Source organism: Cypionkella sp. TWP1-2-1b2 (genome assembly GCF_049896245.1).
In the GTDB taxonomy this organism is placed as follows: domain Bacteria; phylum Pseudomonadota; class Alphaproteobacteria; order Rhodobacterales; family Rhodobacteraceae; genus Cypionkella.
In genome coordinates this window covers 57,672-113,538 of record NZ_JAFCTX010000009.1, presented here as the reverse complement: position 1 = coordinate 113,538, position 55,867 = coordinate 57,672, and the positions used below count along the sequence as shown (strand labels likewise).

Sequence of the window (55,867 nt, the reverse complement as noted above, 5' to 3'; positions counted from 1 at the left end):
CGCCGGGCATCTCGATTGAGGCTGTGGCGGGCCGTGGGCACTACGTGTTTATCATGCATTGCGACAAAGCACCGTTTGACAACAACGATTTGCGGCTGGCGATGAAGCTGTCGATCAACCGTCAGGAAATGGTCGACAAGATCCTTGGCGGCTTGGGTTCGCGCGGCAACGACTTCCCGATCAATGCGGCGTATCCGTTGTTTGACGACACCATTCCGCAGCGTGAATATGATGCAGCGGCGGCGACTGAGGCTTATAAAAAGTCCGGCCATGATGGCTCGCCGATCATTCTACAAGTCGCGGCGGGCGCTTTCCCCGGTGCGATTGAAGCGGCACAACTGTTCCAGCAATCGGCCAATGCCGCCGGTATCCCGCTTGAAATCAAGCGCGAACCCGATGATGGCTATTGGAGCAACGTCTGGAATGTGGCTCCGTTCTGCGCCAGCTATTGGGGCGGCCGGCCAGTGCAGGATCAGATGTATTCCACGGCATATCTGTCCACCGCCGACTGGAACGACACCAAGTTCAAAGATCCGAAGTTCGATGCTACTTTGATTGCGGCGCGGGCGGAATTGGACCAGACCAAGCGCAAGGCGATGTATTCGGAGCTGGCGAACGATGTGCGCGACAATGGCGGCTTGATCTGCCCGATGTTCAACGATTTCGTCGAGGCCAAGCGTGAAGAAGTTGGCGGCTGGCAGCAGGACCCTAATGGAGAGTTGATGAATGGCCGCGCACTTGCCAAGTGCTGGCTGAACGCCTGATCCCGGTATGCATCCGGTTGTAAAACTCGTGACCCAGCGTTTGGCGCTGGGTCTGCTGTTGATGCTGGCGGTTTCGGCGCTGATCTTCTTTGGCGTTGAGGCTTTGCCGGGCGATACCGCGCAAGCCATGCTTGGCCAATCGGCGACGCCAGAGGCACTTGCCAACCTGCGTGAGAAGATGGGCCTGAATGAGCCGCTGCTGTGGCGCTACGGCCATTGGCTGTATGGGTTTATGACCGGGGATATGGGGGTGGCGCTGACCAATGGTGAAGATATCGCCAAATCGGTCGGTTCGCGCTTGGGCAACACGCTGTTTTTGGCGTTCTGGGCGGCGCTGATCTCGGTGCCTTTGGCGATCCTGTTGGGGTTGCTGGCGGCGCGCTATAATGGGCGCTGGCCGGATCGGCTGATTTCGGGCGTGACTTTGGCCACCATCAGCCTGCCGGAGTTTGTGGCGGGCTATCTGGTGCTGTATTTCCTCGCCGTAAAGCTGCAACTGTTCCCGGCGATGTCGATGGTGTTTCCCGGCATGGGGGTGTTTGAGCGGCTGCAAGCGATCATCCTGCCGGTCATCGTGCTGGTGATGGTGGTCTTGGCGCATATGATGCGGATGACCCGCGCCGCCATCCTGAACGTGATGCAATCGGCCTATATCGAAACCGCCGAATTGAAGGGCCTGTCGCCGCTGACGGTGATCTGGCGGCACGCGTTTCCGAACGCGATTGCGCCTGTGGTCAATGTGGTGATGCTGAACCTTGCCTATCTGGTGGTCGGCGTCGTCGTGGTTGAGGTGGTGTTCGTCTATCCCGGCATGGGGCAATATCTGGTCGATCACGTCACCAAACGCGATCTGCCGGTGGTGCAGGCCTGCGGGATGATCTTTGCCGCTGTGTATATCGGGCTGAACATCCTCGCCGATGTGGTGTCTATCCTTGCCAACCCAAGATTGAGGCACCCGAAATGAGGCGTATTCCGCTTTCCGCCCTGTTGGGTCTGATCCTGACCGGGGGCTTTTTCTTCGTCGCCATTTTCGCGCAACTGATTGCGCCCTATAAAATGGATGAATTGGTCGGCGGCGTCTGGGACCCGATTTCTGCAGCACATTGGCTGGGCACCGATTCGATTGGTCGCGATCTGCTGACCCGGATGATCTATGGCGCGCAGGTCACAATTTTCGTCGCCACCTGTTCGACGATCCTGTCATTTGTCACTGGATCGGTGCTGGGCTTTCTGGCGGCGACGGCGGGCGGTTGGGTCGATCAGGCTTTATCGCGGTTCATTGATCTGATCATGGCGATCCCAACGCTGATCTTGTCACTGGTGATCCTGACGGCGGTGGAGGTGACGACGATCAACCTGATCCTGGTGATGGGGTTCCTGGATGCGACGCGGGTTTTCCGCTTAAGCCGCGCCGTGGCGGTCGATATCACGGTGATGGATTATGTTGAAGCGGCACGGCTTCGCGGTGAAAAACAGGGCTGGATTATCTTCTCGGAAATCCTGCCAAATGCCTTGTCGCCGTTGGTGGCCGAACTCGGCCTGCGGTTTATCTTCGCGGTGCTGTTCATCTCGACCCTGTCGTTCCTTGGTCTGGGCGTGCAGCCGCCGCTGGCGGATTGGGGCGGTTTGGTGAAGGAAAACTCGGCGGGTCTGGTTTACGGCATCCCCGCCGCTTTGGCCCCGGCGATTGCGATTGCGGCGCTGGCAATCTCGGTAAACTTGGTGGCGGATTGGGTGCTGTCGCGCACCACAAGTTTGAAAGGAGGTCGCGGTGCTTGATCAAGTGAAACCAAATCTGTTGGAAATCAAGAACCTGCGGATCGAGGCGACCTCGTATCCGCCGGGCGAAGCGCCACGCAAAGTGGTGTTGGTCGATGATGTGTCGGTGTCGGTCGAGCAGGGCAAAGTGCTGGGCCTGATCGGCGAATCCGGCGCGGGCAAATCCACCATCGGGCTGTCTGCGATGGCCTTCGCGCGCGGTGGTGCTCGGCTGGCAGGTGGGCAAATCCTGCTGAACGGTCGCGATATTCGCAGTGCGAGCCCCAGTGATCTGCGGTCTTTGCGCGGGCGCGAAGTCACCTATGTGGCGCAATCGGCTGCCGCTGCGTTTAACCCGGCCAAGCGGCTGATGGAGCAGGTGATTGAAACCAGCCTGCACCACAAGCTGATGACCCGCGCCGAGGCCGAAGCACGCGCCGTCGATCTGTTCCGCAAGTTGGGCCTGCCAAACCCGGAAACCTTTGGCACCCGCTATCCGCACCAAGTCTCCGGCGGGCAGTTGCAACGTGCGATGACAGCGATGGCTTTGTGTCCGAAGCCCGATCTGGTGGTGTTTGATGAGCCGACCACCGCGCTGGATGTCACCACGCAAATCGACGTGCTGGTGGCGATCAAAGCCGCGATCCGCGATACCGGGGTGGCGGCCCTGTATATCACCCACGATCTTGCCGTAGTCGCACAGGTCGCCGACGATATCCTTGTTCTGCGCGGCGGCAAAAAGGTGGAATACTTCAGCACCGATCAGATCATCAACGCACCGCAGCAAGCCTATACGCAGGCGCTGGTGTCGGTGCGCTCGATTGACCACGTTGAAAAAGCCGATAGCGCGCCAGTGCTGTCGGTCGCCAATATCACCGCGCGCTACAAGGGCACCAATTTTGATGTGCTGAAGAATGTGACTGTTGATCTGTCGGCAGGGCAAACATTGGCGGTGGTTGGTGAAAGCGGCTCTGGCAAATCCACCCTCGCGCGGGTGATCACGGGGCTGTTGCCCGCAGCACAAGGCCGCATCAGCTTCGCAGACCGCACCCTGTCGCCCGATCTCGCCTCCCGCAGCAAAGATGATCTGCGCGAGTTGCAGATGATCTACCAGATGGCCGATACCGCGATGAACCCGCGCCAGACCGTCGGCACCATCATCGGGCGACCGCTGGAGTTTTACTTCGGCCTGAAGGGCGAAGCCAAACGCAAGCGCATCCAGGAACTGCTGGAAGAAATCGAAATGGGCGCGGGCTTTATGGATCGCTACCCGGCAGAGCTTTCCGGCGGTCAAAAGCAACGCGTCTGCATCGCCCGCGCTTTGGCAGCCAAGCCCAAGCTGATCATCTGCGATGAGGTAACTTCGGCGCTTGATCCGCTGGTCGCCGACGGCATCCTGAAGCTGCTTTTGAACCTGCAAGCCCGCGAAGGCGTGGCTTATCTGTTCATCACCCATGATCTTGCCACCGTGAAAGCCATCGCCGACAAAATCGCGGTGATGTATCGCGGCCAAGTTGTGCGCTACGGCAGCAAAACCGATGTGCTGACACCGCCTTTCGACGATTACACCGACCTCTTGCTGTCCTCGGTGCCCGAGATGAAACTGGGCTGGCTGGAAGAAGTGCTCGCCTCGCGCAAGATGGAAAGCGGCGGCAACTAGACTCTGTCCTAACGATTTCATCTTGGCCTAAATATCCCCGCCGGAGGCTTCCACATCTCCGCCGGGCCGGAGTTATAAATGCGTAAACTGCTGCTGATCATCCTCGACGGCGTGCCCTACCGCAACTGGCGCCGGTTGTTTGGCAATCTTGAAGGCTGGGTTGCGGCGGGTGAGGCGCGGGTGTGGCGGATGCGTTCGGTGCTGCCCTCGACCTCTGGCTCCTGCTATGCCTCAATCCACACTGGCACGCCGCCGCAGGTGCATGGCATCTGGGGCAACGGTTTGCGACGTCGGTTGGATCTGCCGGACGTGTTCTCGGAAATCTCCAAGGCGGGTGGCAAAACCGGGGCGGTGACGCATAGCTTTTGGTCGGAATTCTTCAACCGCTATCCGTTCGATCTGGTGCGCGACATTGAATATGACGAGCCGGAAGGCCCGATCAGCCACGGTCGTTTCCACACCATGACCGGGGATAGCGGCTACAACCAGATGACGCCCTCGGATGTCGATCTGTTCGCCACCCTGACCCGGCTGTGTCTGGTCAAAGGCATTGACTATGGCATTTTGCACACCTGCACACTCGACAGCCTCGGCCACCGTTTCTTTCACGATTGCGAGGAAATGGACGACGCCTGCTACCGGATGGACGAAATGCTTGCCACATTCCTGCATCAGTGGCGCACGGCGGGCTATGAGGTGATCGTCACCGCCGACCACGGCCAAGACGAACGCGGCCACCACGGCGGCGCGGGCGCGTTGCAACAGGAATTCGCGTTCTACTACTTTGGCGACGCGGAAATGCCCGGCCCCGATGTGGTGCTGGACCAGTTGGCGCTTGCCCCGTCGATCCTGACGCGGATGGGGGTTGAGGTTCCGCCGAGTATGAAAGCGAAACCGTTTTTCCAAGCGTAGCCGATTTTCGCGCGAAAATCGTAGACGGAATTCGCGCGAATTCCGCCCTTAGCTGGCGTAGGTAGCACCGTCTTCGTCCAGCAGAGCCTTGACCTCGCGCAGATGCGCCTCGGCGTAACCGGGGTAGCTGTCCCATTCGCCTGCGGTTTTCTCGGCCACCGCATCAGACAGGATCCGCAATGGACGCCCGGTTTGCAGCGCACGGATATACGTCTCAGCCGCGCGTTCAAAATAGGTCAGGCGGTTGAAGGCATCGGCGACAGATTGGCCGATGATCAGCACGCCGTGGTTGCCCATGATCATCGTGGTGATCTTTGGGTCGGCCAAAAGCTGCACGCAGCGGGCGGCTTCTTCCTCAAACGCCATGCCGCCGTAATCAGCGTCCACCACTTGCCGCCCGAAGAACATTGCCGAATTCTGGTCGATGGGGGGCAGATAACTATCCGCCAAGCTGGCCAGCACGGTGGCATGGATCGAATGGACATGCATCACGCAGCGCGCATGCGGCAAAGCGCGGTGGATGCTGCCATGCAGGCCCCAAGCGGTGGGATCGGGTGCGTCCGGGCGGGTCATCGTGCTGGGGTCATTGGCGTCGATCTCCAGCAGACTCGACGCGGTAATCCGGCCAAAATGCCGCATGTTCGGGTTCATCAGAAACTTGCTGCCTTCGGGATTTACCGCAAGGCTGAAATGGTTCGACACCGCTTCATGCAGGTTCAGCTTGACGCTCCAGCGGAAGGCCGCGGCCATATCGACGCGCTCGGCCCAGTGAGTGATATTGGCATGTGCGTTCATGTGATCTCTCCATAGGGCCAGGTGCCTTGCGCCAAGGCGCTGATGGCGTTGCAAATTTCAGTGAAGAATGCGGCTGCCCGAGGCACGGTTACCCGCGCGCGCAGATAGCCATGCACCATGCCGGATGCTGTGAACGACACCGCCCGCCCGCCCGCAGCCCGGATCGCGGCGGCATAATCATGCGCATCATCGGCGAGCGGATCACATTCTGCCGCAATCGCCACCGTCGGCGGCAGACCTGCAAAATCGGTATCCTGCAAGGGCGCTACCGTTGGATCACCCTGCACTTCTGTGCCGCTATGCCGGATGCCCGCGTAGAATTCCACATCCGCCAATGTCAGCATCGGCGCGAAGGCGTGGGTTTGATAGCTGCCCTTGCTGCGGTCGCCGCCCAAGCCCGGATAGATCAGCACCTGCCCCCGAATCTGCGCCTCGTCCCGCAGGGCATGACTGACCGCCGACGCGAGATTACCCCCTGCGGAATCCCCCACCAGCACCAACGACCCCGGCAAAGTCTGCACAACCGAACGGGCATCATCGAAAGCCGCCGGGTGCAGATGCTCTGGCGACAAGCGGTAATCCACCGCTACCACCTGCAAGCCTGTCACAGCACAGATATCGGCGCAGACGTCGTCATGGCTGTGCAAGCCGCCCACCACATATCCGCCGCCATGCAGATAAACCACCGTCGGTGCGGTTTCCCACGGCTTTGACCCAGCGTAAACCCGGCACGCCACGCCTGCGATCACGCGGTCTTCCGCCACCACCCCCGGCGGATAGCCGCGATGAAACTTGGCGCACATCGCATCATAAATCCGCCGTTGGTCGGCAATCGTCAGGCTGGCGGTATCCGGCGGATAGGACGCGTCACTGTCGCGAATAAAGCCCCAAGTCGCGGCGTCGATAAGGCTTTGGTAATCTGGCGCTGGCATGATGAGCGAAATCCCGGTGCATTTGGGCGGATCATGACGGGCAAAGCCTGCGGTTTCAACGCCCAATCTTCGCCATAATTTACCAAAGAACGTCGCATTGCCCGCCCAATTTCGCCGCAACTGTCGCCTAAAGTCAAACAATCAAGACGCAGACCGCCTGCCATGTTTAGGGGAACAATCGTGCAAATCATTCGGTCATTAGAACAGCACAGCGCCTCGCCGGTGGGGCTTGGCATCCGGGTGATGTTGGTTGCCCAAAGCCAAGACGGCAGCCCACTGCCACACCGCCTGGCGGGGCTTGGCGGCAAGGTGGAAATAGCCGATGATCTGTTTGTGGGCTTGGAAGCGGTGATCGAAGATCCGGCGGGTTACGGTCTTTGCGTGATTGACTGTGATGCGTTTGGCGGGCTGGCGGCGGGTCGTCGCGCCCATGCGCTGCTGATCGACGTGGCGCGGCGGGTGCCGGTTATTCTGCTGTCAAAAGACTGCACCGCGCAGGAATTCCCCGAGGAACGTGGTGAGGCTGTGGTGCTGCGCGCGCCCACCTCGGGTATCTCGCTGCGGGTTGGCTTTGAACATGCGCTGCGGGATCGACTGGCTCTGCGCCTGATGTGAATTTTCGATCAAATCCAACCTGATCGTCAATCGAGATCAGCGGCGGTGATAAAATACAAAAGGGGCGCATCTGGGATGCGCCCCTTTCAAATCTTAGTCAGCCGTCAGGCGTTCGGTTCAGGCAAGCGCCAGATTGGTCGCCGATTCGCGGCCATCGCGGCCCGCTTCGATATCAAAAGTGACCGGCTGGCCATCTTTCAGCGAGCGCAGACCAGCACGCTCCAGCGCCGAGATGTGCACGAACACGTCCTTCTTGCCGCCTTCCGGCGCGATAAAGCCGAAGCCTTTGGTTTCATTAAACCATTTCACGGTGCCCTTAGCCATCGTGATGTCTCCTTTAGCAGTGCCGCCCGCGAGATTGCGGCGGCTTGGCGCAGTCAGCCTTTGTCGAATGCTGTGGCCGAAATCGGAGACAGAGATCGCAGAGAGTCAACGTCGCAAGGTAAGTTAGGGGCGACTCTGGCCACAGATCAAGAAAAAATTGCGCGCTAGGCGTGTTCCGTCCGGCGCATCTCGGCGGCTTTGCGGCGGGGCCACATCGCGCATCCCAGTAGCAAGACGGCGACAGCGCAGCCAATACCGCTCCACAACCCCAGGGCGGTCAGCCAGCTGACATTCAACGCCACCAGACTGAACAAAGCCAAGAAAAACCCGAGCATCCCGCCTGCAATCATTGAAACAACGGCCATCACACCCTCCGCTTATCGGTCAGTCCAATTAAGAATCTGAATAAGGCGGGAATACGGCGAAAGCGCGGTATGGTTGTGAAGCAGGCTTAAACTTGCGCGCGAAACGCGGTCAAAAACTGCGGCGCGCCCGCAAGGCAGCACTAATCGTGCCATCGTCGAGATAGTTCAACTCGCCGCCAATCGGCACGCCCTGCGCCAGAGAGGTGATCTGCACCGAAAGCCCGGCCAGCGCATCGGCGATGTAATGCGCCGTGGTTTGGCCATCCACAGTGGCGTTCAGGGCCAAAATTACTTCCGTCGCCTCACGGGCGCGGTTCACCAGCCGGGGGATGCCCAATTCTTCCGGCCCCACGGCATCCAGCGCCGAAAGCGTGCCGCCCAGCACATGATAGCGGCCCTTGAACGCACCGCCGCGCTCCATCGCCCAAAGGTCGGACACGTCCTCGACCACGCAAATCTCGCCATTGGCGCGGGTGTCATCGCTGCAAATCTGGCAGATTTCGCTGGTGCCGATATTGCCGCAGATCGCGCAATCCTTCGCCGTCAATGCCACAGTCGCCATCGCCTGCGCCAGCGGAGCCATCAACGCCCCGCGCTTTTTCAGCAGCGCCAACACCGCCCGACGCGCTGAGCGAGGCCCCAGCCCCGGCAGCCGCGCCATCAACTCGATCAGCGTTTCAATGTCGCGGGATTGCTCCATTCAGGCAGGGTTCCCTCAGATCGGCAGCTTGAAATCCGCAGGCAGACCAAGCGCTTGCGTCATTTTCTGCATCTCGACCATATTGCGCGCCTGCCCCTTGTTCTGCGCATCCTTGATCGCGGCGAGGATCAGATCTTCGACCACTTCCTTCTCGGATGCGATCAGGATCGACGGGTCAATATCCAAGCCAGTAACCTCGCCCTTGCAAGTCGCCCGCGCCTTCACCAGCCCCGCGCCCGCCTCACCGATCACCACGGTGCGCGCCATTTGCTCTTGCAGTTCGGCCATCTTGCCCTGCATTTCCTGCGCGGTTTTCATCATATTGGCCATATCGCCAATGCCGCCCAAACCTTTTAACATGTTCGCTCCTCAGTCGTCCTCAAATGGATCAAATTCATCTTCTACTTCTGGCAAAGCTTCAATCGCTGCACTCGCCGCCATCGCCTCTGCCGTCCTGATCTCAGTGATTTGCGCGCCGGGAAACGCCAGCATCACCGCCTGCACCAAGGGGTTGCCCATAGCTTCAGTGCGCGCCGCGTTGGAGGCCGCGTTGCGTTCCTCGGCCAGCGTCGGCGCGCCGCCGGTGTTCACCACCGACACGCCCCAACGCGCCCCGGTCCAGCCCTGCAACCGCTGCGAAAGCCGTGCAGCGAGATCGGCTTTCGCCCCCGCAGCCGGTTCAAACTCAATTCGCCCCGGCGCGTATTTCGCCAGCTTGACGCCTTCTTCAACCTCGACCAGCAACCGCATGTCGCGCTTTTCGCCGATCAATTCAACCACTTGTGCGAAGCTGGCATAGATCACCAACTGGCTTTCCGCCACGGCGAGGGCCTGTCCGCCCTGCATCGTCGGCCCCCGCATCGGTGCGCTTGGGGCCATTCGCAACGCGCCATGCACCATGCCACCACCGCCACCCGCAGGCGCGCCACCAGTGGGCCGCGCAGGGGCTGCTTGCGACATCAGCTTTTTCACCAAAGTCTCGGGATCGGGCAGGTCGGCCACATGGGTCAGCCGGATCACAGCCATCTCGGCGGCCATCATTGCATTCGGTGCCAGCGCCACTTCTTCCAATGCTTTTAACAGCATCTGCCACATCCGCGTCAGCACCCGCATCGGCAGAACCGCAGCCATGGCAAGGCCACGTTCGCGCTCATCCTGCGGCGTTGTGGGGTCTTCGGCGGCCTCTGGTGTGATCTTGATCACCGAAACCCAATGGGTGATTTCCGCCAGATCGCGCAAAACCGCCATCGGGTCCGCGCCGTCGGCATATTGCCCCGACAGTTCCGCCAAAGCCTTGGCAGCCTCACCTTTCATGATCAGATCGAACAGATCGAGCACCCGGCCACGATCTGCGAGCCCCAGCATCGCGCGGACCTGATCTGCCGTCGTCTCTCCCGCGCCATTGGAAATCGCCTGATCCAGAAGGCTTGTTGCATCCCGCGCCGAACCTTCCGCCGCCCGCGCGATCAATGCCAATGCGCCATCGGTGATCTGCGCGCCCTCGGCATTGGCGATCTTGCGCATCAAAGCCATCTGCACTTCCGGCTCGATGCGTTTCAGATCAAACCGTTGGCAGCGCGACAGCACCGTCACCGGAACCTTGCGAATTTCGGTGGTGGCAAAGATGAATTTCACATGCGCCGGGGGTTCTTCCAAAGTCTTCAACAGCGCGTTGAAGGCGGCGTTCGACAGCATATGCACTTCGTCGATGATATAGATCTTGTAGCGCGCCGAGGCCGCCCGGTAATGCACGGAATCAATGACTTCGCGCATGTCGTTGACGCCGGTGCGCGAGGCCGCATCCATCTCCATCACGTCAACATGACGGCCCTCAGCAATCGCCACGCAAGGCTCACAGACCCCGCACGGCTCCGTCGTAGGCAGACCATGGCCATCCGGCCCGACGCAATTCAGCCCCTTGGCCACAATCCGTGCGGTCGTGGTTTTGCCGGTGCCGCGAATACCCGTCAGCATGAAAGCATGCGCAATCCGGTCCGCCGCGAAGGCGTTCTTCAGGGTGCGCACCATCGCCTCTTGCCCAACCAGATCGGCAAAGGTCGCGGGGCGGTATTTGCGGGCCAAAACCTGATAGGTTTGCGGCATGGTTTCGGTCATCATACCTCAGAGACTATGCGGGCGGATTCGGGTCGCGCCAGACTACGGCGGCTGCGGCCAAACGTAAACCAAAGAGGAACAGATGCGGCTGACAATCGCAACGGGGTGGGGGGTGTTAGCCGCCAGGCCGACGTTTGGCCGCTGATTTCTTGGTGTATTTTCCAGCGGCACGCACTTTTGAGACCTGCATCGCCGATGAATTCGCGCGCTCCTCCGCCCCCAGTTTCCGCCAACTGTCCAAACGGCGCGCGTCGATTGTGCCCGCTTTTATCGCCGCTTGCACGGCACAGCCCGGTTCTACCGTATGTTTGCAATCGCGGAAGCGACAGTTTGCCGCCAGATCAATCAGATCGGAAAACAACATGTCGATGCCGTCTGCCACGTCGGTGAGCTGCAACTCGCGCACGCCGGGTGTGTCGATCAGCCAGCCGCCTGCGGGAAGGGCCAGCAGATAGCGTGAGGTGGTGGTGTGGCGGCCCTTGGCATCATCTTCGCGTACCGGGCCAACCTCTAGCGCGCCGCCGGTCAAGCTGTTGGCCAGCGTGGATTTTCCGACGCCGGATGAGCCGAGCAGGACCACTGTTTGCCCGGTGCGGCACCACGGGTCTAAGCTCGAAAGATCGCCGGATTTCGCGTTGAGTGCCACCACGGCCATCCCTGCCGACAGTCCTTTCGCCCGCGCGATAAAAGGCCCAGCTTCGGCCATATCCGCCTTGGTCAGCACCACGACAGGGGTGATCCCGGCGGAATGGGCGAGCACCAGATAGCGCTCCAACCGCGCCTCGTTGAAATCGGCGTTGCAAGAGGTGACGACGAACATCGTATCGACATTGGCGGCGATCAGTTGTGCCACCGTCCCGGTGCCTGCCGCGCGGCGTTGCAGCAGGCTGATGCGGTCAAGCACCCGGCCTACACGCGGGCCATCCGCCAACACCCAATCGCCCACTGCCATGCTTGCGACCGAAAGCGTCGGCGGGCACAGCAATTCCACGGCACCTTCCGCCGTCAAAGCCTGCACCCTTGCCCGATGCAATGAACTTAACCGCGCAGGTACAAACCCCGCATCTTCCTCGGTCAGCTGTTCAGAGAAATGGTCAGACCAGCCTAAGTCTGGCAGCGTGAAATCAGGCAAACGGCATCCTTTTCGGCCCCAATCGGGCAATAGACAGCTTACGCGCGCAAGGCCCGTGCGGCAAGCAGGGGCTTGCACCTTGCAGCCGAAACCCCCACCCTTCGATGTAAAATCGGAGCTTGCCCATGTCTACCAAAGCCGCCGCCCGCATCGCCATCCTCACCGTGTCAGACCGCGCCTCAAAGGGCGAATATCAAGACCGTGGCGGCCCCGCAGCCGAGGAATGGCTGCGGCGCATCATCACCACGCCCGTGGAAATCCTGCGCCGTATCACCCCAGACGGTCGCGCCGAAGTCGCAGATGAACTCCGCGACCTCGCCGACACTTGGCAGGCCGATCTGATCCTTGCCACTGGCGGCACCGGCCCCAGCCCGCGCGATCAGACGCCCGAGGCGCTCGCGGATGTGATCCATATGGAACTTCCCGGCTTTGGTGAGGCAATGCGGGCCGCAAACGGCAAAGTCGTCGCCACCGCCATTCTGTCGCGGCAAACCGCAGGCATTCGGGGCAAAACCCTGATCATCACGCTGCCCGGCAGCCCCAACGCCATCGCCACCAGCCTAGAGGCGGTGTTCGCGGCTGTACCCTATTGCCTTGATCTGATCGGCGGGGGTTGGGTTGAAACCGATCCGGCCATTATCAAGGCGCATCGCCCGAAAAGCTAAGGCGAAACTCCTTCCCCGCTGGGAGTGACTTGTGGTTAGAGGGAAATTACCCACAACATGTTGTGTCGATTGGATAGTTTCGGCATTTCCCGCTATACCGGGCAGGTTGGCAGGCGCTTAAGCCCCCACATCCTGCTGCGGCAACAGCTGCACCGCGTTGATCTGCCAGCCATCCGGCGTCTCGACCATCATGTAGTCCAGCAGATAGGTGCTGCCGCCGGCATCGGTGATCATCACCCGCTGCCACAGGTTGCCCGCCACGGTGCGCAATTCCAGCATCCGCACCGCGTCATGCCGCCAGACCATCGGATAGACCTTCTCGACCATTTCGCCAAACTGATCCGGCGTGCCGAAAATGCCTTTGATGTTGGGCGAGGCATAAGTCCATGCCTTGCTGACATCTTGCGCGTTGAACGCATCAAGCTGCGATTTGATAGTCTGCTGAATAGGCGCTTCTTGTGCGGCGGCAGGCAAGGCCAGCCAAGCCAAAACCGCAAAACATAGGTAAAGTCGCATCGCAACACCTCTTACCACCGTCCCCATGTGTAAGGGTAAAGCAGGTTGCGATTTCGTCAAACAAAAACCCCCGGCGCGAGGCAGGGGGCGTTAACTTTTCACGGATTAGCTGAGAAGTTCACCATTCAGACCACGGTCCAGCAGGGCAATGGTTTCCTCAACGCCATACAAAGCGATGAAACCACCGAAACGCGGCCCGTCAGAGGCGCCGAGCAAGACCTCATACAAGGCCTTGAACCAATCGCGCAAAGGCTCGAACCCGTGATCCTTGCCAACGGCGAACACCATGCTTTGCAGGGCTTCGTCGTCCAGACCACCGTCCCAAGCCACCAGCCGCGCCCGCAGATCCAGCATGGCGGCGCGCTCCTGATCGGTGGGCAGACGGAATGTGCGCGTCGGCGCAATCCGGTCGGCGAAATAGCGCAGAGCATAGCCTGCGGCGGCATCGAGATCGGGGTTGCCTTCGGGCGAGGCATCGGGCGCATAGCGCTTGATGAAGCCCCAGAGGCCGCGTGCATCCTTCGCGCCCGACACGCTTGCGAGGTTCAGCAGCATCGAGAACGGCACCACCATTTTCGACAGCGGCGGGTTGCCCTTGTGGATATGCCAAACCTGATTATTGACCTGCTGATCCACGTCCTGCGCAGGGTAAGCCCGCAGCTGCTGGTGATATTCGTCCATCGCGCGCGGGATCACATCGAAATGCATCCGTTTCGCGGTTTTGGGCTTTTGATACATGAAATACGACAGGCTTTCCGACGAGGCATAGGTCAGCCATTCGTCAATCGTCAGGCCATTGCCCTTGGATTTGGAAATCTTCTGGCCTTGGTCGTCGAGGAACAACTCATAAGACATATGGTTCGGCTTGCGCCCGCCCAGAACCTCGCAAATCCCGTCATAGATCGGGGTGTTGGTGGAGTGGTCTTTGCCATACATCTCAAAATCGACATCCAGCGCCGCCCAGCGCGCGCCGAAATCCGGCTTCCATTGTAGTTTGACGTTTCCACCCGTCACCGAAAGCGTCCATTCGCGCCCCGTTTCATCATCGAAGGTGATGGTGTGATTGACCGGGTCGACGTTCTTCATCGGCACATACATCACCCGGCCCGTTTCCGGGTGGATCGGCAGGAAGCAGGAATAGGTCTGCTGGCGTTCTTCACGCAGGCTGGCCAGCATGATCTTCATGATCGCATCATAGCGCTCGGTCGCCAGTTTCAGCGTGTCATCGAACTTGCCCGATTTATAGAACTCGGTGGCGCTGATGAACTCATATTCAAAGCCAAAGGTATCGAGAAACCGCCGCAGCATGGCGTTGTTGTGATGGCCAAAGCTGGGATATTCGCCGTAGGGGTCCGGCACCGAAGTCAGTGGCTTTTGCATATGCGCGCGCAGCATATCCTGCTGCGGCACGTTCTCCGGCACCTTGCGCATGCCGTCCACATCATCCGAGAAACAGATCAGCCGGGTGGGAATATCCGAAATCGCCTCAAACGCGCGCCGGATCATCGTCGTCCGCGCCACCTCGCCAAAGGTGCCGATATGCGGCAGACCTGACGGGCCATAGCCGGTCTCGAACAGCACATAGCCCTTTTCCGGGGCCTTCTTTTCATAGCGTTTCAGCAGCGCGCGGGCCTCTTCAAAGGGCCAAGCTTTCGATTTCATCCCAGCATCGCGCAAAGCGGACATCGCGGCATACTCCAACGCGTGACGACCCCATGTCATCACAAGCCCTTGTCCTCTATTGCCGCCAAGCCCGCAGGTCAATATTCTGCACCGCAACAATAGGAGAGCCGACGTGCCCGATACCCCCCCCTCGCTGTCGCCCCAAGACGCACTGCTGGCCGTGATGATCGCCGTCTCGGCATCAGACGAGAACATGCGCACCGCCGAACTGGTGGCGATCCAGCGCACGGTCAACCATATGCCGGTGTTTGCTGGCTATGACGCCGATCGTATGCGGGTGGTGGCGCAGACGGTGTTTGATTTGTTTGAGGAAGAAGACGGGCTTGAGGCGCTGTTCGGCCTGATCCGCGATGCCTTGCCCGAGCGGCTGAATGAGACCGCCTATGCTTTGGCCTGCGATGTCGCCACCGCTGATGGCAGCCTGCGCGAAGTGGAATTGCGGATGCTGGAGGAAGTGCGCGAGGAGCTGAACATTGATCGGTTGCACGCCGCCGCGATCGAATGGGGCGCAAGGGTGCGGCATCTGCGGCCTTGATCCAGCTAGTGGCTTTGATTGCACGGTTTGACCTTACGTCATACGAAAATCAAATCCGAATTTGGATGCTGAGTGCGATCCGATTTGTATCGCTGATTGACCGATAGCGTTGAGTTGACCAAACTCAACCTATGGGGAGGTCCATCATGTTGATATTATCGCGCTTTATAGATCGAGGCACCGAGGTGATCGGCAAGGCGGTCGGCTGGTTCATTCTGGCCGCCATTCTGCTCAGCGCCGGCAATGCGGTGGTGCGCAAGCTGTTCAACAGCTCGTCTAACGCGCTGCTGGAAGCGCAATGGTATCTGTTTGGCGCGGCGTTCCTGCTGGCGGCGGCCTATACGCTGAAGCAGAACGAGCATATTCGCATTGATATTGTCTACGGCGCTTTGTCACGGCGGGCGCAGCATTGGATTGATCTGCTGGGCCATCTGTTCTTTCTGATGCCGTTCGCGATCCTGATGGATGTGTATTTCACCTCTTATGTGCTGCAATCCTACTACTCCGGCGAAACCTCAAACAACGCGGGCGGTCTGACCCTGTGGCCGGCCAAGGCACTGCTATTGATCGGGATGCTGCTGCTAACCCTGCAAGGCATCTCGGAAATCATCAAGAAAATCGCGGTGATGCGCGGTATCATCCCCGATCCAACCCCCTTCGTGTCAAGCCATGAAGCCGCAGCCAATGAGGGCGCGGAACTGGCGGAAAAACTCGCCGCCATCCAAGCCGAAGCCGATAAAGCCGCCAAGGGGGACCGCAGATGATGGAACTGATCGCGCAGAACATGGCGCCGATCATGTTCGTCTCGTTGGTGGTGTTTCTGCTGGTAGGCTACCCAGTGGCGTTTTCTTTGGCCGCCAATGGCCTGCTGTTCTTCGTATTTGGCGTGTTTCTCGCGCCCATGTCGGAAGGCACCATTACCCTCGATTGGCCGCTGCTCTATGCGCTGCCCGAACGGTTCTGGGGGGTGATGCAGAACGAAACCTTGCTGGCGATCCCGTTCTTTACCTTCATGGGCATCGTGCTGGAACGCTCCGGCATGGCCGAGGATCTCTTGGAAACCATCGGCCAGCTGTTCGGCCCGGTGCGCGGCGGTCTCGCCTATGCGGTGATCATCGTCGGAGCACTTCTGGCCGCCACCACCGGAGTCGTCGCCGCATCGGTTATCGCCATGGGCTTGATTTCGCTGCCGATCATGCTGCGTTACGGCTATGATCGCCGGATGGCCAGCGGGGTGATCGCGGCATCCGGCACCTTGGCGCAGATCATTCCGCCCTCGCTGGTGCTGATCATTCTGGCCGACCAACTTGGCCGCTCGGTCGGCGATATGTACAAGGGCGCGATGGTGCCGGGGCTGGTGCTGACCGGGCTGTACATGGCCTACGTGTTCCTTGTCAGCATGTTCCGGCCGAACTGGGTCCCGGCGCTGCCGAAAGAGGCCCGCACCTTGGGCAATGGCGTCACCTCGCTGGTGGTGTCGCTGCTGATCGCGGGGGTTGCGGGCTATCTGATCATCAAAGCTCTGCTGCCGCTTTACGGGGAAGGCGCTGATATCATCGGCGCTTCGGTCGCCATCATCGCGATCTATTTAGCTGCCTTGCTGGACCGGGCGCTGAACCTCAACCTGATGTCGAAACTGTGCTCGCAGGTGATTATCGTGCTGATCCCACCGCTGGCGCTGATCTTTCTGGTGCTGGGCACGATCTATCTTGGCATTGCTACCCCGACCGAGGGTGGGGCGATGGGCGCTGTCGGCTCATTGTTCCTTGCAGGCATCAAGGGCCGGCTGAACCTGACGGTGATCCAACAGGCGCTGGCCTCGACCACTCGGCTGTCGTCCTTCGTGATGTTCATTCTGCTCGGTGCGCGGGTGTTCTCGCTGACCTTCTACGGCGTGCAAGGCCACCTTTGGGTGGAACACCTGTTGACGGCAATGCCGGGCGGGCAGTTGGGCTTCCTGATCGGGGTGTCGATACTGGTGTTTTTGCTGGCGTTCTTCCTCGATTTCTTTGAGTTGGCCTTCATCCTTGTGCCCTTGCTGGCCCCGGTGGCCGAAAAGCTGGGCATTGATCTGATCTGGTTTGGCGTCATCCTTGGCGTCAACATGCAGACCTCGTTCATGCACCCGCCGTTCGGCTTCTCGCTGTTCTATCTGCGCTCGGTCGCGCCGAAAGAGCCGTATAAAGACCGGCTGACGGGCAAGACGATGGCCCCCGTTAAAACCAGCGAGATCTATTGGGGGGCGGTGCCGTTCGTGATCATCCAAGTGGTGATGGTCGGTCTGGTGATTGGCTTCCCGCAGATGGTGATGCATTACAAGGGCGCGGTGGTGGATACCTCGCATGTCACCTTCACCGCGCCGAATTCCGGTTTGGGCGGGTTAGGCGGCTTGGGGGGGCTGGATGGCGGACTTGGCACGGGTCTGGGTGGGCCTGCGACCCCCGCCGCACCCGGAACACCCGCGCCTTTGGGCAATGATCTGCTGTCACAACCGCCCAGCTTTGGCACCACGAAACCTGCGGCCCCCGCGCCATGATCCCAACGGAAGCGCATGAAAAAGCCCCCGCTGATCGCTCGGCGGGGGCTTTCCTTTAGGCAATTCGCTTACAGCTTGCCGTCGCGCTGCTGGATCATCATGAAAGTATCGTAGTTGTATTCCGCAACTTGGGTCCACTGATAGTAGTCGTTGCGGAACGCCTTGATCGACTGCCAGATCTTCTTGAACGGCGCGTTGGTGGCTTCCATCTCGGAATAAACCTCATTCGCGGCGGTGAACGAGGCTTGCAGGATTTCCGGGCTGAACGGGCGCAGTTTCACACCCTGACCGACCAAAGATTTGATCGCGGTCGGGTTCTTGTAGTCGTATTTCTGCAGCATATCCGCATCCGCCGCACGACACGCGGTGCGCAACAACGATTGATATTGCGGTGTCAACGACTCGTACTGACCCTTGTTGAAGAAGAAGTGTACCGTCGGGCCACCTTCCCACCAGCCGGGATAGTAATAGAACGGGGCGACTTTATAAAAGCCAAGCTTTTCGTCGTCATAGGGCCCAACCCATTCGGCGGCATCAATCGTGCCCTTCTCCAGCGCCGGATAAATATCGCCGCCCGGAATTTGCTGTGGCACCACGCCCAGTTTGGTCAGCACCTTGCCCGCAAAGCCGCCGACGCGGAATTTCAAGCCCTGAAGATCGGCCAAAGTGTTAATTTCCTTGCGGAACCAACCGCCCATCTGCACCCCGGTATTGCCACCCGGCAGACCAAAAATGCCCTTGGTGGCCAAGAATTCATTATACAGATCAATGCCGCCGCCATGGTAATGCCAAGCGTTGATGCCGCGTGCGGAAAGCGAGAACGGCACCGCCGCCGCCAGCGCAAAGGTCGGGTCCTGCCCGAAATTGTAATAGCCAACCGTGTGACAGGCCTCAACCGTCCCCGCGCTGACCGCATCGGCTGCAGGCGCGCCACCGGGCACCAATTCCCCCGCCGCAAACACCTGAATCTGGAAATTGCCATCGGTGGCTTCCGACAGCATTTTCGACAAGACTTCCGCCCCGCCATAAATTGTATCCAGCGATTTCGGGAAAGACGAGGTCATCCGCCACGTGATCTTCGGGCTTGTCTGCGCAATCATCGGCGCGGCCAGCATCGCGGCCCCCGCGGCACCGACGCCCCCGATGGAAGCCTTTGTCAAAAACGAACGACGATCCATGCAATCCTCCTGTTGATGCAATAGCAAAGTCCGGCTTGGGCCCCTCCGCCCTTGCCGACACAGGGCAAGACTACACGCTGTGGTGGTTCTGTCTACGCGGTTAGAGCGGGTGCTGCAGCTTCAAGCAAGAAATCCCCGCATGTTTTCCGCGTGATGCAGGGTGACGTTACGGCAGCAATCCATAGGGTCGGCTGGCTGTGCGGCGGCATCATCGCAGCCCGGACGGTTGCTTAACGCGACCCGCGTTTCTGGGCCAAGCGCACCAAAGCTACAGATAAACCTGCCCCCAGCGGTTCAACAACTGGCCCTGCAAGCGATGCGCCCGCCGCACCCAAGCCTTGTCGCCCTCGGGCGATTCCCGGTTCCACTCGGGCACCGCTTCCCGGCGCGGCAGATCAGCGGCGAAGATCGCAAACGCCAGCGACCGCCCCCCCGGCGCGTCGACATAGCCCGACAGGTTGGAGACGAAATTCATCGTGCCGCTTTTCGCCGAAACCCGTGCTACAGAGCCGGGCTTCGCGGCTTTGGCGGCAGGCTTGCCATCGGCACTGGGCAGATCGGCGGTTTTCAGCAGATCATGCAGCATCGACAAATGTTTATCCTGCCGCGCCCTGATCATCACCTGCACCATCTCCGCCGGGCTGATCCGGGTTTTCGGCCCCAAGCCTGAATGATCGCCAAACACCGCTTGCACACCAAACCGCCGCCGCGCCCAAGTGGTCATTACCGCCGCAGACCCCTCCAACGTGCCCGCGCCCGAGGCCGCCAGCCCCACCGCCTCTGCCGTCAGATTGGTCGAAAACCGCAGCATCTTGCGCAAAAGATCCGGCAAAGCCTCGGACTCGTGCCGCACAATCTCGGCAGCTTGGGGCAGGGTATAAACCACCTCGGCTTTCGGCAGCTTTATGCCCTGCGCTGCACACAGGGTCTGAAACACCTCGGCCACATAGGTCGCCGCATGACGCACCGGCAGCCAGCGCGAGCCCTCGCGCCCCAAAGCCCGCCGCGCCACCGACCAGTTGTCCTGCGCCACGCCTGCCTTATAAGCAAACACCGGCACATCACGGTCCACCACCTGCACCTGCGCCATGCTGACGGGCGGCACAAACCGCGCGCCCTCGGCATTCATCGCCAGAGAATAGCCGTCGTTCACCGATTTCCAGACGAAATTCACCCGGTTGAAATTCAGCATCAGCCCCGAAATCGCCGGATTGTAGCCGACAAAATCTGGCTGATCGGTGGCAATCTCGGCCCGTTCCGGCAAAGCCCCGGCATAAGCGATGAACTTCCCCGTCACCTCGCGCAGCCCCGAGGCAGCCAGCGCCGCCACCAGATCGCCCATCTTGTCAGTGTCAAAGGTCGGATCGCCGCCGCCCGCCAAGATCAAATCGCCATCGAGCCGCCCGTTCACCACCGACCCCACCCGCATCACCCGCGTCACAAAGCGATGCTCCACCCCCAACTTTTCCAACGCAAACGCCGTGGTTACGGTCTTGGTGACACTCGCTGGCGGCATTTCCACCGCCTCGCCCGCAGCTTCCAACACCCGACCCGAGGCAAGATCGACCACGCAATAGCCCACCGCCCCGGTCAGCTTGGCGGCCGCCACCAACGCCGCAGCACCCGGGTCCGCAGGCTTGACCAAAACGCTCGGGCTTGGCCGCGCGCGGGGCCGCAGCGACACGGCAGGCGCTTCCGCCCACGCAGGCAGCGCAGCCCCCGCCAGCAGCCCGCCCAACACCCATCTGCGCCCAACCAGCATTGCGATTCCCTTGGTCATTCCAGTCGCAGGAATATCCTGCGCGCAGGCAACGATGCAATCGTGAGCAGGGCAAGATGGCCTCCGCCCGCCCCTGATCACGGCAAATTCACCGCTTCCACTCACCCCGCGCCCGGATCGCACTCGAAGACGCGCCATTCATCGGGATGTTCACAAAACACCAAGCAGGTGCTTTGCGGCCGCGCAAATTCTCGCCCCGGTCGATCTGATTGACCCGAAACGCCCGCGCGGCAACAGAGGTCCGCGCCGCCACCCCAGCCCCCGGCCGCGCCAAAACCCCGACGGGCACGCTGCGCAAAATATCCCGCCAGCGGTTCCAGCGGTGAAACTGCACCAGATTATCCGCCCCCATCAGCCAGACAAAATGCACGCCGGGATAGATCGCCTGCAGCCGCTTGATGGTATCGGCCGTCGCCCGCGTGCCCAACCGCGCCTCCAGATCGCTGATCACCACGCGCGGATCGGGCATCACCGCCCGCGCCCGCGCCAGCCGCTCGGCCATCGGTGCAGGCTGGCGCGCCTTCAGCGGGTTGCCGGGGCTGACCAACCACCACACCTGATCAAGGCCCATCCGCTTCAAGGCTTCGCGGGTGATATGCACATGCCCCTCATGCGCCGGATCAAACGATCCGCCCAAAAGGCCGATCACCATGCCCTTGGTCGCAATCGGTTTTTCCCCGACAAAGCCGCCCGGCAATCGCTGATACGCCACAAGCCCCACCTTACCGATTACTGTTGCGCTTAAGCTCGACCACAATGCGCGGCCCGGGATAATTGGCGTGCATCTGGTAGAAATTGCTGCGGATTTGCGCGAGCGGACGCTCGGCGCTGCCCGGCAAAGCCCCGGTGCGCAGCGTCAGGATCACATCCGACAGCACCGCCGGATTGTCACGGAAATAGGTATGCCCCAGCTTGCTGCCGGCATTTTCCACGTCAATGAAATAGACATTGCCCAAATCGCCCATCTTCTGCCACTCGGCTTCGGTGAAGTTATCTGGCGACATCCGGCCCACGCGTTGCCCGGTCGCCAGCATTTGGGCAACCCCCAAAGCGCCATCCTTCGGGTTCAGATAAACCGTGATCTGCCGCACCGCCGCCGCCGTGCCCTCTGCCGCCAACCGCTGCTGCACCACGCCGAAATCAAGATCGGGGGCGGCCAGAATGATGGTGTCGATCTTCAGGCTGCGGCGTGGATCACGCCCCGCTCCCATCTCGAAAATCACCATCTCGCGCAGCGCCGAGGTCACCACATCTGCCCCGCGCGAATGGGCGACAATGTTGATCTTCTGCAATTCGGGGATCGCCGCAATCGCCCGCAAAAACTCTTTCAGGTGATAGGTCGAAAACTCACCCGACTCGCGATCCTTGAAATAGGCGGTCAGCCCGGTGTTGCCCGCAGGCCAGGAAAAGCTGACGGGCACGCTGATCCGCCCGGCATAATGCCACAGGCTGGCGGTGGTGGTCAGCCCGTCCTGCATCTGGTTGTTGAAGCCATGCACGAAAATCAGCGCCTCTTTGCGCGGCGATACCCGCAACGCATCGCGAAACGCTTGCTGAAACGCCACCACATCGGCGCGGTAGTTGTGCTGTGCCGCAGGTTCTGGCACGATCCGGTCGGCCGCATTGCGCACAAACGGCAGTGGAGTCTCGGGAAACCGCACGATCTCGTGGTAACTTTCGGTGCTTAACACCTGACGGCGGTTTGAGGCAGTTTCACTGCGGGTGACCAGATTCTGCCAACTGTCGATATTGCCAAATCGCACCTTTGCCGCGCCGAACACCATCGAGGATGACCGCGCATGGCTATAGCCAACCAGTTGCCCGGCCTCAACAATCGGCGCACGATCGGTGACGTAGAAGATCGACGGATCAACCGTGCGCAACGCGACGGGCACGTCATCTTGCGGAAACGTCGTGCCAATGCTGTAAAGGGTAGGTGGCTCGGCCAGCTTGATCGGCGCGGCGCAAGCTGTGACCAGCGCCCCAGAACCTGCCGCGATAAAGTTGCGCCGCGTTATCAGCCGTTTCAGCATCTTAGCCCCCACCCGGCCGCCACGTCGCTATGGCTACCGCAGATAGTGGCCATATCAAACCCAAAACCTTGATCACCCGCGATTTACCTCGGCGGCTGGCGCATAGCTTGCCGCATTCCATTCTTGTCACTTGCAAATGCCTGATCAAAGTCAGATAAATAACTCCACCCGCGCAATCCCGCCAATTTAATTAAAATTTGCTTTCACATTGGCTTAAATATTCCGGGGGTGCGGGGGCTGGCCCCCGGCCTCTATGCAGCAAACCAAGGCCGTAACAATGCTCGACACCATCGCCCGCCTGCGCCGTTTCAACCGCGCCGTCACCCGTGAGGTCGGTGCGCTTGACCATTCATACCTGGGTCGGGGTCGTCCGCTGGGGGCCGCCCGTGTGCTGCAACTGATCACCGTGCAAGGCACCGATGTGGCCGACATCCGCGCCAAACTGGCGCTCGATTCCGGCTTGCTCAGCCGCCTGCTGCGCAGCTTGGAGTCCGAACACCTGATCCAGCTTGCCACCGACCCCACCGACCGCCGCCGCCGCACCGCCCAGCTTACCCCGGCAGGCGCGGTCGAAATGCAGGCCTATAACGCCATCGGTTACGCCCGCGCTACCCAGACCCTCGCCCGCGCAGGCAAGCATCCCCAAGCCCTGATCGACGCGATGGACCTGATCGCCACCACCCTGCTGCGCGACCAACTCGAAATCCGCGACGCCGACGCCACTGACCCCGCCGCGCTCGCTTGCCTCGACGCCTATTACCACCTGTTGTGCGAGAAAATCCCCAGCCTCAGCCGCGATATGCTGACCCTGCCTCTGCCCGATCCCGAAGCCTACCGACCGACGCACGGCGCTTTCCTCATCGCGTGGAGCGACGATCTGCCCGTCGGCACCGTCTCCCTCCGCCCGCTGGATGCCACAACTGCCGAGGTCAAACGGCTCTGGGTCGATCCTTCTGCCCGTGGCCAAGGCCTCGCCCGCCGCCTGATGCACGCCATCGAATCCCGCGCCAAAACCCTGGGCTATGCCCAGCTGAAACTCGACACCAATGCGGCGCTGACCGAGGCCATCACGCTTTACCGCCGCGACGGCTGGCACGACATTCCGGCCTATACCAGCTTTCCCGCAACGCTCTGGCTGGGCAAAACCTTGTAGCCGCAAAGCTGACCTAACCGGCGCTCCCGCCCTCATCGCCAAACAACTGCGCCAAAATCTGCTGCTCGTAGCCAGCCAGATCAGGATGGCCATGCCGACGCGGGCGCGGCAGCGGGATCGCCAGATCCAGCGCCACGCGGCCCGCATCCAGCACGATCACCCGATCCGCCAGCACCACCGCCTCGGCTACATCATGCGTCACCAGAACGGCGGTAAAGCCCTGCGCCCGCCAGATCCGGCTGAGCAGCTGTTGCATCTCAATCCGCGTCAACGCATCCAGCGCGCCCAACGGCTCGTCCAACGCCAGCACACTCGGCTGCCCGATCAGTGCCCGCGCCAAAGCCACCCGCTGCCGCTGCCCGCCCGACAGAACCGAGGGCCATTCGCCATCCCGCCCCGCCAGCCCGACCTTGGCCAGCAGATCATGGGCCCGCGCCGCAGCCTCGGCGCGGCCCGCAAGCCCGGTCAGCCCCACCGCGACGTTATCCACCACCCGCGCCCAAGGCAGCAAGCGTGGTTCCTGAAACATGATGCGAATGCCCGATTGTCCCGGCTGCACAGCGGCACGGGTGATCTGGCCGCCATCCGGCTGATCCAGCCCCGCCAGCAGCCGCAGCAAGGTGCTTTTGCCGCAACCGCTTTTGCCGATGATGGCGACAAACTGGCCCTGCGGCACCACAAGGTCGATATCGTCCAGCACTGATTTCGCACCGAAATGCCGATGCACGCCTTGGAAGGCAAAAGCCGGTGGACGGGTATCGAGGGCCACATCAACGCGGCGCAAATGCGGGGTCTGGATCATCATGTCCTCGCGGTTTTCTGAAACGCCGGGTGCCATTGCAAGCAAAGCCGCTCTAACAACCGCACAAAACTGTCAGCCAATTTGCCCAGCAGCGCGTAGATCAGGATCGACAGCACCACGACATCAATCATCAAAAACTCGCGCGCCTGCATCGCCATGTATCCCAAGCCGGATGAGGCCGAGATGGTTTCTGCCACGATCAGCGTCAGCCACATGATTCCCAAAGCATAGCGGAGGCCCACGAAAATCGACGGCAAAGCCCCCGGCAAAATCACCCGCAAAAACAGCGCGCGGCGGTCCATACCATAGGTACGCCCCATCTCGATCAGCTGCGGGTCCACCGTTTGGATGCCCAGCAAGGTGTTGACATAAATCGGGAAAAACACCCCAAGGGCGACAAGGAACAGCTTGGCACCTTCATCAATGCCGAACCACAAGATCACCAAGGGGATCAGCGCCAAATGCGGGATATTCCGCACCATTTGCAAGGTTGTGTCGGTCAGATTGCGGCTGAGCAAGGAAAGCCCATTCGCCAACCCCAAGGCAAAACCAATCGCCCCACCAATCGCCAACCCCGTCAGCGCCCGCCAGGCACTGACACCGATATTGCGCGCCAAATCACCCGATTGCAGCACCCGCAGCAAGGCTGCAAACACCTCGCTCGGCGCGGGCAGCACGTTTTCGGTGATCACGCCTGCGCGCGACAAAGCCTCCCACAACAGCAGGATCAGCACCGGCAGCAGCCAGCCAATCGCCGCGCCAAACCGCGCTTGCAAGCCGCTCATCTCGGCACTCCGATCAGATAATTTCCGCGCATGGATAGGCCTTTTGCACTGAGGCGGTGCGCCCCAAGCGGGGACGCACCGCCATCGGTTTCAAGGGAAACATCAGTTCGGCGCGGTCCAGATCGCATCTGAGATGTTCACCGCATTCGGGATCAGCCCCAAAGCGAAGAAGCGATCCGCGGTGGCTTGCTGACCGGCGATAATCTCGGGCGTGATTGGATAAATCCCGAACTTCGCCCGGCTCACCGCCAAAGTCTGCGCCTCAATCGGCACACCCGTCACCTCGGCCACTGTCGCGGCAACCTTATCGCGGTTGGCATCGGCCCAAGCCGCGGCTTCGCCCAAAGCCGCCACGGTCGCTGTGACCACGGCAGCATTATCGGCATCGGCGGCGAAATCACGGTTGGCGAGGAAATAGGTGTTGACCTTCAACACCTCGGACGACCGCGCCAGAACAGTCGGCTGATATTTGGTCTCGGCAATCGCGAAGAACGGATCCCAGACCGCCCAAGCCACGATGGCATCCGAGGCAAAAGCCGCCGCCGCATCGGCAGGGCTAAGATAGATCACCTCGATATCCGACAGCTTCAGCCCATTGGCTTGCAGCGCCGCGACCAGAAGGTTATGCGCGCTGGTGCCTTTGCCGACGCCCACCTTCTTGCCCTTCAGATCAGCGATGCTCTTGATACCACTGTCGGACTTGGTGAACACCGCCTCGCCTTCACCATTCGAGGGCAGAGCTGCGATGTACACAATCGCCGAGCCTGCCGATTGCCCGAAAATCGGCGGCGCGTCGCCGGTCCAACCCAGTTGGATCGCACCCACATTCAGCGCCTCGACCAACGGCGGACCAGCCGCGAATTCCACCCATTCCACCGCCACACCCTGCGGCTCTAGCGCCTTCTCGATCAGGCCGAGTTGCTTGGCCACGACGGGCAGATTGGTTTTCTGGTAGCCAATTTTCAGGGTGGTGATCTTTTCGGCATGGGCCGAGAGGGCGAAAGCCGTGGTCAGCAGCAAGGCGGTTGCGCCAAAGGCGCGTCTGGAAAGCAGCATCGTCGTAGACTCCTGTGCCATGCAGCGGATGGCCTTAAGAAAGGGTTCGATGGGGTAATCTCGATCAGTTTAGTAGATATTGTCAACGCTGCTGAGATTGCATGGTCTGTAAGCGAGGGGGGAGGTGTCGCAAATGGCGGTATATCGTGTAATACATTGATATGGTGAAATTATAATTTATGATCGCCTAACTGCAGCGGGCGGAAACGGCGGGGAACAAGAAATAAATTCTCACCCAGCCGCAGTCAACACGCGGGCCTTTCTGTTTCCAGCAAAACTTTAGCAGGCGCGCACCAGCCCTGTTGCGGGGCATATTGCCCAACGCGGATCAGATCGCTTTCATCGCAGCATCACGGGCGCGATGGTGTCGCCCGAAATAACGCTGCCATGATCGCACCATCCGCGATTCGGAGCGGCGCAATGCCATGCAGTTGCAGAACGGAATGATTGCGGCTTCTGGCCCATCGCTGGTTTTCAGAGGCTAACAGGACGGTGAATCACGTCGTGGGGCAGGACAACAGATCTTGCAGGCAGCACGCCCCAATGCGCCCGTAACGGCGCATGCCCGTGATCTGGGCTTGTATACGTCATGGCCGGTAGGCTGAACCTGCGCTTAAAGCGCCTGCCACAGCACATCGCGCTGCGGGTTGGTCAGCAGACCGCCCAAGGCGCGCTGCTGTGCAAGAAACCGCGCGGCTGCCAACGGTGCGCGCAGGTCAGCAGCGCTGTCTTGCGTCAGCATGTGCTGCGCCCAAGCCTGCAGGTTTGGCAGACCGGTTAGAAAATGAGTGTCACAAAGGCCGTCAAAAACCCGCAACCGCCAGAGCAACACCGCGCAATCGCGATCCCCCAGCGACCACTCTGCGGTGGGCAACCGCTCAATCTCTTGCAGCAACCCGCGCAGCCGGAACGCCGCCATGTCGTAATGGCTTTGCAAGGTGATCAGCGCCAATCCAGCCAATGCGGCTGCGGCTTGCCGCACCAGCAGGGCCAGGTCTGCCTCTGGCGGCGACGAAGGCACGGGGGGCAGTGGGAAGCTGAAAACCGGATAGGTCATTGCGGTCGTCTCTCTATAGGCAGCGGTGCTTACACGACTTTCGTGATCGTGTTTATTCTGCGCCTTTGCCGCCTAAATCGGAATTCTAAACTGAGCAGGGCAAACAGAACGCCTGTCCCGCAGCGCGGCCCGGCACAGGTGATATGCACCGCAGCACCGCAACCTGATCACATTATCGCAGGACAGGGCGGATAGCTTTGCTGGGCATAAACATTGTTCGATCTGATCTGATCTGATCTGAACCCGGCTTCGGCAAACCAGACGCTGTTGATCTGCCCAAACCCCGAATGGCTGATCCAGACAACAGCCTGCTTCCACGCGCGTGATACAAGCGCAGTTGTTCCTCGCCGCAGCAGCAAAGAAATGCTGCGGCCAAACCCCCGACAACCGCAAGTTGCTCTCTGCACGCCTCCCCCCAGCCGATTTCTTCCGAATGGGGAACCTGCGCGGCTAAACCATCATAACATATTGTTTGTAATTCATAATTCTGACCCGTGTGTGATGAAAGACGCAAACACTTGCGAGCGCATGGATAAGACGATGGTCGCACCTGTACAAACCCTGCTGTCGCACAGCGCCCACCCGCAAGTGACCATAGCGGTCAGATTGCACCATTGTGGCGGAGGGCGTTGATGGAAAATCCGGGCGAAGAATCTATCAAGGGAACTGAGGCCGAGCTCGACTTCAGTATAGTGGATGACCGATCTGCACATTTTGACCGATTCTGGCGTGAAACTTTCGATAAACCACAACCTCCTGAACCTAGTTGATCCTATTACGTCCCACCCCCACGTTGCCCTTGTCCCCAACAATCGCTACATAGCGCAGCAACAGCGCACAGCGACTTTGTCAGGAGCACCCCAATGGCCTCGTATCAATATGTCTACCACATGGAAGGCGTCTCCAAGACCTATCCGGGTGGCAAGAAGTGCTTTGAGAATATCCACCTGAACTTCCTGCCCGGCGTGAAGATCGGTGTGGTCGGCATCAACGGCTCGGGTAAATCGACCCTGCTGAAGATCATGGCCGGCATGGACACCGACTTTAAGGGCGAGGCTTGGGCCGCCAAGGGTGCTAAAGTCGGCTATCTGGCGCAGGAACCCTATCTGGACCCGACCTTGGATGTGAAGGGCAACGTCATGCTGGGCGTGGCGAAACAAACTGCCATTCTGGAACGCTACAACGAATTGGCGATGAACTATTCGGACGAGACAGCCGACGAGATGGCCCAACTGCAAGACGAGATCGACGCGGGCAACCTGTGGGAACTTGAGGCTTCGGTCGGTGTCGCGATGGATGCGCTGCGCTGCCCGCCCGATGATGCCGATGTCGATAGCCTTTCGGGCGGTGAACGCCGCCGCGTGGCTTTGTGCAAACTGCTGCTCGAAGCCCCCGATATGCTGCTGCTGGATGAGCCGACCAACCACCTTGACGCCGAATCCATCGCCTGGCTGCAAAAACACCTGATCGCCTATCGCGGCACCATCCTGATCGTCACTCATGACCGCTATTTCCTCGACGACATCACCTCGTGGATTCTGGAACTCGACCGTGGCCGTGGTATGCCCTACGAGGGCAACTACTCGGCTTGGCTGGAGCAAAAAGCCAAACGGATGAGCCAAGAGGCGCGTGAGGATAAATCTAAGCAGAAGGCGCTGGAGAAGGAACTGGAGTGGATTCGCTCCGGTGCCAAAGCCCGCCAGTCCAAAGGCAAGGCCCGCTTGGCGCGCTATAACGAAATGGCAGGCCAGACCGTGCTGGAACGCGCATCCTCGGCGCAGATCATCATCCCGAACGGCGAACGTCTGGGCTCCAAGGTGATCGAAGTCACCGGCCTGAAGAAACACATGGGCGACAAGCAACTGATCGAGGATCTGACTTTCACCATCCCGCCGGGGGCCATCGTCGGCGTGATCGGCCCGAACGGTGCGGGCAAATCGACTTTGTTCCGCATGTTATCGGGGCAAGAACAACCCGACGAGGGCACGATTGTTTTGGGTAACACCGTGCAGCTATCGTACGTTGACCAGTCGCGTGACGCTTTGGACCCCAACAAAAACGTCTGGGAAGAAATCTCTGGTGGCTCGGAAGTCATCCAACTTGGCGATATGTCGTTGAACTCCCGCGTCTACACCGGAGCGTTCAACTTCAAAGGCACCGACCAGCAGAAGAAAGTCGGCCTGCTGTCAGGCGGCGAACGCAACCGCGTTCACATGGCAAAACTGCTGCGGTCGGGCGGCAACGTGCTGCTGCTCGATGAGCCGACCAACGACCTTGACGTTGAAACCCTGCAAGCCCTTGAATCGGCTATCGAAGATTTCGCCGGCTGCGCCATCATCATCAGCCACGACCGCTTCTTCCTCGACCGCCTCTGCACCCATATGCTGGCGTTTGAAGGCGATGCGCATGTCGAATGGTTCGAGGGCAACTTCCAAGCCTATGAAGAAGACAAAGTCCGTCGCTTGGGGCCAGATGCGCTGGAGCCGAAGCGGGCGAAGTATAAGCGGTTCAGTCGGTAATCGGTAGGTCGGGGTTCACCCCGCCTTTGCTAAAACGTGTGGCGGGGTGAACCCCGCCCTACTCACCATATGCGCCGTCAGGAACCAATCCACTCCATTCCGCATCCACCCGTCCCAAGCGGATATCGCGGTGGATCGACGAATAAGGCCAATCGACCGCGCGCGTCACCAATCCATGCTTGACCGGGTTGCCCCAGCAATACTTCAGATGCGCATCGAAATCGGCCTGACCCCGGATGTGATGTTCCCAAAATCGAGGCTGCCAAAGCCCAACCTCTCCTTTGCGCCGTAGGGCGGGGTTCACCCCGCCATTGCGAAATCCAACGGGCGGCGGCGGGGTGAACCCCGCCCTACCCATTTCGATGGAAAACTGCGCTTTGATTGCAGCCCAGCGCAGCGCATAGTGGCAATCCCCTGCTGGCAGTGTCCAAATTGCGTGAATATGATCTGGTAGGATCACGAAAGCGTCGATCTGAAAAGGTCGCGGCATTTGAACATCCCGCACCGAAGTCCGCAGCCGATCCATTTCACGCACCAGAAGATCGCTGCCGCGACGCGCCAAAACCACCGTAAAAAACACGCAAGCGCCAGTGATTTTGGGGCGAATGTAATGCGGCATGGTCGCAGCTTGCCGAAAAAGCATTAACAAATGATTGCGCCGCGCGTTCGATTTGCAGCCCAAGCCTCAGTTTCGAAGAAACCGGGCTACTCACCCTCACATCCGCCCGGTCAGCACCAACACCAGCACGATGATCGCCACCACGCCGATCACACCGACGCCACCGTGGCCAAAGCCATAGCCGTAGCCGCCGAAACGGCCGCTAAAGCCACCGAGCAGGAAGATCACCAAGATGATCAGCAGAATGGTTCCAAGCGACATCGGGTATCTCCATGAAAAAATGGCAGGGGGCGGGTTGGCCTGAGCGGCCAACCCGCGAAATTCTTGGGCTTACTTGCCCTTGATCACGTCGCGCACGGTGTCTTTGGCGCTGCCGACAGCGTTCTGCACCCGGCCTTCAACTTGATCGGCCTTGCCTTCGGCTTGCATCTTGGCATCGCCGATCACCGATCCAACCGCCGATTTCGCCTTACCTGCAACCACTTTGGCCGAGCCTACGATCCGGTCTTTGTCCATGATAATCTCCATTAACGCTTTGGGTTTGCAAAAACGTCACCATAGCCTGACGATCAGACATCCTCTGATAAATCAAAGACTTCAGTGCCGCTGTCATGTCAAAGCTTAACGCGTGAAACCGAAAATGGTTCCTGAGGTAGCACGAGTCACAATTCTGTAAATTTATCTCAAAGCTGCGCTCTGCGACGGGAACCAAACCACGCTATCGGGGTTTGCCCAACAGGTTCGACACGCAAATACAAGGAGAACGCCATGAAAGGCATCGCTGCTTACTTCCTCGGAATCCCGATTGTGGTGATCATTTTGCTCTATGTGACGGGTATTTTCTGATCGCCCCCAAAGCGCAGAAACCGCCGCTTAGACAAGCGCGTTAAACCAAAGAGGCGAGGGATTTCCCTCGCCTCTTTGTCATTCAGCAAAGGCCGCAGATCATTCCTTGATCACATGCCATTTGCCGCCCATGCCGTCGCCAGTGGCATCGCCCTTGGCCTTGTCGCCCGCGAAATAATACGTAGGCTTGCCGTCATAGGCCCATTGCTTGGTGCCATCGGTGCGGTCGACCAAAGTCCAGCCCTCGGTCATTTTGTCGGCAGCCTTGCCCAGATAGGGCGGCCATTTCACCGCGCAATCGTCGTAGCAGGCCGAAACCCCGCCCGTATCCTTGTCGAATACATACAAAGTCATGCCCTTGGCATCGGCCAGCATCCCCGCCGCTTGCGCAGCAAGGGCAGAGCCCAGAATGAAAGCCGCACTCAGCGCGGTCAGGTGTTTGCTATATTGCATCACAGATCTCCTTGCGGTCAGATGTTCCGCAGCAACGTCGCAGGATCAACCAAGGCAGCCCCCCGGTCCTGCGCGGCGCAGGGGTGGCGCACCAAGACCCTGCATTGCCACAATAGCACAGGGCGGGCGCTGCAAGATCAGCCTTTGGTCTGATGATCGGCCCTGCTCGCGCGACTGTGAAGCTTGGCTTATTCTGCCGGAAGCGGGCGCGGCTTGCCGTCCTCATCAATCGCGACAAAGGTGAACAAGCCATGCGTGACCTTCTCGCGTCGCTCTTGCCGATCGCGCAGCACCCAAGCCTCAATCTGCAAGCCCATCGAGGTCCGCCCGACGCGTGCGATGCTGACATAGATGCAGAGCACATCGCCCACCTTCACCGGGCGGATGAATTGCATCGCATCAATCGCCACCGTCGCCACCCGGCCATGCGCGCGGGCCGACGCCACAATCCCCGCCGCCATATCCATCTGAGACAGCACCCAGCCGCCAAAAATATCGCCGTTGTTGTTGACATCGCGCGGCATGGTCAGCGTGCGCAGGGTCAAGGCGCCACGCGGCTGCTCGGGGTCTGGCTGTTGCGGCATGGCATCTCCTGCATCAGGGCTTGAAAGATTAAAAAACTCTTAATGTGACAGGGTCAAACCATTGTTTTCAAGGGATTCTAAAAGGTCCCGAGTTGGGACCTCAGTTCAACATCCCGCCATCGGAATCGTCCCCGGTTTCCTCCAGCAGACGGTCCAAATTCGGCACGATCACATGCCGCTTGCCTTCCAGCACGATCACCCCCTCGCGTTTCAGGATCGAGATCTGACGGCTGACCGTCTCTAATGTAAGCCCCAGATAATCCGCCATCTCCTCGCGCGTCAAAGGCAAATCAAACCGCACCCCGCCCTTGCTGGCCACTTTCAAAGACGCATTGCGCCGCGCAATGATGGTGAGCAGCGAGGCAATCTTCTCGCGCGCCGTCTTGCGGCCAAGCAGCAGCATCCATTCGCGCGCGGCGTCCAATTCATCCAGCGTCATTTCCAGCAACCGCTGCGCGATATGCGGGGTCGAGCCCATCAATTCCTCAAACGGCTTCTTGCGAAAACAGCACATCACAAGATCGGTGGTCGCGGTGACATCATAGGCTGCATGGGCCCGACCGGGACGGCCAATGAAATCTGACGGCAACAACAAGCCCACCATCTGCCTCCGCCCATCCTCCATGGTCTGGGTCAGCGTCGCGATGCCGGTGACCACCGAGGCCACAAACTCCATCCGGTCCCCCGACCAGATCACCGGCTGGCCGGCCTGAAAGCTGCGGTAATATTTGATCGCTTCCAGCTGATGCAGCTCATCCGTCTCACAGCGCGCACAAACCGCCCGGTGCCGGATCGGACAGTCGCCGCAATTCAAATCGGCGATTTTGGGGTCGTGATGCGACATATCCGGCCTTTCGGTTGATGGGTTCGGCTCGATTGATCTGGGTCAAGGCATCCGATTGCCCTCGCTGCCAAGCTACGCGCATGACAGTCCAATCGCAACTGATGCAGCTCGGTCTCTTTGACGCGCGCGTGCCCCGCTATACCAGCTACCCAACGGCACCGCAGTTTAGCGGCGCGGTAGGACCTGCCGATTTCGCAGGTTGGCTCCACAGTATTCCCACCAATACAGAGATTTCGCTGTATGTACATGTCCCATTCTGCCGCCGCCTGTGCTGGTTTTGCGCCTGCCGCACCCAAGGCACCCAATCCGATGATCCGGTGCGCGCCTATGCCAAGGTCTTGAAGGCCGAGATTGAACTGCTGCGCAGCCATCTCGCCCCCGGTATCCGGTTGGCAAAACTACACTGGGGCGGTGGCACGCCCACCATGCTGGCCCCTGAGCTGATCCGCGATCTGGCTGCGCAGATTTTTGACGTTGTACCGATGGCCGAGGGCGGCACGTTCTCGGTCGAGATTGACCCAACGGAAATTGATGCCCCGCGTCTTGATGCACTGGTGGCCGCAGGTATGAACCGCGCCTCGATCGGCGTGCAGGACTTTGATCCGCAAATCCAAGCCGCGATTGGCCGCGAACAGCCCTATGAGACAACCCTTGCCGTGGTTCAGATGATCCGCGCCCGTGGCGTGCCCAGCCTCAACGCCGACATCCTCTACGGCCTGCCACATCAAACTCCGGCCCGCATCGCTGATTCCGTGCAAAAGCTGCTGGCTTTGGCGCCTGACCGGGTGGCGCTTTACGGCTATGCCCATGTGCCATGGATCAGCCGCCGCCAGCAGCTGATCCCCACCGATGCTTTACCGACGCCCGAGGAGCGGCTGGAGCTGTTCGAGACCGCGCGCGCGCTGTTTGTCGCAGATGGCTATGCCGAAATCGGCATCGACCATTTCGCCAAACCCAGCGACAGCATGGCGCAGGCCGCCAAAGCCGGAAAACTGCGGCGGAATTTCCAAGGCTATACCGATGATATCTCGCCGATCCTGATCGGGCTTGGGGCCTCGTCGATCTCGCGTTTCCCGCAAGGTTACGCGCAAAACGCCCCCGCCACCGCCGCCCATACCAAAGCCATCCGCGCGGGACAGTTTTCAACCGAGCGTGGCCATGCTTTTGGCGGAGAAGACATCCTGCGAGGGCGGCTGATCGAGGCGCTGATGTGCGATTTCCACATCAACCGTGCTGAGGTTCTGCGCGATTTTCCGGTGATGCCTGAGCAACTGGATCAGCTGCTGACCAATGCCGCGCGAGCCTTCCCGCAGATGCTGAAGTTGGATGCAACGGGTCTTACGATCCCGGAACCAAGCCGCCCGCTGACCCGCATGGTGGCCCGGATGTTTGACGCCTACGACCAAAGCAAGGCCAAACACTCCGCCGCCGTCTGACCCGCCGCTTGTCCTTCCCTTGCGGTCAGTCCGCGCTTGGCAAAAGCGAAGACGCCTGACAGGGCGGATGAGCGCCGTTAACTTTTGGGCGCGAAACTTTCCACAAAGCCCACCATACGCGGCAGGCAATTTCCGCGCAGATCGTAACGCTCCAGCGCCACCGCCCGCGCCGCCGCCCGCATCTCGATAAACCGCTCCGGGTGTGCCAAGCCTTCGATCATCGCCGCCGACCAGCCCGGCACATCGAAGAAATCGACCAAGGTTCCGGTCTTGCCATGTTCCAACGCCTCCATCACCGGACGGGTGGCCGAGCCGATGATATGGCAGCCCGCCGCCATCGCCTCGATCATCGACCAGGACAGCACGAAGGGATAGGTCAGATACGCATGGACGCAGGAAACCTTCATCAGCGCCACGAAATCGGGGTAGGGCACCTTGCCCATGAAATGCACGCGGTTCATATCCAGGCGGTCGCGTACTTCGGACAAGAACCGCTCTTTCCAGCCCTTCTCGCCCTTCGGGGTCGCGCCATAAGACACCTCATCGCCACCGACGATCACCACCTGTGCGCTTGGCCGCGCTGCCATCACCGCAGGCAGGGCGCGCATGAAGCTGTGATAGCCGCGATAAGGCTCCAGATTTCGGTTCACAAAGGTCAGAACCTCATCCCCCGGTGTGACCATGCGACCATTCGGCAATCTAAACCGCGCTTGCGGATCGGGGGCCATACCGCTGGTATCAACCCCATCATGAATCACCGTGATCATTTTGCGCAACGCGTCGGGATAGGTCGAAGCCTGCCATTCCGTTGGCGACAGCCCGGCATCGGCATGGGCCAAAGCCTGCCCCAGATAGGTGGCGCGGCCTTGGGCAATCATCACCTGATCAAAATTCGGCTCGCCGAACTCGGGGTCAAAGCCGACATCCGCGCCACGCCCCCGGTAGTAGAACTCGGCATAGACGATCAGCTTGGCCTCGGGCCAGACCTCTTTCAGAAACAACGTCTCGCCCCAACCGGAATGACCGAAGATCACATCCGGCACATAGCCTTTCGCCCGCATTGCCTGCGCCGCCCGCGCCACGGTGACGCCGCGGTCGCTCATCGTGGTATAGTTGCGGCCCAGACGGGTGGCGGCGGGGTCTACCGCCTGCGCCTCATGCTTGTATTTCGCCAGCGGGATCGGCGAGGCGCGATTGTTGCTGAAATCCGTCAGCGCCAGACATTCATGGCTGCGCGTGGCGAGTTCCGGGGCGAGATACAGGAACTGACCGGGGAAATTCTGATGCACAAACAAGATCTTCATGGCCGCAGATTGTCTCCGAAAGCCGCCGCCATCAGCGCGCGGGTGTAGTCGGTTTTGGGGTTGGCGAACAAATCGGCGCCTGGGCCCGCCTCTACCACTTCGCCATTTTTCATCACCATCACCTTGTGGGCAAGTGCCCGGATCACCCGCAGATCATGGCTGATGAACACATAAGCCAACCCCCATTTGCGCTGCAAATCGCGCAGAAGGTCAACGATCTGCACCTGCACCGTCATATCCAAGGCAGAGGTCGGCTCGTCCAACACCACCAGTTTTGGCCGCAGGATCATCGCGCGGGCAATCGCGATGCGCTGCCGTTGGCCACCGGAAAACTCATGCGGATAGCGCGCCGCCATCGCGGGATTTAAGCCCACCTCTGCCATGATTTCCGCCACCATCTCGGCCCGGTTGCGCCCCGGCTCAAGCCCATGCACGCCTAAGCCCTCGGCGATAATCTCCGCCGCTGTCATCCGGGGGGAAAGACTGCCAAACGGGTCTTGAAACACGATCTGCATATCGCGGCGATGATCGCGCATCGCGCGTGCCTGCAACCCCTGAATATCCCGCCCCAAAACGGTGATCCGCCCAGCCGAGTCGATCAGCCGCAAAATTGCCAACGCCAGCGTGGTCTTGCCCGAGCCGGATTCGCCAACGATCCCAAGGGTTTCCCCCGCCCGCACCGACAAAGACGCCTCATTCACCGCTTTCACATGGCCGACGACCTTGCGCATAAATCCCTGCTGGATCGGAAACCACACCCGCAGCTTGTCAACCTCGACCACCACAGGCGCATTCACAGCCACCGGATCAGGGCGCCCTTGCGGTTCTGCTGCCAGCAATTTCTGCGTGTAGGGATGCTGCGGATTGGCAAAGATTTCCGCCGTCAGCCCCTGTTCAACAATCTCGCCGCCCTGCATCACACAGACCCGGTCAGCGATGCGCCGCACGATGCCCAGATCATGCGTGATGAACAGGAGAGAAAGCCCCTCGGTCTGCTTCAAATCCGCGAGCAGCGCCAATATTTGCGCCTGAATCGTCACATCCAAGGCCGTGGTCGGCTCATCCGCCACCAACAGTTCGGGCCCATTCGCCAAAGCCATCGCGATCATCACGCGCTGGCGCTGCCCGCCTGATAACTGATGTGGATAGGCGGTCAGGCGGCTTTCGGCGTCGCGAATTCCCACCTTATCCAGCAATTCCAAACTGCGCGCGCGCGCGGCGGCCCCGCCAAGCCCTTGATGCAGGCTAAGACTTTCCGCCAACTGCCGCTCAATCGTGTGCAGCGGGTTCAGGCTGGTCATCGGTTCCTGAAAGATGAAACTGATGTCATTGCCGCGCACCTGCCGCAACTGCGCCTGAGATGCCCCGACCATTTCCTGCCCAAGATACTTGACCGAACCCGTCACCCGCGCGCTATCGGGCAGCAGCCCCACAGTCGACAAAGCTGTCACTGATTTGCCTGAACCAGACTCACCGACCAAGGCCACCGTCTCTCCCTTGCCGACGGTGAAACTGACCCCGCGCACGGCGGAAAAATCCTGCCCATCCTGACGGAAGCCGATATTCAGGTTCAAGACCTCCAACACCGCATTCATTGGAAGGTCTTTCTGGGGTCAAACGCATCGCGGACGCCTTCAAAGATGAAGACCAGCAGCGACAGCATGATGGCAAAGGTGAAAAACGCGGTGAAGGCCAGTGAGGGCATCTGCAAATTCTGCTGCGCTTGTCGCGAAAGCTGGCCCAAACTCGGCAATGATGCAGGCAAACCAAAGCCGAGATAATCCAGCGCTGCCAATGAGCCAATCGCGCCCGACACCACAAACGGCAGCATTGTCAACGTTGCCACCATCGCATTCGGCAACACATGCCGCACGATGATCACCAGATCCGGCACGCCCAAGGCTTTGGCGGCGCGAACATATTCAAAATTCCGCGCTCGCAGGAATTCTGCCCGCACGATGCCGATCAGCCTTGTCCAGCCAAAGGCGATCATCAGGAAAATCAATATCCAGAAACTGCGCTGCCAGACCGAAAACACGATGATGATCACATAAAGATCCGGTGTGCCGCCCCAAATCTCCAGCACGCGCTGGAAAATAAGATCAACCTTGCCGCCGAAATAGCCTTGCACCGCCCCGGCCGCGATGCCCAACACCGAAGTCAAAACCGTCACGATCAGCGCAAAGGCCACCGACAGCCTGAAGCCATAGATCACCCGCGCCAGCACATCGCGGCTGGTGTCATCGGTGCCGAGCCAGTGCGTCGCATCCGGGGCAGAAGGTGCCGCTTGCCCGCCCAGATCATTGATCGTGTTGTAGGAAAATGGTATCAGCGGCCAGATTATACGACCCTTCTGAAAGCTCTCGGCTTGATAAGTGCCCGCGCCCACCGCCGCAAGAATATCATCGGGGGTATCAAAGCAATCGACCACACCGCCGGTGACGATCAGACATTGCACCTCGGGCGCTTTGTAGTTCGCTTCGGTGCGGAAATCGCCGCCGTAGTCGGTTTCGGTGTAGAATTTCAGAAACGGCATCCGCCATTCGCCGCGATAATTCACCAGCAAAGGCCGATCATTCGCCAGAACTTCGGCAAACAACGACAACCCGAACAGCGCGGCGAACAGTATCAAAGACCAATAGGCCCGCTTGTTGGCCCTGAAATTGCGCCAACGCCGCTGGTTCAAAGGCGACAAAGCCATCACCCCCTCCGCTCAAAATCAATGCGGGGATCGACCCAGACATACATCAAATCCGAGATGATACCGACGATCAGTCCCATCAGGCCAAAGGCGAACAAGGTGCCGAAAATCACCGGATAATCGCGTTCCACCGCCGATTTGAAGCCTAGCTGGCCGAGGCCATCCAACGAAAAGATGTTTTCGATGATCAGACTGCCGCCAAAGAACACCCCGATGAACAAGGCCGGAAACCCCGCGATCACGATCAGCATCGCGTTGCGGAACACATGGCCGTAAAGCACCCGCCGCTCTGACAGGCCCTTGGCGCGCGCTGTCATCACATATTGCTTTTTGATCTCGTCCAAAAAGCTGTTCTTGGTCAACAGCGTCAGCGTCGCAAAGGATGAGATCGTGCTGGCGATCACCGGCAGAGTGATGTGCCACAGGTAATCGCCGACCTTGCCCAGCAGTGAGAGCTGATCAAAGTTCTCGGATGTCAGCCCGCGCAGCGGAAAGATTTTCCAATACGACCCGCCCGCGAACAACACCAGCAGCATCACCGCCACCAATAGCCCCGGAATTGCGTAAGCCGCGATGATCACGCCAGAGGTCCAACTGTCAAATCGCGAGCCATCCGTCACCGCCTTGCGGATGCCCAAGGGGATCGAGATCATATAGGCCAGCAGGGTGGACCACAGGCCGAGGGTGATCGAGACGGGAAGCTTTTCCGCCACCAGACCCATCACGCTTTCGGAACGGAAATAGCTTTGGCCAAAGTCAAATCGGATGAATTTCCCCATCATGATGAAGAACCGCTCGTAAGACGGGATCATTTCCTTCTGGCAATCCTTAGCCTGTTGCAGCAGCGACCCTTCATAGCCCGCCGGGCAAATGAAGCGGGCAAAGCCGAACTCGACCTCCAGCTTGGCGCGAAATTCGGGCGGCAAGCCCCGCGCGCCGACGTAACCCTTGCCGCCTTCGGCATCGGTGCCCGCATCCGCGCCAGCAGCGCCACTCACCGCGCCGATGGAATCGCCCGAGCCTTGCATCCGCGCTTCAATCTGGTCAAACGGACCGCCGGGGACGAATTGCGTCAGCGCAAAGTTGATCACCATGATGCCGAGCAATGTCGGGATCACCAGAATCAGCCGCCGAAGGATATAGGCCAGCATTTATTTCAACACGCCCGCTGCTTTCAGCTTGTCGGCCTTGGCTTGGTCAAACCACCAGAACGAAAGCTCGCCCAAGGCATAGGGCGGCAGCGTGGCGGGGTGGTCGTATTGATCATAGTAGGCGACGAAATAGTTGTTGTTGAACCAGCCCGGAATCCAGAACCTTTGCGCGCGCAGCACGCGATCCAGCGCATTGACCACGGTGTCTAATTCCTCACGGGTTTTCGCACCTTCGACCATATCCAGCAGCTTATCCACCGCCGGATTGGCAAAGCCCGCCCGGTTGCGGGTGGAGTTGTTCGACGTCACCGAGGAATACGCCTGCTTCAACTCGCCGCCCGGCTCGTATCCGCCATTCACCGCATTGCCCGAGATCACGTCGAAATCGAAATTCGGCGGATCGGTGCGCTGGCTCATCTGCGCGGGATCAATCATGTTCAGCGACGCATCGACGCCGGCAGCCCGCAGATTTTCGACATAGGGGCTGATCACGCGCTCAAAGCTGGGGGTGTCTTCCAGGAAATCCACCTTCAGCGTCTCACCCTTGGCATTGCGGCGGATGCCGTCGCTGCCTACTTCCCAGCCCGCTTCATCCAGCAGTTTCGAGGCTTTGCGCAAATTGCCCCGGTCGATGCCTTTTGCTGAGGTCGACACCGACCCCATCACCGCGTCATCGGTCAGGATGGTCGCAGGCAGCAGACCCCCATCGACCAAGGGCTGCAACAGCGCCACTTCACCAGCACTTGGCGCACCCTTGGCGGCCATCTGCGTGTTCTCCCAGATCGAATTGATCCGGCTGTACAGCCCATAAAACAGCGTCTGGTTTGACCATTCAAAGTTGAACATCAAGCCGATCGCCTCGCGCACCTTCGGGTCCTGGAATTTCTCGCGCCGCAGGTTCAGGAGAAATCCCTGACCCGAGGCGATATTGCCATTCGGCAATTCGGTCTTGATCACCGAGCCGTTGCTGAGGTTGCTGAACTGATAGCCCGTCGCCCATTGCTTAGAGGAATTCTCCTGCCGGAAGGTGTAAATCCCGGTCTTGAACGCCTCAAAAGCCGCCGTGTCATCGCCGAAATACTCATAGCGGATGCGGTCAAAGTTGTTTTGGCCGACGTTCAGCGGATGCTTGGCGCCCCAATAATCGGGGTTGCGCTTGTAGATGATCTGCTGGCCGGGTTTCAGGCTGTCCAAAACATAGGGGCTGGTGCCGAGGAAGGGCTTCAGCGTGCTGTCTTCCAGATCGCGCTTGTTGGCTTCGTAATCCGCCTTCGACATGATCGTCAGGCTGCCCGCAATCGCTGGCATATCGCGGAACGGCGTGCCGGGGGTGAAGGTGAATTTCACGGTGTAATCGTCCACAGCCTCAACCGACTGGAATTTGGAATTGAACACTGAACGGTATTCCGCAATGCCCTTGTCGCGGAACATCTCATAGCTGAACACCACATCGGCGGCGGTCATCGGGCTGCCATCCGAGAATTTCACATCGTGGCGCAGATGGAAGATCACCCAAGAGCGGTCTTCGGGATATTCCATCGTCTCGCACATCAGACAATAGGCGGCACCGATCTCATCCGCGGGGCTGGTCAGGATGCTTTCGTAAAAGATCGAGGACCCCACCGCCGCCACCCCTTTGACCGAATAGGGGTTCACGCTGTCAAACGTACCGGGGGCCCATTCCGAGATTTCGCCACCTTTGGGCGCATCAGGGTTCACGTAATCCAGATGCTTGAAGTCGGCGGGGTATTTCAGCGTGCCAAAGGTGGAAATGCCATGCGCGGTGATCACTTTGGCCTCATCGGCAAAAGCAGCCCCTGCGCCAAACGCCAGCACCGCCACCAAGCCCGCTCTGATCTGCCGCATTCCCAACCCCTTGCCATCCGCCGCTGTGCCGCGGCTCTGTTGCTGTATATGCTAAATCGGAACCCGCGCGCGCCACAAGGCGCGAATGTGTGATCAAGCCCGGCGCAGCCATCGCGGCCTTGTGAAAATGAAAAAGCCGCTCGAAAGAGCGGCTTTCCCGGCTATTTGCCAAAGATTTACTTAATCGTCTCAAGATAGGCGATCACATTGGCGCGGTCTTTGATGTCTGCAAGACCAGCGAAGCCCATCTTGGTGCCTTTTACATAGCCCTTCGGGTTCTCGATGAACAATTCCATATGTTCGGTCGTCCACGGCGTTTGGTCCGCCGCCATCGCCTCGGAATAGGCGAAGCCTTCGACCGAGCCACGCGCCCGCCCGATGATGCCGTTCAAATGCGGGCCAGTGCCGTTGCTGCCATCGACCTTGTGGCAGGCTGCGCATTTCTTGAAAACTTTCTCGCCAGCCGCTGGATCAGCCGCAGCGTAGACAACATCCCAAGCCGGGCCTTCGGCGGCTGCACCGTCTGCCGGGGCGGCATCTTCGACCGCGATCGAATAGGCCTGCGCCACTTCTTCTCCGCCATGGCTTTCAGCGCCGCTGTGGTAAATGCCTTCGCCTGCCCAAGAAATGAACAAATATACAAGAAGCGAGCCACAGACCGCGCCGGTCACCTTGGTCAAAGTCATCGTGTCGAACATGTCGCGCCTTCCTTCGGGTCGTGTTTGGGTGGGCTGCAAAGCCGGAACCTGATTTGGGGCTATCTACCCGCTTCCCCCGCCTTCTTTCAAGGTGTAGTAGCGCGACCAATAGCCCCAATGCGGGGCTTTTTACCGCGGAGTGGTCGAAATGTCAGGGCGTATCGCGTTTCAGGGTGAATTGGGGGCCTATTCGCATCAGGCGTGCCAGCAGGCGCGCCCGGATATGCAGGCGTTTCCTTGCACCACCTTTGAAGATGTGGTCGAACTGACTCGCTCGGGCGAGGTTGAATTGGGCATGTTGGCGGTGGAAAACTCCACCTATGGCCGGGTCGCGGATGTGCATTCGCTGTTGCCGCGCGCGGGCCTGCATATCGTCGATGAAGCCTTCGTGCGGGTGCATGTGAACCTGCTTGGCGTGCCGGGGGCGAAACTGTCGGATGTGAAAGAAGCGCATGGTCATGTGGTGATACTGCCGCAATGCGCGGGGTTCCTGAAAGCGCACGGCATCAAGGGTAAGGTCAGCTCCGACAACGCCCGCGCCGCGCGCGAAGTGGCGGAAGGCCGCGATGTGACCAAAGCGGCTTTGGCCAGCGAGCTCGCGGCTGCGATCTATGCCCTTGATGTTCTCGCCCCGCATATCGAAGACCACGCCAACAACACCACCCGCTTTCTGGTGATGAGCCGCACCCCGGACGATAGCCGCCGCGCCGAGCAGATGATCACCACCTTCACCTTCCGGGTGCGCAACATTCCGGCGGCTTTGTACAAAGCCATGGGCGGGTTCGCGACGAACGGCATCAACATGACCAAGCTGGAAAGCTATATGGTCGGAGGCTCGTTCACCGCGACCGAGTTTTACGCCGATATCGAAGGCCATCCCGAAGACGCTCCGGTCAAACGCGCGCTGGAAGAACTGCGCTATTTCTCAACCCAGGTGGACATTTTGGGCGTGTATCCGGCAGATCGTCGTAGGGGCTGACTTTGAACCGAAAGAAAACGCTCTGGGAAAGCGTTTTCCGGTTCATTGCTCATAAGGCTGAAGGCCGTTGAGCAAGGGGCGTTGCGCCGCAAACCGGGCGTTTGAAAATCGGGCCGCGCCTGTCTGGTAGGTGCGTGTAAACGCGCCTGCCGGGGCAGGCAGGCGCGGCCTGATTTGTCGCGGGACAAATCAGGCAAGAAAAGATAGCTTTCCTCCAGCATCAACGATCACTTAATACTTCTTCACCGCCCGATACCGCGCCTCAATCTCAGCCGCCAACTGCGCCGCGCGCTGATCAAATTTGCGATCAATCCGCGCCCGCGCCAGCCGCAAAGATTGCAGGAACAACCGCGCGGTCAGGCTGCGCGGTGAGATTTCCAAAACCACATGCATCCGGGTGCGCTTGCCACCCAATTCCATCAGATCAATCGAGGCAACCCCCTCAATCGCCTGCGAAATCCCGGCAAAACGCAGCAAAGTCGAGGGCTCGATTTGGGTCAGTTCCAGCTCCATATTGCGCTGCTTGCTGCGATAGGAAAACCGCGCCGCCCAGCGCATCCCGGCCGCCACCGCCCGCAACTTGTCGGTGCGCGCCACTTCTGCACCGCGCCGCATCGCCGCCCGCTCCCAAGCCTCAAAATCCGAGATGATCCGAAACACATCGGTGATCGGCGCTTCAATATCCTGCTTTGTCGCAAACCGCATCGACAGTCCCCAGCCATATTTGTTCTTGTTTTTATCTGCCAACAGGCGCAGCAAAATCGTCAACGCGCTAGGGATAGCGGTCAATCCAGCCGTTCTGCAAGGAAATTAGCCATCAGAAACTGGGCAATCGCGCCTTTGCGCCCCGGTTTGATCTTTGGATGCTGCCCTGCCATCACCGCAACCAAGTCCTCGCGGCTGACCCACAACGCATCTTCCAACTCTACTGGGTCCAGCGTGATCGCCTCCGAAGTCGCCTCGGCAATGCAGCCGAACATCAACGAGGCCGGAAACGGCCAAGGCTGGCTGGCCAAATAGCGCACCGCCCCGGTGGTGATCCCGGTCTCCTCAAACACCTCGCGCCGCACCGCCGCCTCCAGCGTTTCGCCGGGTTCGACAAACCCCGCCAACAGCGAATACATCCCCTCGGGCCACGCAGCCGAGCGCCCCAGCAAAAGTTTGTTGCCACGCGTGACCAGCATGATCACCACCGGATCGGTGCGCGGGAAATGATGCGCGCCGCAAGCGGGGCAAGACCGTTGCCACCCCGCATGGCTCATTTCTGACGCCACCCCACAGGCCGAGCAAAACCGATGCGTGCTGTGCCATTGCAGCACCGCCTTCGCCGTTGCCGCCAGTTCCGCCTCCCGCGGGGTCAGCAACGCCATCACGCCGCGCAAATCCTCAAACGCATGATCTTCGGGCAGGGCAGGGTGGGCTTGCCGATTGGCATCGACAAACCCCGCAGGCTGGCTGGCCTCCAGCACCTCCGGCTCCCAGCCCGAGATATCAACGGCAAACCGCGCCACGCCGTCATCCAAGCCAAGAAACACCGCCGCGTCCGCAGCCAAAACCACGCTATCCGCCGCCACCCAGCCCAAACCATTCTGCGCCACAATCAACGGCTTACCGCGCCAGATCGGCAACACCTGCCCAGCCGCCAATAGCTCTGCCATCCGCCCCGCATCGCCGCGTAACTCCGCTGCCCGATCCAGACCAGAGCCGCCAAATGTCACCGTTTCCGCCAATCGCATCGCCGCACCCCCGCTTTGCGTCGTTCATCGCATGGAACACCGGATAGGGCAATTCGCCGCACCCGGTGTCAAACCCAACGCCGCCGATCAAATATGCAACTTGAAGCTGAAAGTTTTCAGCAGGCCGTAAATTTAACCTTCCTTTCGGCAGTTTAGGATGTGACGTTAAACCATGGGGAGAAGAACCTGACAGAGATCAGGCCTGCCACTGCGACGGGGAATGGGAATTACGGTGCAATACAGCTTTGCGAACCAGCGTGGTGCGGTCTCGGGCACCTTTGGCGGCGCGGTGATTGATCTGCGCCTGCTCGCGACCTCGGATCTGCATGCCAATCTGCTGGCGTGGGATTACCACACCAGCCGTCCCTGCCCGCAGCGCGGCCTCGCCCGCATTGCCACCCTGATCCACAAAGCCCGCTTTGAACGCCCGCAAAGCCTGCTGTTTGACAATGGCGACTTTCTGCACGGCACCGTGTTGGGCGATTTCGTTGCCGAAACCACGCCGCTGCTGCGCTCGGGCCGCCCGCTGCACGCGCATCCGATGATCGCCGCGATGAATGCGCTGGATTACGATGCGGTCGCACTCGGCAACCATGAATTTGGCCATGGTCTGGGCTTTCTGCGCCGCTCGCTCGCCGCCACCCGCTTTCCCATCGTCTGCTCGAACCTGTATTTCAAACCCACCCGAGGCGCGCCGCTCGCAGCCCCCTATCTGCTGTTGCAGCGCGATCTGCGTGACCGCCACGGCAAGCTGCACCGGGTGAAAATCGGTGTGCTGGGCTTCATTCCGCCGCAAACCACGGTCTGGGAAAAGCGCTACCTGAAAAGCCGCGCCTCGGTGGATGACATCACAGCCTCGGCCCGCCATCTGGTGCCCGAATTGCGCGCGCGGCGCCGATCTGATCATCGCGCTGTCACATTCCGGCATCGGCGAGGAGCAAGCCGAGCCGGGGGCCGAGAATGCCAGCTCGGCTTTGGCCGAGATTGACGGCATTGATGTGGTGATCGCGGGCCATACCCATCTGACCTTTCCCACCGCCAGCCGTCACGATCTGGCCGGAAAACCCGCAGTGATGCCAGGGTTTTTCGGCTCGCATCTGGGGGTGATTGACCTCACCCTGCCCCACAGCGGCAAAGGCTGGCGGATTGCCGGCTTCGGGGCCGAACTTCGACCGGTCTCAAAACGCAATCCAGTGACCGGGCAGGTCGAAGCGCTGGTCGCGGATGACGATGCGATTGTCGAGATCGCCCGTCCGGTGCATGACGCCCTGCTGGCGCGCACCGATATCGAAATCGGCCACAGCCCGATCGCGCTGAACAGCCATTTCGCCTTGCTGACGCAAAGCCCGCCGCTGGCTTTGGTGGCGGCGGCACAGGCGGATCATCTGACGCGGGCGCTGGCGGGCACATCCCTCGCCGGACTGCCGCTGCTCTCGGCTGTCGCGCCGTTCAAGGCGGGTGGGCGCGGCGGGCCCGAGAATTACACCGACATCGCCGCTGGCCCGCTGCTGTCCCGCCATGTCAGCGATCTCTATATCCATCCCAACAGCCTGTCCTGCCTGCGGGTCAGCGGTCAGGATCTTGCCGATTGGCTGGAACGCTCGGTCAGCCTCTATCACCAGATCGCGCCCGGAGCCGTCGATGCCGCGCTGATTGACGAAGATTTCCCCAGTTTCAATTTCGATACCATTCACGGTATCAGCTATCAGATTGATCTGACGGAGCCGCCACGTTTCAACACCTTTGGCCGGGTGATTGCCCCTGACGCCCGGCGCATCCGCGATCTGCGCTATCAGGGCCAACCGGTGCGCCCTGATCAGATGTTTGCCTTGGCCACAAACAGCTACCGCGCCGCAGGAGGTGTTGGCTTTCCCGGCACCGGCACCTCGCAAGTGGTCTATGATGGCAGTGAGAACAACCGCGAGGTGTTGGCCGCTTATCTGCGCAGCGGTGCCGTTCCCGCGCCCAGCTTCCCCGATTGGCGCTTTGTGCCAATGCCCGGCAGTTCGGTCACTGTCGATCTAAGCCCCAACGCCGCCGACCATCTCGCCGAGGTGCCGCATTTGGGTCTGGAACCGCTTGCACAGCTTGCCACCGGCTTTCGCCGCTTTCGCCTGTATCTGTGATCGGCTATGAGGGCGGCAGACAACCGGGGCTTGCGATGTTTGATGCGATTTTCTTCGACCTTGACGGCACGCTGATCGACACCGAAAGCCTTGCCATGGCCTCCGGTCTCGCCGCCTTTGCCGAATTGGGCCATCCGGTCACCGAGGCGTTTTTGCACCAACTCGTCGGCGTCGATCTGCCCACAGGCGGCAAAATCATCAGCGCCGCGATGCCCGGCGTTGATCCCGAAGCGCTGCATCCGCTTTGGCAAGGCGGCTTTCGCGCCGCGATGGATATGAACGGCCTGAGCCTGAAAGCCGGGGCGATGGATTTGCTGCAAGCCCGCCTGCTGCCGATGGCGCTTGTCACCTCATCAGGGCGGCGCGAGGCACATCACAAGCTGGAAGTCGCAGGGATAGCCGAGATGTTCGATCTGATCATCACCGTCGATGACGTGACCGCCCCCAAACCCAACCCCGCGCCCTATCTGCTCGCCGCCGAAAAGCTCGGCGTGTCCCCAGCGCGCTGCTTGGTGTTCGAAGACAGCGAAACCGGCGCCGAAGCCGCCCACCGCGCCGGCTGTTTCGTGGTGCAGGTGCCTGATGTGGTCCCCAGCACCGGCCGCTGGGCGCATCATCTTGCCGACAACCTGCTGGCAGGCGCAAGGCATGCGGGCCTGCTGATCTAGCCCCCCAATCCCCTAAACCTTATCTAAAACTGTCATCCTCTGTGCGCAAATATCTTCGCCGGAGGCACCCTGCGCTGGCCCAAGAAGCCTCCGGCGGAAGTATTTCAAAAAGAGCAAATCCCGGGTGGCAGTGTCTTAACAAACTGTAAACGCGACCTTGTAGCGCCTTGAAATCATATATTTGAAACCCCTGTCCACGCGTGGACACACCCCCAAACGAAAACGGCGCACCTTTCAGCGCGCCGCCTTGATCCGTGAAATCCGTTCAGTTCGTCATCAAGTAATAGCTGTTTCGAGACGCGCCATTATTCTGCACCGTCACATAAAAATACCCGTTCCAAGCGGGCACGAAGTCGCAGTAAATCTTGTCGGACCAGCTTACATCATAGCAAATCGTGTTGCCGCTTTCATCGGTGACGAGAACGTCGAGGTTGGAATCGCCGTCGCCGACCACGGCCAGTTCGGCATAGCTGTCACCATAAAACGGCACCTCCCAAGTATCGGTCTGTCCCGCAGGCAGCCGCGACAGGGTAGAAGAAGCCCCGCCAACCCGGCCGCGCCCAGTCTCCACCATCGCATCCTCGACCAGCCCCGCCAGCACCTCATCCTCGCCCGCGAGCTCCTTCGCCGAGGCCATCATCGTGGCCGCATCCACCGGCAGATCCTTGCCCTCGGTCTCGCCCGCCAGTTCGGTGCCCTTAGTCTCTTTCTTGCGCTCAACCTCTTTCACCTCCACCGATCCCGCCAGCTTCGCCGCCGTCAAAACCGTTAGCGCGTCCTTGTTGGCCATACCCAAAGTATAAAGATCCTGCGCCATCGCGAAGGTCGCCACCGCCCCCTTGGTGCCAGTCGCCGAGGATTTCACATTCGGCCCCTTCGCCGCAGCCGGGGCTTCCGTCGTGGCGGTCTGCGCGAAGGCAGGCAGGCACAAAGCCACCAAAGCGGTGGTGGCAAGGGCGGGGAAAAGCGCTTTCAATGTCATGCTCTGTCCAATCGGTTGGGGCCCTTGCGGGCGATATGCGTTGAATTTGGCAGGAAGCCGGGCGTTTGGGAAGGGGCTTCCGCGTGACAAATCGTGTCACATCCGTCGTTCCCAGCCTTTCCCCTCTCGCGGCTTCGCGCTAGCCTGCTTGCATAAAAAGGAGACCCAGATGCGTGCGATTTTGGAACGGTTGCTGAGTTTTGACACGGTCAGCTCTAAGCCGAACATCGCGTTGATGGGCTATGTGCAAGACCTGCTGGCCGAGGCTGGCATTGACTCCACTCTGATCCCCGATCCATCCGGCGGCAAGGCTAACCTCTACGCCACGATCGGGCCGCAAGACCGGGCCGGAGTGATGCTGTCGGGCCATACCGATGTGGTTCCGGTGGAAGGCCAAGCGTGGACCGTGCCGCCTTTTGCGCTGACCGAAAAAGACGCGCGCTACTATGGCCGGGGGGCTGCCGATATGAAGGGCTTTGCGGCCTGCGCGATTGAGGCGGTGCTTCTCGCCGCCAAACGGCCGCTGAAAGTGCCGCTGCATCTGGCGCTGTCTTATGACGAGGAAATCGGCTGCATGGGGGTGCGCAGTTTGATTGAGATGCTGGAGGCGGCCCCTGTGCGGCCCCGGATGTGTATCGTGGGCGAGCCGACGGCGATGCAGGTGGCCACCGGCCACAAGGGCAAGATCGCGTTGCGGGCGAGCTGTGTAGGGCGCGAGGGCCATTCGGCACTGGCACCGCTGGCCCTGAACGCGCTGCATCTGGCGGCGGATTTTATCGGCGTGGTGCGGGGGTTGCAGGCAAGGGTGGCGGTGGCGGGGTTGCGGGATGGCGATTATGATGTGCCTTATTCGACGCTGCATGTGGGTAAGTTGAACGGGGGGGTGCAGGTGAATATCGTGCCGAACTCCGCCGTGATCGACTTTGAAATCCGCAGTTTGGCGGGGGAAGATACCGATGCCTTGATCGCGGATCTGCGGGCGGGAGCCCAGGCGATTGTGGCGCCTTTGCGGGGCGAGTTTCCTGAGGCAGAGATCAGGATTGAACGGCTGTGGGATTATCCGGGGTTGGGGACGGCTTCGGATGCGGCGGTGGTGAATTTTGTCAAATCGCTGACCGGGGCGAATGGCACGATCAAGGTGGCGTTTGGCACCGAGGGCGGGTTGTTTGACGCCCGCCTCGGCATCCCGACGGTGATCTGCGGGCCGGGGTCGATGGCGCAGGGGCACAAGCCGGATGAATTTGTCTCGGTCGAGCAGATCGAGCGGTGCCGCGCGATGTTGGCGGAATTGGTGGATCGCTGTGAGGTTGGGTTTTAGGCGGTGGTCCCAACTCGGGACCTTTTTTATATGTTTATAATGAAAAGGTTAGATATGTCGATTTAGGACATTTTTAACCTTTGGGCGATTTCAGGACTGTCCCCGCGCCGAGAGAAAACTCTGCGGGGCAGAGTTTTCCGGTGCGTTGCGTAAGGCGGAACGCCGTCGCGCAAGGGGATATATACAGCAGACTATGGGTTGGAAATCGGGGCGCGCCTGACTGGCTGGCGCGATTTCGCGCCTGCCGGGGGCAGGCAGGCGCGGCCCGATTTGTCGACGGACAAATCGGGTAAGAGCGACGATCGTTGCGTCAGGTTTCCTCAGTTTTCTCACCCCGCCCGAACAACCCCGCCAAGGCCCGGCTGGTGGTCGCCGAGGTCCCCGGTCGCGGCAGGGCCACGAAGGGCATCGGGCGCGACAGCTCCATCGCGGCCAAGCCAACCCGCGCGGTCAAAGCGCCGTTTACCACGCCTTCGCCAAAGCGCCGCGACAGTTTGGCGAGGATACCGCCCGAAGCCACCGAGCCGATCAGATCATCGGCCAGGGCAATCGCGCCCGCGCCCAGCAGGGCTGAGAACACCCGGCGCATCAGGCGGAAGCTGCCGATGCTGCCAGAGCGGCCTCCGTAGATTTCGGACAGGCGGCGGATCAGTTTCAGGTTGGAATAGAGTGCTGTTGCCACATCGGCCAAAGCCAGCGGCACGAAGGCGGTGACAATGGCGACTTGGCGCGCTGCGGCTTCGACCTCGGCCAGTGCAGCGCGATCCAAGGGAGCCATCAGTTCGACCTCGGCCAGCGACAGCAAAGCATCGGCGTCGAACACATCGGCTTCACGTTCTGCCAGACGGCTGCGGCCCCAAGCGGTATCGGCGCGGTCGGCATAGAGGCTGACCAAGCTGGCGGTGACAGCGCGGGCGGCTTTCAGATCGGCGCTTACGCGGGCTTCGGCTGCGGCAACACGGAGTTTATCGAGGCGGGCCATGCGGGAGAACGCCAGCAGTTCCTTGCCCGCGAGCACCAGCACTATGAGCAGAGCGAGGATCAGCAGGGTGAAGGCGAACCAGCCCAGCGCGGTGTTTGCGCTGAAAAGTCCGGTGACAAAGTTCCACGCCGACACCGACAGCACCAGCGTGAACAGGCTGCCGAACACCCAAAGCGCAAAGCGGGTGAAGCCAGAATCCCGGCGCTGGGCAAGGAAGGCCGCAGTGTGCAAAGCACGGGCGGCCCCAGCATCGGGCACGGCATCGGCCATGCCGGGGTCGGCGGCGTCACCGTCATATTCCTGCACCAAGGGGCCGTGCAGGCGGGCCCGGTCATTGGGGGGAGACTCGTTCAGATGCAGGCTCACAAGCGGTCTCCGATCAGGAATTCGGCGGCGCGGTCCAGCCGGATATGCGGCGGGCCTTCGCCGGGGCGCAGAATTGTGCGGGCCGGGGCAAATTCCATCAGGGCATAATCGGCGTCGAGCCATTTTTCGGCACCCTCACGGGCGGGCGACAGCAGGCGGGTGGGATCGGCTGGCAACTGACCCGGATACATCACCGCTTGTTTGCCATTGGACAGCAGGCGACCCCGTACAGCATCGAGGCTAACGCCTTCACGCAGAACGGTTTCTTCCACGGTGCAGCGCAGGCTTGCCATCGAGATCGCCGCGGTCTGCGCGCCTGCGAAATCGGCGCGGCTGACGGCTTCGCGCAGCATGGCGCGCATGATCCCGGTCAGGGCGGGGTGCTGGTGGTGGTGCAAATGGTCGGCTTTGGTGGCGGCGAACAGGATTTTTTCAACTCGTTTTCCGCCGAGGATACCCGTCAGCCAGCCATTGCGGCCGGGGCGAAAGGCATCCAGCACATCGGCCATGGTGCGGCGCAGGTCTTCCACGGCTTGCGGGCCTTGGTGCAGAGCGGACAGCACATCGACGAGGACGATCTGGCGGTCGATTTTGGCGAAATGCTCGCGGAAGAACGGCTGGATGACGCGGGATTTATAGGCGTCATAGCGGCGCTGCATCTCGCGCCACAGGCTGTTGCGGGGGGTGTTGGTAGGCGCGGGCAGGGGCGCAAAGGTGAGCACCGGTGAGCCTGCGAGATCACCGGGCAGAAGGAAGCGACCGGGGGTGCAATCGGACCAGCCTGCGGCGCGGGCGGCTTTGAGGTAATCGGTGAAATGGGCGGCGAGGGCTGCGGCACGTGGTTCTTCAAGGCGAAGCGAGCCATCCTCGGCGCGGGCATGGGCCATGAAATCGGCAGCCTCGGCGCGTTTGGCGATGCGGTGCAGGGTGTCTTCTGACCATTCGGTGTAGGATTTATCCAGCAAAGCAAGGTCTAAAAGCCATTCGCCAGGGTAGTCGACGATATCGACATGCAGGGTGCGGGGGCCGGCAAAGCTGTTGATGAAACCGCCGGGGCGGGTGCGGAAGGACAGCCGCAGCTCGGATATCGCACGGGTGGATTGCGGCCAGCGTGGGTCGTCCCCGGTCATCGCGGCGAGGTGGTCTTCAAAGGCAAAGCGCGGCAGGGTGTCGTCGGGCTGCGGTTGCAGATAGACCGCCTCGATGCGGTTTTGTGCTGCCGCTGCCAGTTGCGGCATCCGGGCGCGGTCGAGCAGGTTGGCGACAAGGCTGGTGATGAACACGGTTTTTCCGGCGCGCGACAACCCGGTGACGCCGATGCGCAGGATGGGTTCGTAGCCGGTCAAGGCCGAGGCTGCGGCCTCAATTTGCCGGGCAATGCCGTGGGTTAGGCCGGAAAACACCTGTGATCATCCTTCTGCTGGGGTGAACATAGGCGGCGTGGCCCGGTTTTGGAAGGCAGGACCCGTTCTCAAAGCATGGACAGGAAGCTATCGGCGCGGTAACTCACCGATATGCCCAGATATGCCATGCTCATCGACTATGACGGAGGTCCGTTCAACGGCTGGCAGCGCCAAGCGGGCGGGCAGTTGACGGTGCAGGGCGCGATTGAAGCGGCGCTGTCGCGGCTGGAGCCGGGGCCGCATACGATTGCCGCCGCCGGACGGACGGATTCCGGGGTGCATGCCACCGGGCAGGTGGCGCATTGCGATCTGGTCAAGGATTGGGACTGCTTTCGGCTCGCCTCGGCGCTGAACGCGCATCTGCGCCCCGCACCGGTGGCGGTGCTGGCGGTGGTGCGGGTGGAGGATGATTTTCACGCAAGATTCTCGGCCCACGAGCGGCGCTATCTGTTCCGGCTGGTGGCCCGGCGCGCGCCTGCGACGCATGATAAGGGCCGGGTGTGGCGGGTGCATGCGCCGTTGGATGTGGACGCGATGCGGGCGGGGGCGGCGCATCTGATCGGCAAGCATGATTTCACCACGTTCCGCTCGACCTATTGTCAGGCGGCCAGCCCGGTCAAAACGCTGGATGAGGTGTCGATTGTGACGGTGCCCTATCCCGCCGGGGTGGAATACCGCTTCACCCTGCGGGCGCGGAGTTTCCTGCACAATCAAGTGCGCTCAATCGTCGGCACGCTGGAGCGGGTGGGGGCGGGGGCTTGGGCCCCGGATCAGGTTGGACTGGCGCTAGAGGCGGCGGACCGCACAGCTTGCGGGCCTGTGTCGCCACCCGATGGGCTGTATATGACCGGGGTGTGCTATCCGGTGGACCCGTTCGCAGGACTGTAAGGCTGCGCCTTGCATCGGCCAAGCCGGGGGCTCACCCCCGGACCCCGAGGATATTTGAGCAGAGAGGATGACCATAGTTGGTTCAGACGCCCCGACGGGAGAACTAATCTTGCCGCGGGGCGTCATCCCCTCTGTCGGTCATCGGCGTCCCCGCCTGTACCGCCATTCGAGTTTGAGCGATTCGAGTTAAAAGTGGATTAACGTTATTGGTCATCCTCTCTGCTCAAGTATCCCGGGGGTTCGGGGGCTGGCCCCCGGCTTGGCGGATGCAGCGCGCAGCGGCTGCTAGACCTACCCGGCTCTGTCGCCTATCAAGGGAAAAAGCATTGGAGCCTCTATGACCCTTCCCGATCTGCTGTTGTCTCATCTGTCCGACCCATTCCGCATCGGGCTTTTGATCGCGTTGTTCATCACCATGCTGCGCACGCGGGCGGCTTCGGGGGTGATCGTTCCGCTGGCCATTGGCGCGGTGTTTGTGGCGGTGTTGCTGCCGCTGACGGCGCAGGCGCAACTGCCGGTGCCGATGGCGACCGCCATCGGGGTGGGGATTGTGGCCAATGTGATTTGGTTGGCGGTTATTCTGGCGGCATGGACGCTGTATCAGCGCCTGCGCGCCCGCTGACCCCAGCACGGTAAATAACCCGGCGCCTCATCAAACGGCTGGCATAGCAAAGGGCCGGGAGTTTCCTCCCGGCCCTTTGCCCGTTTCAGACCTCAGCCGCTTACTGGTTGTTCGCGTCCGAGAAGATGTCTTTCTTATGCGTGCCGTTTGGCACCAACAATGTGCCGATCACCACCGTCGCCAGCGCCACCACAATGGCATACCAGAGCCCCGAGTAGATGTTGCCGGATTGTGCCGAGATCGCCAGCGCAGTTGCCGGAAGCAAGCCACCGAACCAGCCGTTGCCGATGTGGTAGGGCAGCGACATGCCGGAGTAGCGGATGCGGGTCGGGAACAGCTCGACCAGCATCGCCGCAATCGGGCCGTAAACCATCGTCACCAGAATGATCAGATAGGTCAGGATCGCGACCACGCTGATGTTTTGCTTGGTGAAGATGTCAAAGAAGCCGCCCACTTTCGCCACCGTGGTATTGTCGGCAGCCACCAGCGGATAGCCCGCTGCGGTCAGAGCATCGTTAATCGACTTCTCAAAGCCGGCTTTCACGCCGGAGGCTGCATCGAGTGCGGCTTGCGCTGCATCGGTTGCGGCTTGATCGGTGCCCGCTTTGACGGTTTCCAGCGCTGCCTTTGCATCGGCAATCGCTTTGCCGTTCACACTGCCGTCATAGGCAGGGATCACGGTTTCGCCGATTTTCACCGAAGCAATCGTGCCAGCCGCCGCCTCGACGGTCGTCGAGTTGACCGAGCCTTTCAGCAGCAGGGCTTTGGCAATGTCGCAAGATTTGGAGAACTTGGCGGTGCCGACCGGGTTGAACTGGAACGAGCAATCCGCCGGGTCAGCAGTGACCAAAACCGGTGTGGTTTGTGCTGCGTGCAGCGCCGGGTTGGCGGTTGCGGTCAGCGCGTTGAACACCGGGAAATAGGT

At 60.5% G+C, this 55,867-nt stretch carries 56 protein-coding genes (2 of these 56 only partly in view); 20 read left to right on the top strand and 36 right to left on the bottom strand.

The window, feature by feature from the left end; all coding sequences use genetic code 11:
• From ACP7AP_RS08175 to ACP7AP_RS08155, 5 genes are all read left to right on the top strand, one after another.
• On the top strand, positions 1-764 hold the 3' end of the coding sequence (locus tag ACP7AP_RS08175) for an ABC transporter substrate-binding protein (RefSeq protein WP_426033708.1). The gene continues 826 nt to the left of window position 1, outside the view; the window shows 764 of its 1,590 coding nt (coding positions 827-1,590); the start codon falls outside the window, past its left edge; its stop codon occupies positions 762-764.
• A 7-nt stretch (positions 765-771) separates the two neighbouring features.
• Positions 772-1,728 carry an ABC transporter permease gene (locus tag ACP7AP_RS08170; RefSeq protein ID WP_426033707.1) on the top strand — a complete coding sequence of 319 codons (957 nt, stop codon included), beginning with the start codon at positions 772-774 and terminating at the stop codon, positions 1,726-1,728.
• Complete coding sequence (locus tag ACP7AP_RS08165; protein ID WP_426033706.1) at positions 1,725-2,543, top strand: ABC transporter permease; 819 nt, start codon at positions 1,725-1,727, stop codon at positions 2,541-2,543. The genes ACP7AP_RS08170 and ACP7AP_RS08165 overlap by 4 nt, the downstream gene beginning before the upstream one ends.
• Positions 2,536-4,182, top strand: coding sequence for an ABC transporter ATP-binding protein (locus ACP7AP_RS08160; RefSeq protein WP_426033705.1), 1,647 nt, complete (start codon positions 2,536-2,538; stop codon positions 4,180-4,182). The genes ACP7AP_RS08165 and ACP7AP_RS08160 overlap by 8 nt, the downstream gene beginning before the upstream one ends.
• Positions 4,183-4,260: 78 nt before the next feature.
• Entirely contained in the window at positions 4,261-5,094 is an 834-nt protein-coding gene (locus ACP7AP_RS08155) for an alkaline phosphatase family protein (protein ID WP_426033704.1), read from the top strand.
• 48 nt (positions 5,095-5,142) lie between these two features.
• On the opposite strand, the gene ACP7AP_RS08150 is transcribed toward ACP7AP_RS08155, so the two are convergent.
• Positions 5,143-5,889, bottom strand: a complete 747-nt coding sequence (locus tag ACP7AP_RS08150; RefSeq protein ID WP_426033703.1) for a class II aldolase and adducin N-terminal domain-containing protein — start codon at positions 5,887-5,889, stop codon at positions 5,143-5,145.
• A complete protein-coding gene (locus ACP7AP_RS08145) occupies positions 5,886-6,821 on the bottom strand; it encodes an alpha/beta hydrolase (protein ID WP_426033702.1) in 936 nt (311 codons plus the stop codon). Before ACP7AP_RS08145 ends, ACP7AP_RS08150 begins: the two co-directional genes overlap by 4 nt.
• Positions 6,822-7,001: 180 nt before the next feature.
• Here ACP7AP_RS08145 and ACP7AP_RS08140 point away from each other — a divergent pair, with 180 nt between their 5' ends.
• Positions 7,002-7,436: a hypothetical protein gene (locus ACP7AP_RS08140; RefSeq protein ID WP_426033701.1), complete on the top strand. Its 435-nt coding sequence runs from the start codon at positions 7,002-7,004 to the stop codon at positions 7,434-7,436.
• A gap of 117 nt (positions 7,437-7,553) precedes the next feature.
• Here ACP7AP_RS08140 and ACP7AP_RS08135 read toward each other — a convergent pair whose 3' ends face one another.
• The 6 genes from ACP7AP_RS08135 to rsgA form a co-directional block, all read right to left on the bottom strand.
• The gene (locus ACP7AP_RS08135) at positions 7,554-7,760 is read right to left on the bottom strand and encodes a cold-shock protein (RefSeq protein ID WP_054005237.1); all 207 of its coding nucleotides are present in this window, start codon (positions 7,758-7,760) and stop codon (positions 7,554-7,556) included.
• A 164-nt stretch (positions 7,761-7,924) separates the two neighbouring features.
• Complete coding sequence (locus tag ACP7AP_RS08130) at positions 7,925-8,125, bottom strand: hypothetical protein (protein WP_426033700.1); 201 nt, start codon at positions 8,123-8,125, stop codon at positions 7,925-7,927.
• A 109-nt stretch (positions 8,126-8,234) separates the two neighbouring features.
• Complete coding sequence (gene recR / locus ACP7AP_RS08125) at positions 8,235-8,825, bottom strand: recombination mediator RecR (protein ID WP_426033699.1); 591 nt, start codon at positions 8,823-8,825, stop codon at positions 8,235-8,237.
• A 15-nt stretch (positions 8,826-8,840) separates the two neighbouring features.
• Positions 8,841-9,185 carry a YbaB/EbfC family nucleoid-associated protein gene (locus ACP7AP_RS08120; protein WP_426033698.1) on the bottom strand — a complete coding sequence of 115 codons (345 nt, stop codon included), beginning with the start codon at positions 9,183-9,185 and terminating at the stop codon, positions 8,841-8,843.
• Positions 9,186-9,194: 9 nt separating this feature from the next.
• On the bottom strand, positions 9,195-10,940 hold the full coding sequence (locus ACP7AP_RS08115) for a DNA polymerase III subunit gamma/tau (RefSeq protein WP_426033697.1): 1,746 nt from the start codon (positions 10,938-10,940) through the stop codon (positions 9,195-9,197).
• Positions 10,941-11,055: 115 nt separating this feature from the next.
• Complete coding sequence (gene rsgA / locus ACP7AP_RS08110; RefSeq protein ID WP_426033696.1) at positions 11,056-12,072, bottom strand: ribosome small subunit-dependent GTPase A; 1,017 nt, start codon at positions 12,070-12,072, stop codon at positions 11,056-11,058.
• A gap of 125 nt (positions 12,073-12,197) precedes the next feature.
• On the opposite strand from rsgA, the gene mog reads away from it, so the two are divergent.
• Entirely contained in the window at positions 12,198-12,737 is a 540-nt protein-coding gene (gene mog, locus ACP7AP_RS08105; protein ID WP_426033695.1) for a molybdopterin adenylyltransferase, read from the top strand.
• Between the two features lie 117 nt (positions 12,738-12,854).
• Here the strand turns inward: mog and ACP7AP_RS08100 are convergent, their stop codons facing one another.
• Both ACP7AP_RS08100 and ACP7AP_RS08095 read right to left on the bottom strand, forming a co-directional pair.
• Complete coding sequence (locus ACP7AP_RS08100; RefSeq protein ID WP_426033694.1) at positions 12,855-13,253, bottom strand: DUF4864 domain-containing protein; 399 nt, start codon at positions 13,251-13,253, stop codon at positions 12,855-12,857.
• Positions 13,254-13,358: 105 nt separating this feature from the next.
• Positions 13,359-14,939, bottom strand: a complete 1,581-nt coding sequence (locus ACP7AP_RS08095; protein WP_426033736.1) for a lysine--tRNA ligase — start codon at positions 14,937-14,939, stop codon at positions 13,359-13,361.
• Between the two features lie 109 nt (positions 14,940-15,048).
• Here ACP7AP_RS08095 and ACP7AP_RS08090 point away from each other — a divergent pair, with 109 nt between their 5' ends.
• From ACP7AP_RS08090 to ACP7AP_RS08080, 3 genes are all read left to right on the top strand, one after another.
• Positions 15,049-15,471, top strand: a complete 423-nt coding sequence (locus ACP7AP_RS08090; RefSeq protein ID WP_426033693.1) for a tellurite resistance TerB family protein — start codon at positions 15,049-15,051, stop codon at positions 15,469-15,471.
• 146 nt (positions 15,472-15,617) lie between these two features.
• Complete coding sequence (locus ACP7AP_RS08085) at positions 15,618-16,235, top strand: TRAP transporter small permease subunit (RefSeq protein ID WP_426033692.1); 618 nt, start codon at positions 15,618-15,620, stop codon at positions 16,233-16,235.
• Complete coding sequence (locus tag ACP7AP_RS08080) at positions 16,232-18,007, top strand: TRAP transporter large permease (RefSeq protein WP_426033691.1); 1,776 nt, start codon at positions 16,232-16,234, stop codon at positions 18,005-18,007. The genes ACP7AP_RS08085 and ACP7AP_RS08080 overlap by 4 nt, the downstream gene beginning before the upstream one ends.
• Before the next feature lie 68 nt (positions 18,008-18,075).
• Here the strand turns inward: ACP7AP_RS08080 and ACP7AP_RS08075 are convergent, their stop codons facing one another.
• The 4 genes from ACP7AP_RS08075 to ACP7AP_RS08060 all read right to left on the bottom strand — a co-directional run bounded on the left by ACP7AP_RS08075 (position 18,076) and on the right by ACP7AP_RS08060 (position 22,998).
• Entirely contained in the window at positions 18,076-19,206 is a 1,131-nt protein-coding gene (locus ACP7AP_RS08075) for a TRAP transporter substrate-binding protein (protein ID WP_426033690.1), read from the bottom strand.
• Between the two features lie 247 nt (positions 19,207-19,453).
• Positions 19,454-20,965, bottom strand: coding sequence for a D-alanyl-D-alanine carboxypeptidase/D-alanyl-D-alanine endopeptidase (dacB, locus tag ACP7AP_RS08070; protein ID WP_426033689.1), 1,512 nt, complete (start codon positions 20,963-20,965; stop codon positions 19,454-19,456).
• A gap of 88 nt (positions 20,966-21,053) precedes the next feature.
• Complete coding sequence (locus tag ACP7AP_RS08065; RefSeq protein ID WP_426033735.1) at positions 21,054-21,662, bottom strand: nicotinate-nucleotide adenylyltransferase; 609 nt, start codon at positions 21,660-21,662, stop codon at positions 21,054-21,056.
• A gap of 25 nt (positions 21,663-21,687) precedes the next feature.
• Positions 21,688-22,998, bottom strand: coding sequence for an alpha/beta hydrolase (locus tag ACP7AP_RS08060; protein WP_426033688.1), 1,311 nt, complete (start codon positions 22,996-22,998; stop codon positions 21,688-21,690).
• 277 nt (positions 22,999-23,275) lie between these two features.
• On the opposite strand from ACP7AP_RS08060, the gene ACP7AP_RS08055 reads away from it, so the two are divergent.
• A complete protein-coding gene (locus tag ACP7AP_RS08055; protein WP_426033687.1) occupies positions 23,276-24,151 on the top strand; it encodes a GNAT family N-acetyltransferase in 876 nt (291 codons plus the stop codon).
• A 13-nt stretch (positions 24,152-24,164) separates the two neighbouring features.
• On the opposite strand, the gene ACP7AP_RS08050 is transcribed toward ACP7AP_RS08055, so the two are convergent.
• The 4 genes from ACP7AP_RS08050 to ACP7AP_RS08035 all read right to left on the bottom strand — a co-directional run bounded on the left by ACP7AP_RS08050 (position 24,165) and on the right by ACP7AP_RS08035 (position 27,851).
• Positions 24,165-24,953 (bottom strand): ATP-binding cassette domain-containing protein, encoded by a 789-nt coding sequence (locus ACP7AP_RS08050; RefSeq protein ID WP_426033686.1) that lies wholly within the window; start codon positions 24,951-24,953, stop codon positions 24,165-24,167.
• Positions 24,953-25,738 (bottom strand): ABC transporter permease subunit, encoded by a 786-nt coding sequence (locus ACP7AP_RS08045; protein ID WP_426033685.1) that lies wholly within the window; start codon positions 25,736-25,738, stop codon positions 24,953-24,955. Before ACP7AP_RS08045 ends, ACP7AP_RS08050 begins: the two co-directional genes overlap by 1 nt.
• A 102-nt stretch (positions 25,739-25,840) precedes the next feature.
• Positions 25,841-26,794: an aliphatic sulfonate ABC transporter substrate-binding protein gene (locus ACP7AP_RS08040; protein WP_426033684.1), complete on the bottom strand. Its 954-nt coding sequence runs from the start codon at positions 26,792-26,794 to the stop codon at positions 25,841-25,843.
• A 613-nt stretch (positions 26,795-27,407) separates the two neighbouring features.
• Complete coding sequence (locus ACP7AP_RS08035) at positions 27,408-27,851, bottom strand: hypothetical protein (protein WP_426033683.1); 444 nt, start codon at positions 27,849-27,851, stop codon at positions 27,408-27,410.
• A gap of 863 nt (positions 27,852-28,714) precedes the next feature.
• Between ACP7AP_RS08035 and ettA the strand changes: the two genes are divergently transcribed.
• Positions 28,715-30,370, top strand: coding sequence for an energy-dependent translational throttle protein EttA (gene ettA, locus ACP7AP_RS08030; protein WP_426033682.1), 1,656 nt, complete (start codon positions 28,715-28,717; stop codon positions 30,368-30,370).
• Positions 30,371-30,428: 58 nt separating this feature from the next.
• Here the strand turns inward: ettA and ACP7AP_RS08025 are convergent, their stop codons facing one another.
• From ACP7AP_RS08025 to fnrL, 6 genes are all read right to left on the bottom strand, one after another.
• A complete protein-coding gene (locus tag ACP7AP_RS08025) occupies positions 30,429-30,989 on the bottom strand; it encodes an REP-associated tyrosine transposase (protein WP_426033681.1) in 561 nt (186 codons plus the stop codon).
• A 96-nt stretch (positions 30,990-31,085) separates the two neighbouring features.
• The gene (locus ACP7AP_RS08020; RefSeq protein ID WP_426033680.1) at positions 31,086-31,250 is read right to left on the bottom strand and encodes a DUF3309 family protein; all 165 of its coding nucleotides are present in this window, start codon (positions 31,248-31,250) and stop codon (positions 31,086-31,088) included.
• Positions 31,251-31,319: 69 nt separating this feature from the next.
• Positions 31,320-31,505, bottom strand: a complete 186-nt coding sequence (locus ACP7AP_RS08015; RefSeq protein WP_426033679.1) for a CsbD family protein — start codon at positions 31,503-31,505, stop codon at positions 31,320-31,322.
• 429 nt (positions 31,506-31,934) lie between these two features.
• A complete protein-coding gene (locus ACP7AP_RS08010) occupies positions 31,935-32,288 on the bottom strand; it encodes a COG4315 family predicted lipoprotein (RefSeq protein WP_426033678.1) in 354 nt (117 codons plus the stop codon).
• 188 nt (positions 32,289-32,476) lie between these two features.
• On the bottom strand, positions 32,477-32,872 hold the full coding sequence (locus ACP7AP_RS08005; RefSeq protein ID WP_426033677.1) for an acyl-CoA thioesterase: 396 nt from the start codon (positions 32,870-32,872) through the stop codon (positions 32,477-32,479).
• Positions 32,873-32,972: 100 nt separating this feature from the next.
• A complete protein-coding gene (fnrL, locus tag ACP7AP_RS08000; RefSeq protein ID WP_426033676.1) occupies positions 32,973-33,716 on the bottom strand; it encodes a transcriptional regulator FnrL in 744 nt (247 codons plus the stop codon).
• 80 nt (positions 33,717-33,796) lie between these two features.
• On the opposite strand from fnrL, the gene hemN reads away from it, so the two are divergent.
• Entirely contained in the window at positions 33,797-35,152 is a 1,356-nt protein-coding gene (gene hemN, locus ACP7AP_RS07995) for an oxygen-independent coproporphyrinogen III oxidase (RefSeq protein WP_426033675.1), read from the top strand.
• Positions 35,153-35,229: 77 nt separating this feature from the next.
• On the opposite strand, the gene ACP7AP_RS07990 is transcribed toward hemN, so the two are convergent.
• The 6 genes from ACP7AP_RS07990 to ACP7AP_RS07965 all read right to left on the bottom strand — a co-directional run bounded on the left by ACP7AP_RS07990 (position 35,230) and on the right by ACP7AP_RS07965 (position 42,872).
• Positions 35,230-36,456, bottom strand: a complete 1,227-nt coding sequence (locus ACP7AP_RS07990) for a glycosyltransferase (RefSeq protein WP_426033674.1) — start codon at positions 36,454-36,456, stop codon at positions 35,230-35,232.
• The gene (locus ACP7AP_RS07985; protein ID WP_426033673.1) at positions 36,453-38,051 is read right to left on the bottom strand and encodes an ABC transporter ATP-binding protein; all 1,599 of its coding nucleotides are present in this window, start codon (positions 38,049-38,051) and stop codon (positions 36,453-36,455) included. Before ACP7AP_RS07985 ends, ACP7AP_RS07990 begins: the two co-directional genes overlap by 4 nt.
• Positions 38,048-39,157, bottom strand: a complete 1,110-nt coding sequence (locus tag ACP7AP_RS07980) for an ABC transporter permease (protein ID WP_426033672.1) — start codon at positions 39,155-39,157, stop codon at positions 38,048-38,050. The genes ACP7AP_RS07985 and ACP7AP_RS07980 overlap by 4 nt, the downstream gene beginning before the upstream one ends.
• The gene (locus ACP7AP_RS07975) at positions 39,157-40,308 is read right to left on the bottom strand and encodes a microcin C ABC transporter permease YejB (protein WP_426033671.1); all 1,152 of its coding nucleotides are present in this window, start codon (positions 40,306-40,308) and stop codon (positions 39,157-39,159) included. The genes ACP7AP_RS07980 and ACP7AP_RS07975 overlap by 1 nt, the downstream gene beginning before the upstream one ends.
• Positions 40,309-42,174 (bottom strand): extracellular solute-binding protein, encoded by a 1,866-nt coding sequence (locus ACP7AP_RS07970; protein ID WP_426033670.1) that lies wholly within the window; start codon positions 42,172-42,174, stop codon positions 40,309-40,311. It lies immediately after the preceding gene.
• A gap of 176 nt (positions 42,175-42,350) precedes the next feature.
• A complete protein-coding gene (locus ACP7AP_RS07965) occupies positions 42,351-42,872 on the bottom strand; it encodes a c-type cytochrome (protein WP_426033669.1) in 522 nt (173 codons plus the stop codon).
• A gap of 148 nt (positions 42,873-43,020) precedes the next feature.
• Here ACP7AP_RS07965 and ACP7AP_RS07960 point away from each other — a divergent pair, with 148 nt between their 5' ends.
• Complete coding sequence (locus ACP7AP_RS07960; protein WP_426033668.1) at positions 43,021-43,851, top strand: prephenate dehydratase; 831 nt, start codon at positions 43,021-43,023, stop codon at positions 43,849-43,851.
• 231 nt (positions 43,852-44,082) lie between these two features.
• Here the strand turns inward: ACP7AP_RS07960 and ACP7AP_RS07955 are convergent, their stop codons facing one another.
• Together ACP7AP_RS07955 and nudC are read right to left on the bottom strand one after the other, a co-directional pair.
• Positions 44,083-44,640, bottom strand: coding sequence for an SRPBCC family protein (locus ACP7AP_RS07955; protein ID WP_426033667.1), 558 nt, complete (start codon positions 44,638-44,640; stop codon positions 44,083-44,085).
• On the bottom strand, positions 44,637-45,587 hold the full coding sequence (gene nudC / locus ACP7AP_RS07950) for an NAD(+) diphosphatase (RefSeq protein ID WP_426033666.1): 951 nt from the start codon (positions 45,585-45,587) through the stop codon (positions 44,637-44,639). Before nudC ends, ACP7AP_RS07955 begins: the two co-directional genes overlap by 4 nt.
• A gap of 220 nt (positions 45,588-45,807) precedes the next feature.
• On the opposite strand from nudC, the gene ACP7AP_RS07945 reads away from it, so the two are divergent.
• From ACP7AP_RS07945 to ACP7AP_RS07935, 3 genes are all read left to right on the top strand, one after another.
• Complete coding sequence (locus ACP7AP_RS07945) at positions 45,808-46,575, top strand: metallophosphoesterase (protein WP_426033665.1); 768 nt, start codon at positions 45,808-45,810, stop codon at positions 46,573-46,575.
• Positions 46,576-46,660: 85 nt separating this feature from the next.
• Positions 46,661-47,713 (top strand): 5'-nucleotidase C-terminal domain-containing protein, encoded by a 1,053-nt coding sequence (locus tag ACP7AP_RS07940; protein WP_426033734.1) that lies wholly within the window; start codon positions 46,661-46,663, stop codon positions 47,711-47,713.
• A gap of 35 nt (positions 47,714-47,748) precedes the next feature.
• The gene (locus ACP7AP_RS07935) at positions 47,749-48,381 is read left to right on the top strand and encodes an HAD family hydrolase (RefSeq protein ID WP_426033664.1); all 633 of its coding nucleotides are present in this window, start codon (positions 47,749-47,751) and stop codon (positions 48,379-48,381) included.
• A 265-nt stretch (positions 48,382-48,646) separates the two neighbouring features.
• On the opposite strand, the gene ACP7AP_RS07930 is transcribed toward ACP7AP_RS07935, so the two are convergent.
• Positions 48,647-49,363, bottom strand: coding sequence for a hypothetical protein (locus tag ACP7AP_RS07930; RefSeq protein ID WP_426033663.1), 717 nt, complete (start codon positions 49,361-49,363; stop codon positions 48,647-48,649).
• Here ACP7AP_RS07930 and argE point away from each other — a divergent pair.
• Positions 49,362-50,681, top strand: a complete 1,320-nt coding sequence (argE, locus tag ACP7AP_RS07925; RefSeq protein ID WP_426033662.1) for an acetylornithine deacetylase — start codon at positions 49,362-49,364, stop codon at positions 50,679-50,681. The genes ACP7AP_RS07930 and argE overlap by 2 nt on opposite strands.
• Positions 50,682-50,991: 310 nt before the next feature.
• Here the strand turns inward: argE and ACP7AP_RS07920 are convergent, their stop codons facing one another.
• Positions 50,992-52,017, bottom strand: a complete 1,026-nt coding sequence (locus ACP7AP_RS07920; protein WP_426033733.1) for a YcjF family protein — start codon at positions 52,015-52,017, stop codon at positions 50,992-50,994.
• Positions 52,018-52,025: 8 nt separating this feature from the next.
• A complete protein-coding gene (locus ACP7AP_RS07915) occupies positions 52,026-53,432 on the bottom strand; it encodes a YcjX family protein (RefSeq protein ID WP_426033661.1) in 1,407 nt (468 codons plus the stop codon).
• 111 nt (positions 53,433-53,543) lie between these two features.
• Here ACP7AP_RS07915 and truA point away from each other — a divergent pair, with 111 nt between their 5' ends.
• Together truA and ACP7AP_RS07905 are read left to right on the top strand one after the other, a co-directional pair.
• Entirely contained in the window at positions 53,544-54,320 is a 777-nt protein-coding gene (truA, locus tag ACP7AP_RS07910; protein ID WP_426033660.1) for a tRNA pseudouridine(38-40) synthase TruA, read from the top strand.
• A gap of 337 nt (positions 54,321-54,657) precedes the next feature.
• A complete protein-coding gene (locus tag ACP7AP_RS07905) occupies positions 54,658-54,942 on the top strand; it encodes a hypothetical protein (protein ID WP_426033659.1) in 285 nt (94 codons plus the stop codon).
• A gap of 100 nt (positions 54,943-55,042) precedes the next feature.
• Here the strand turns inward: ACP7AP_RS07905 and ACP7AP_RS07900 are convergent, their stop codons facing one another.
• Positions 55,043-55,867: the 3' end of an MFS transporter gene (locus tag ACP7AP_RS07900; RefSeq protein WP_426033658.1), read on the bottom strand. 1,053 nt of this gene lie beyond the right edge of the window; the window shows 825 of its 1,878 coding nt (coding positions 1,054-1,878); the start codon falls outside the window, past its right edge; the stop codon is at positions 55,043-55,045.

What these genes read in the sequence shown, in the direction of transcription:
- ACP7AP_RS08170 (WP_426033707.1), top strand. Translation starts at nt 772, where the DNA reads ATGCATCCGGTTGTAAAACTCGTGACCCAGCGTTTGGCGCTGGGTCTG.
- ACP7AP_RS08165 (WP_426033706.1), top strand. Translation starts at nt 1,725, where the DNA reads ATGAGGCGTATTCCGCTTTCCGCCCTGTTGGGTCTGATCCTGACCGGG.
- ACP7AP_RS08155 (WP_426033704.1), top strand. Translation starts at nt 4,261, where the DNA reads ATGCGTAAACTGCTGCTGATCATCCTCGACGGCGTGCCCTACCGCAAC.
- ACP7AP_RS08150 (WP_426033703.1), bottom strand. Translation starts at nt 5,889, where the DNA reads ATGAACGCACATGCCAATATCACTCACTGGGCCGAGCGCGTCGATATG.
- ACP7AP_RS08145 (WP_426033702.1), bottom strand. Translation starts at nt 6,821, where the DNA reads ATGCCAGCGCCAGATTACCAAAGCCTTATCGACGCCGCGACTTGGGGC.
- ACP7AP_RS08135 (WP_054005237.1), bottom strand. Translation starts at nt 7,760, where the DNA reads ATGGCTAAGGGCACCGTGAAATGGTTTAATGAAACCAAAGGCTTCGGC.
- ACP7AP_RS08130 (WP_426033700.1), bottom strand. Translation starts at nt 8,125, where the DNA reads ATGGCCGTTGTTTCAATGATTGCAGGCGGGATGCTCGGGTTTTTCTTG.
- recR (WP_426033699.1), bottom strand. Translation starts at nt 8,825, where the DNA reads ATGGAGCAATCCCGCGACATTGAAACGCTGATCGAGTTGATGGCGCGG.
- ACP7AP_RS08120 (WP_426033698.1), bottom strand. Translation starts at nt 9,185, where the DNA reads ATGTTAAAAGGTTTGGGCGGCATTGGCGATATGGCCAATATGATGAAA.
- ACP7AP_RS08115 (WP_426033697.1), bottom strand. Translation starts at nt 10,940, where the DNA reads ATGACCGAAACCATGCCGCAAACCTATCAGGTTTTGGCCCGCAAATAC.
- mog (WP_426033695.1), top strand. Translation starts at nt 12,198, where the DNA reads ATGTCTACCAAAGCCGCCGCCCGCATCGCCATCCTCACCGTGTCAGAC.
- ACP7AP_RS08100 (WP_426033694.1), bottom strand. Translation starts at nt 13,253, where the DNA reads ATGCGACTTTACCTATGTTTTGCGGTTTTGGCTTGGCTGGCCTTGCCT.
- ACP7AP_RS08095 (WP_426033736.1), bottom strand. Translation starts at nt 14,939, where the DNA reads ATGTCCGCTTTGCGCGATGCTGGGATGAAATCGAAAGCTTGGCCCTTT.
- ACP7AP_RS08085 (WP_426033692.1), top strand. Translation starts at nt 15,618, where the DNA reads ATGTTGATATTATCGCGCTTTATAGATCGAGGCACCGAGGTGATCGGC.
- ACP7AP_RS08080 (WP_426033691.1), top strand. Translation starts at nt 16,232, where the DNA reads ATGATGGAACTGATCGCGCAGAACATGGCGCCGATCATGTTCGTCTCG.
- dacB (WP_426033689.1), bottom strand. Translation starts at nt 20,965, where the DNA reads ATGACCAAGGGAATCGCAATGCTGGTTGGGCGCAGATGGGTGTTGGGC.
- ACP7AP_RS08060 (WP_426033688.1), bottom strand. Translation starts at nt 22,998, where the DNA reads ATGCTGAAACGGCTGATAACGCGGCGCAACTTTATCGCGGCAGGTTCT.
- ACP7AP_RS08055 (WP_426033687.1), top strand. Translation starts at nt 23,276, where the DNA reads ATGCTCGACACCATCGCCCGCCTGCGCCGTTTCAACCGCGCCGTCACC.
- ACP7AP_RS08050 (WP_426033686.1), bottom strand. Translation starts at nt 24,953, where the DNA reads ATGATCCAGACCCCGCATTTGCGCCGCGTTGATGTGGCCCTCGATACC.
- ACP7AP_RS08045 (WP_426033685.1), bottom strand. Translation starts at nt 25,738, where the DNA reads ATGAGCGGCTTGCAAGCGCGGTTTGGCGCGGCGATTGGCTGGCTGCTG.
- ACP7AP_RS08040 (WP_426033684.1), bottom strand. Translation starts at nt 26,794, where the DNA reads ATGCTGCTTTCCAGACGCGCCTTTGGCGCAACCGCCTTGCTGCTGACC.
- ACP7AP_RS08035 (WP_426033683.1), bottom strand. Translation starts at nt 27,851, where the DNA reads ATGACCTATCCGGTTTTCAGCTTCCCACTGCCCCCCGTGCCTTCGTCG.
- ettA (WP_426033682.1), top strand. Translation starts at nt 28,715, where the DNA reads ATGGCCTCGTATCAATATGTCTACCACATGGAAGGCGTCTCCAAGACC.
- ACP7AP_RS08025 (WP_426033681.1), bottom strand. Translation starts at nt 30,989, where the DNA reads ATGCCGCATTACATTCGCCCCAAAATCACTGGCGCTTGCGTGTTTTTT.
- ACP7AP_RS08020 (WP_426033680.1), bottom strand. Translation starts at nt 31,250, where the DNA reads ATGTCGCTTGGAACCATTCTGCTGATCATCTTGGTGATCTTCCTGCTC.
- ACP7AP_RS08015 (WP_426033679.1), bottom strand. Translation starts at nt 31,505, where the DNA reads ATGGACAAAGACCGGATCGTAGGCTCGGCCAAAGTGGTTGCAGGTAAG.
- ACP7AP_RS08010 (WP_426033678.1), bottom strand. Translation starts at nt 32,288, where the DNA reads ATGCAATATAGCAAACACCTGACCGCGCTGAGTGCGGCTTTCATTCTG.
- ACP7AP_RS08005 (WP_426033677.1), bottom strand. Translation starts at nt 32,872, where the DNA reads ATGCCGCAACAGCCAGACCCCGAGCAGCCGCGTGGCGCCTTGACCCTG.
- fnrL (WP_426033676.1), bottom strand. Translation starts at nt 33,716, where the DNA reads ATGTCGCATCACGACCCCAAAATCGCCGATTTGAATTGCGGCGACTGT.
- hemN (WP_426033675.1), top strand. Translation starts at nt 33,797, where the DNA reads ATGACAGTCCAATCGCAACTGATGCAGCTCGGTCTCTTTGACGCGCGC.
- ACP7AP_RS07990 (WP_426033674.1), bottom strand. Translation starts at nt 36,456, where the DNA reads ATGAAGATCTTGTTTGTGCATCAGAATTTCCCCGGTCAGTTCCTGTAT.
- ACP7AP_RS07985 (WP_426033673.1), bottom strand. Translation starts at nt 38,051, where the DNA reads ATGAATGCGGTGTTGGAGGTCTTGAACCTGAATATCGGCTTCCGTCAG.
- ACP7AP_RS07980 (WP_426033672.1), bottom strand. Translation starts at nt 39,157, where the DNA reads ATGGCTTTGTCGCCTTTGAACCAGCGGCGTTGGCGCAATTTCAGGGCC.
- ACP7AP_RS07975 (WP_426033671.1), bottom strand. Translation starts at nt 40,308, where the DNA reads ATGCTGGCCTATATCCTTCGGCGGCTGATTCTGGTGATCCCGACATTG.
- ACP7AP_RS07970 (WP_426033670.1), bottom strand. Translation starts at nt 42,174, where the DNA reads ATGCGGCAGATCAGAGCGGGCTTGGTGGCGGTGCTGGCGTTTGGCGCA.
- ACP7AP_RS07965 (WP_426033669.1), bottom strand. Translation starts at nt 42,872, where the DNA reads ATGTTCGACACGATGACTTTGACCAAGGTGACCGGCGCGGTCTGTGGC.
- ACP7AP_RS07960 (WP_426033668.1), top strand. Translation starts at nt 43,021, where the DNA reads ATGTCAGGGCGTATCGCGTTTCAGGGTGAATTGGGGGCCTATTCGCAT.
- nudC (WP_426033666.1), bottom strand. Translation starts at nt 45,587, where the DNA reads ATGCGATTGGCGGAAACGGTGACATTTGGCGGCTCTGGTCTGGATCGG.
- ACP7AP_RS07945 (WP_426033665.1), top strand. Translation starts at nt 45,808, where the DNA reads ATGGGAATTACGGTGCAATACAGCTTTGCGAACCAGCGTGGTGCGGTC.
- ACP7AP_RS07940 (WP_426033734.1), top strand. Translation starts at nt 46,661, where the DNA reads ATGCCAGGGTTTTTCGGCTCGCATCTGGGGGTGATTGACCTCACCCTG.
- ACP7AP_RS07935 (WP_426033664.1), top strand. Translation starts at nt 47,749, where the DNA reads ATGTTTGATGCGATTTTCTTCGACCTTGACGGCACGCTGATCGACACC.
- argE (WP_426033662.1), top strand. Translation starts at nt 49,362, where the DNA reads ATGCTCTGTCCAATCGGTTGGGGCCCTTGCGGGCGATATGCGTTGAAT.
- ACP7AP_RS07930 (WP_426033663.1), bottom strand. Translation starts at nt 49,363, where the DNA reads ATGACATTGAAAGCGCTTTTCCCCGCCCTTGCCACCACCGCTTTGGTG.
- truA (WP_426033660.1), top strand. Translation starts at nt 53,544, where the DNA reads ATGCCCAGATATGCCATGCTCATCGACTATGACGGAGGTCCGTTCAAC.
- ACP7AP_RS07905 (WP_426033659.1), top strand. Translation starts at nt 54,658, where the DNA reads ATGACCCTTCCCGATCTGCTGTTGTCTCATCTGTCCGACCCATTCCGC.